45 protein-coding genes are annotated in these 48,176 nt (G+C 74.4%); 24 read left to right on the top strand and 21 right to left on the bottom strand.

Annotated features, from left to right (window positions below):
* Positions 1-216 precede the first annotated feature (216 nt).
* The 3 genes from QK440_RS26345 to QK440_RS26335 all read left to right on the top strand — a co-directional run bounded on the left by QK440_RS26345 (position 217) and on the right by QK440_RS26335 (position 3,482).
* Positions 217-642, top strand: a complete 426-nt coding sequence (locus QK440_RS26345; protein ID WP_282795700.1) for a GNAT family N-acetyltransferase — start codon at positions 217-219, stop codon at positions 640-642.
* Positions 643-885: 243 nt separating this feature from the next.
* On the top strand, positions 886-2,472 hold the full coding sequence (locus QK440_RS26340) for a hemolysin family protein (protein WP_282795699.1): 1,587 nt from the start codon (positions 886-888) through the stop codon (positions 2,470-2,472).
* Entirely contained in the window at positions 2,469-3,482 is a 1,014-nt protein-coding gene (locus QK440_RS26335; RefSeq protein WP_282795698.1) for a hemolysin family protein, read from the top strand. Before QK440_RS26340 ends, QK440_RS26335 begins: the two co-directional genes overlap by 4 nt.
* Before the next feature lie 64 nt (positions 3,483-3,546).
* Here QK440_RS26335 and QK440_RS41465 read toward each other — a convergent pair whose 3' ends face one another.
* Positions 3,547-4,854 (bottom strand): LysR substrate-binding domain-containing protein, encoded by a 1,308-nt coding sequence (locus tag QK440_RS41465; protein ID WP_349239320.1) that lies wholly within the window; start codon positions 4,852-4,854, stop codon positions 3,547-3,549.
* Between the two features lie 70 nt (positions 4,855-4,924).
* On the opposite strand from QK440_RS41465, the gene QK440_RS26320 reads away from it, so the two are divergent.
* The 4 genes from QK440_RS26320 to purB all read left to right on the top strand — a co-directional run bounded on the left by QK440_RS26320 (position 4,925) and on the right by purB (position 9,119).
* On the top strand, positions 4,925-5,584 hold the full coding sequence (locus QK440_RS26320; protein ID WP_282795697.1) for a maleylpyruvate isomerase family mycothiol-dependent enzyme: 660 nt from the start codon (positions 4,925-4,927) through the stop codon (positions 5,582-5,584).
* Between the two features lie 184 nt (positions 5,585-5,768).
* Entirely contained in the window at positions 5,769-6,614 is an 846-nt protein-coding gene (locus tag QK440_RS26315; protein ID WP_282795696.1) for an SGNH/GDSL hydrolase family protein, read from the top strand.
* A gap of 187 nt (positions 6,615-6,801) precedes the next feature.
* The gene (locus QK440_RS26310) at positions 6,802-7,572 is read left to right on the top strand and encodes an SDR family oxidoreductase (RefSeq protein WP_282795695.1); all 771 of its coding nucleotides are present in this window, start codon (positions 6,802-6,804) and stop codon (positions 7,570-7,572) included.
* A 104-nt stretch (positions 7,573-7,676) separates the two neighbouring features.
* Positions 7,677-9,119, top strand: coding sequence for an adenylosuccinate lyase (gene purB, locus QK440_RS26305; protein WP_282795694.1), 1,443 nt, complete (start codon positions 7,677-7,679; stop codon positions 9,117-9,119).
* A gap of 207 nt (positions 9,120-9,326) precedes the next feature.
* Here purB and QK440_RS26300 read toward each other — a convergent pair whose 3' ends face one another.
* Positions 9,327-9,911: a TetR/AcrR family transcriptional regulator gene (locus tag QK440_RS26300; protein ID WP_282795693.1), complete on the bottom strand. Its 585-nt coding sequence runs from the start codon at positions 9,909-9,911 to the stop codon at positions 9,327-9,329.
* A 100-nt stretch (positions 9,912-10,011) separates the two neighbouring features.
* Here QK440_RS26300 and QK440_RS26295 point away from each other — a divergent pair, with 100 nt between their 5' ends.
* Positions 10,012-10,398 (top strand): nuclear transport factor 2 family protein, encoded by a 387-nt coding sequence (locus QK440_RS26295; protein WP_282795692.1) that lies wholly within the window; start codon positions 10,012-10,014, stop codon positions 10,396-10,398.
* A 136-nt stretch (positions 10,399-10,534) separates the two neighbouring features.
* On the opposite strand, the gene QK440_RS26290 is transcribed toward QK440_RS26295, so the two are convergent.
* The gene (locus QK440_RS26290; protein ID WP_282795691.1) at positions 10,535-11,236 is read right to left on the bottom strand and encodes a DedA family protein; all 702 of its coding nucleotides are present in this window, start codon (positions 11,234-11,236) and stop codon (positions 10,535-10,537) included.
* A gap of 177 nt (positions 11,237-11,413) precedes the next feature.
* Here QK440_RS26290 and QK440_RS26285 point away from each other — a divergent pair, with 177 nt between their 5' ends.
* Complete coding sequence (locus QK440_RS26285; protein WP_282795690.1) at positions 11,414-12,556, top strand: histidine kinase; 1,143 nt, start codon at positions 11,414-11,416, stop codon at positions 12,554-12,556.
* A complete protein-coding gene (locus tag QK440_RS26280) occupies positions 12,556-13,191 on the top strand; it encodes a response regulator transcription factor (RefSeq protein WP_282795689.1) in 636 nt (211 codons plus the stop codon). Before QK440_RS26285 ends, QK440_RS26280 begins: the two co-directional genes overlap by 1 nt.
* A gap of 70 nt (positions 13,192-13,261) precedes the next feature.
* On the opposite strand, the gene lysA is transcribed toward QK440_RS26280, so the two are convergent.
* A complete protein-coding gene (gene lysA, locus QK440_RS26275) occupies positions 13,262-14,623 on the bottom strand; it encodes a diaminopimelate decarboxylase (protein ID WP_282795703.1) in 1,362 nt (453 codons plus the stop codon).
* Positions 14,624-14,673: 50 nt separating this feature from the next.
* Positions 14,674-15,129, bottom strand: coding sequence for an SAV_915 family protein (locus QK440_RS26270; protein WP_282795688.1), 456 nt, complete (start codon positions 15,127-15,129; stop codon positions 14,674-14,676).
* Between the two features lie 461 nt (positions 15,130-15,590).
* Between QK440_RS26270 and QK440_RS26265 the strand changes: the two genes are divergently transcribed.
* Positions 15,591-16,412: an endonuclease/exonuclease/phosphatase family protein gene (locus tag QK440_RS26265; protein WP_282795687.1), complete on the top strand. Its 822-nt coding sequence runs from the start codon at positions 15,591-15,593 to the stop codon at positions 16,410-16,412.
* Between the two features lie 275 nt (positions 16,413-16,687).
* Here the strand turns inward: QK440_RS26265 and QK440_RS26260 are convergent, their stop codons facing one another.
* The 4 genes from QK440_RS26260 to QK440_RS26245 all read right to left on the bottom strand — a co-directional run bounded on the left by QK440_RS26260 (position 16,688) and on the right by QK440_RS26245 (position 20,170).
* A complete protein-coding gene (locus tag QK440_RS26260; protein WP_282795686.1) occupies positions 16,688-17,371 on the bottom strand; it encodes a response regulator transcription factor in 684 nt (227 codons plus the stop codon).
* 220 nt (positions 17,372-17,591) lie between these two features.
* A complete protein-coding gene (locus QK440_RS26255; protein ID WP_282795685.1) occupies positions 17,592-17,987 on the bottom strand; it encodes a DUF2795 domain-containing protein in 396 nt (131 codons plus the stop codon).
* 298 nt (positions 17,988-18,285) lie between these two features.
* Positions 18,286-18,948 carry an endonuclease gene (locus QK440_RS26250; RefSeq protein WP_282795684.1) on the bottom strand — a complete coding sequence of 221 codons (663 nt, stop codon included), beginning with the start codon at positions 18,946-18,948 and terminating at the stop codon, positions 18,286-18,288.
* 91 nt (positions 18,949-19,039) lie between these two features.
* The gene (locus QK440_RS26245) at positions 19,040-20,170 is read right to left on the bottom strand and encodes an NAD-dependent epimerase/dehydratase family protein (RefSeq protein WP_282795683.1); all 1,131 of its coding nucleotides are present in this window, start codon (positions 20,168-20,170) and stop codon (positions 19,040-19,042) included.
* Between the two features lie 303 nt (positions 20,171-20,473).
* Here QK440_RS26245 and mutA point away from each other — a divergent pair, with 303 nt between their 5' ends.
* The 4 genes from mutA to QK440_RS26225 are packed head-to-tail and all read left to right on the top strand — an operon-like array spanning position 20,474 to position 26,774.
* Complete coding sequence (gene mutA / locus QK440_RS26240; protein ID WP_282795682.1) at positions 20,474-22,327, top strand: methylmalonyl-CoA mutase small subunit; 1,854 nt, start codon at positions 20,474-20,476, stop codon at positions 22,325-22,327.
* Positions 22,324-24,549, top strand: a complete 2,226-nt coding sequence (scpA, locus tag QK440_RS26235) for a methylmalonyl-CoA mutase (RefSeq protein WP_282795681.1) — start codon at positions 22,324-22,326, stop codon at positions 24,547-24,549. Before mutA ends, scpA begins: the two co-directional genes overlap by 4 nt.
* Positions 24,550-24,561: 12 nt before the next feature.
* Entirely contained in the window at positions 24,562-25,722 is a 1,161-nt protein-coding gene (meaB, locus tag QK440_RS26230) for a methylmalonyl Co-A mutase-associated GTPase MeaB (protein ID WP_282795680.1), read from the top strand.
* Positions 25,719-26,774: an enoyl-CoA hydratase/isomerase family protein gene (locus QK440_RS26225; protein WP_282795679.1), complete on the top strand. Its 1,056-nt coding sequence runs from the start codon at positions 25,719-25,721 to the stop codon at positions 26,772-26,774. The genes meaB and QK440_RS26225 overlap by 4 nt, the downstream gene beginning before the upstream one ends.
* Before the next feature lie 43 nt (positions 26,775-26,817).
* On the opposite strand, the gene QK440_RS26220 is transcribed toward QK440_RS26225, so the two are convergent.
* The 3 genes from QK440_RS26220 to QK440_RS26210 are packed head-to-tail and all read right to left on the bottom strand — an operon-like array spanning position 26,818 to position 29,110.
* On the bottom strand, positions 26,818-27,270 hold the full coding sequence (locus tag QK440_RS26220) for a hypothetical protein (protein ID WP_282795678.1): 453 nt from the start codon (positions 27,268-27,270) through the stop codon (positions 26,818-26,820).
* 59 nt (positions 27,271-27,329) lie between these two features.
* On the bottom strand, positions 27,330-28,067 hold the full coding sequence (locus QK440_RS26215) for an ABC transporter permease (protein WP_282795677.1): 738 nt from the start codon (positions 28,065-28,067) through the stop codon (positions 27,330-27,332).
* A 2-nt stretch (positions 28,068-28,069) separates the two neighbouring features.
* On the bottom strand, positions 28,070-29,110 hold the full coding sequence (locus QK440_RS26210) for an ATP-binding cassette domain-containing protein (RefSeq protein ID WP_282795676.1): 1,041 nt from the start codon (positions 29,108-29,110) through the stop codon (positions 28,070-28,072).
* A 108-nt stretch (positions 29,111-29,218) separates the two neighbouring features.
* Between QK440_RS26210 and QK440_RS26205 the strand changes: the two genes are divergently transcribed.
* The 3 genes from QK440_RS26205 (at position 29,219) to QK440_RS26195 (ending at position 32,446) form a co-directional block, all read left to right on the top strand.
* The gene (locus QK440_RS26205) at positions 29,219-30,475 is read left to right on the top strand and encodes a histidine kinase (protein ID WP_282795675.1); all 1,257 of its coding nucleotides are present in this window, start codon (positions 29,219-29,221) and stop codon (positions 30,473-30,475) included.
* Positions 30,476-30,528: 53 nt separating this feature from the next.
* Complete coding sequence (locus QK440_RS26200; protein WP_282795674.1) at positions 30,529-31,191, top strand: response regulator transcription factor; 663 nt, start codon at positions 30,529-30,531, stop codon at positions 31,189-31,191.
* Between the two features lie 97 nt (positions 31,192-31,288).
* Positions 31,289-32,446 (top strand): ROK family transcriptional regulator, encoded by a 1,158-nt coding sequence (locus tag QK440_RS26195; RefSeq protein ID WP_282795673.1) that lies wholly within the window; start codon positions 31,289-31,291, stop codon positions 32,444-32,446.
* A 280-nt stretch (positions 32,447-32,726) separates the two neighbouring features.
* Here the strand turns inward: QK440_RS26195 and QK440_RS26190 are convergent, their stop codons facing one another.
* Positions 32,727-33,488 carry a GntR family transcriptional regulator gene (locus QK440_RS26190; protein ID WP_282795702.1) on the bottom strand — a complete coding sequence of 254 codons (762 nt, stop codon included), beginning with the start codon at positions 33,486-33,488 and terminating at the stop codon, positions 32,727-32,729.
* A 289-nt stretch (positions 33,489-33,777) separates the two neighbouring features.
* Entirely contained in the window at positions 33,778-34,668 is an 891-nt protein-coding gene (locus QK440_RS26185; protein WP_282795672.1) for an RNA polymerase sigma-70 factor, read from the bottom strand.
* Between the two features lie 172 nt (positions 34,669-34,840).
* Here QK440_RS26185 and QK440_RS26180 point away from each other — a divergent pair, with 172 nt between their 5' ends.
* A complete protein-coding gene (locus QK440_RS26180; protein WP_282795671.1) occupies positions 34,841-35,761 on the top strand; it encodes an alpha/beta fold hydrolase in 921 nt (306 codons plus the stop codon).
* Here QK440_RS26180 and QK440_RS26175 read toward each other — a convergent pair.
* Positions 35,719-36,129 (bottom strand): VOC family protein, encoded by a 411-nt coding sequence (locus tag QK440_RS26175; protein ID WP_282795670.1) that lies wholly within the window; start codon positions 36,127-36,129, stop codon positions 35,719-35,721. The genes QK440_RS26180 and QK440_RS26175 overlap by 43 nt on opposite strands.
* 263 nt (positions 36,130-36,392) lie before the next feature.
* Here QK440_RS26175 and QK440_RS26170 point away from each other — a divergent pair, with 263 nt between their 5' ends.
* Together QK440_RS26170 and QK440_RS26165 are read left to right on the top strand one after the other, a co-directional pair.
* The gene (locus QK440_RS26170) at positions 36,393-37,973 is read left to right on the top strand and encodes an alkaline phosphatase D family protein (protein ID WP_282795669.1); all 1,581 of its coding nucleotides are present in this window, start codon (positions 36,393-36,395) and stop codon (positions 37,971-37,973) included.
* A 375-nt stretch (positions 37,974-38,348) separates the two neighbouring features.
* The gene (locus QK440_RS26165; protein ID WP_282795668.1) at positions 38,349-39,812 is read left to right on the top strand and encodes a GNAT family N-acetyltransferase; all 1,464 of its coding nucleotides are present in this window, start codon (positions 38,349-38,351) and stop codon (positions 39,810-39,812) included.
* 128 nt (positions 39,813-39,940) lie between these two features.
* Here the strand turns inward: QK440_RS26165 and QK440_RS26160 are convergent, their stop codons facing one another.
* Together QK440_RS26160 and QK440_RS26155 are read right to left on the bottom strand one after the other, a co-directional pair.
* On the bottom strand, positions 39,941-40,873 hold the full coding sequence (locus QK440_RS26160) for an NAD(P)-dependent oxidoreductase (RefSeq protein WP_282795701.1): 933 nt from the start codon (positions 40,871-40,873) through the stop codon (positions 39,941-39,943).
* Positions 40,874-40,955: 82 nt separating this feature from the next.
* The gene (locus tag QK440_RS26155; RefSeq protein ID WP_282795667.1) at positions 40,956-41,540 is read right to left on the bottom strand and encodes a TetR/AcrR family transcriptional regulator; all 585 of its coding nucleotides are present in this window, start codon (positions 41,538-41,540) and stop codon (positions 40,956-40,958) included.
* Positions 41,541-41,663: 123 nt separating this feature from the next.
* Between QK440_RS26155 and QK440_RS26150 the strand changes: the two genes are divergently transcribed.
* Positions 41,664-43,376, top strand: a complete 1,713-nt coding sequence (locus QK440_RS26150) for a DUF885 domain-containing protein (RefSeq protein WP_282795666.1) — start codon at positions 41,664-41,666, stop codon at positions 43,374-43,376.
* 31 nt (positions 43,377-43,407) lie between these two features.
* Here QK440_RS26150 and QK440_RS26145 read toward each other — a convergent pair whose 3' ends face one another.
* Positions 43,408-44,253 (bottom strand): SDR family oxidoreductase, encoded by an 846-nt coding sequence (locus tag QK440_RS26145; protein ID WP_282795665.1) that lies wholly within the window; start codon positions 44,251-44,253, stop codon positions 43,408-43,410.
* Positions 44,254-44,311: 58 nt separating this feature from the next.
* Entirely contained in the window at positions 44,312-44,851 is a 540-nt protein-coding gene (locus tag QK440_RS26140; RefSeq protein ID WP_282795664.1) for a rhodanese-like domain-containing protein, read from the bottom strand.
* Between the two features lie 94 nt (positions 44,852-44,945).
* Between QK440_RS26140 and QK440_RS26135 the strand changes: the two genes are divergently transcribed.
* Positions 44,946-45,392 (top strand): Lrp/AsnC family transcriptional regulator, encoded by a 447-nt coding sequence (locus tag QK440_RS26135; RefSeq protein ID WP_282795663.1) that lies wholly within the window; start codon positions 44,946-44,948, stop codon positions 45,390-45,392.
* A 79-nt stretch (positions 45,393-45,471) separates the two neighbouring features.
* Here QK440_RS26135 and QK440_RS26130 read toward each other — a convergent pair whose 3' ends face one another.
* Complete coding sequence (locus tag QK440_RS26130) at positions 45,472-46,431, bottom strand: Lrp/AsnC family transcriptional regulator (RefSeq protein ID WP_282795662.1); 960 nt, start codon at positions 46,429-46,431, stop codon at positions 45,472-45,474.
* A gap of 217 nt (positions 46,432-46,648) precedes the next feature.
* Between QK440_RS26130 and QK440_RS26125 the strand changes: the two genes are divergently transcribed.
* Positions 46,649-47,467: an inositol monophosphatase family protein gene (locus QK440_RS26125; RefSeq protein WP_282795661.1), complete on the top strand. Its 819-nt coding sequence runs from the start codon at positions 46,649-46,651 to the stop codon at positions 47,465-47,467.
* A 49-nt stretch (positions 47,468-47,516) separates the two neighbouring features.
* Here the strand turns inward: QK440_RS26125 and QK440_RS26120 are convergent.
* A partial coding sequence (locus tag QK440_RS26120) for an SbcC/MukB-like Walker B domain-containing protein (RefSeq protein ID WP_282795660.1) occupies positions 47,517-48,176 on the bottom strand: 660 nt, incomplete at its 5' end.

The following is a 48,176-nucleotide window of genomic DNA, read 5'->3' as shown; positions in this document are numbered from 1 at the left end:
CCCGGCCTGGCCCGGCCCCGCCGCGCCCCGCCGCGCCGCGCCCCGCCGCGCCCCGCCCCGCCGCGCCGGAGTGGCGTACCGCGTGCATACGCCGTGCGCGTACGGGTACCGGCGTGCGCATGAGGCGTTGGCGGCGGCGGGCGCGGGACGACGTGGCGCTGTCCGGATCCTGGAAATCCGGATGGCGGGGGGAGGCAGGGTGATGAGATGCGGGGCATGAACGAACCACGTATACGCCCCGCCTCGGCCGACGATCTGGACGCGGTGCTCGCCTTCTGGAAGGCGGCCGCGGAAGGCACCAGCATCAGCGACGACCGTACGGGGGTGGAGCGGCTCGTGGCGCGTGACCCCGAGGCGCTGCTGCTCGCCGAGTGCGACGGCGAACTCGTGGGCACGGTGATCGCGGGCTTCGACGGTTGGCGGTGCCATCTGTACCGGCTCGCCGTCCACCCGGACCGGCGGCGGCGCGGCATCGGCTCGGCGCTGCTCACCGCGGCGGAGGAGCGGTTCGCCGCGCTCGGCGGGCGCCGCGCCGACGCGATGGTGCTGGACCGCAACGAGCGGGCCCACCAGGCCTGGCGCGCCGCCGGGTACGGGCCCGAGCCGCAGTGGAGCCGCTGGGTGAAGCCCCTTCCCGACTAGGGGGTCCCGGCCAGGGAGCCGCAATGGCCCCGGCCCTGGCCTGGGCCGTGGCCGGGACCACGGCCTGGGCCATGGCCGCCACTGAACGTTACGCTCCGCTACCGCTTTGCCGACCCTTTAACATGAGAAGAACCTCTGTCACCCCCACGAAAGGTGTGAGCGTCCGCCCATGGGCGAGCCTCCCAGTACCCGACATCGCGCATTCACCACGCCCCTGACCGATCATGGGACGGAGGTGACCCGATGACCGAAGCGCTCCTTCTCCTGGTGGCGGTACTGCTGTCGCTCGCGTGCGGCCTCTTCGTCGCGGCGGAGTTCTCGCTCACGACCGTCGAGCGCAGCGAACTGGAGCGTGCGGTGGACCGCGGCGAGAGCGGCGCCGCGAGCGCGCTCAAGGCGGTCAAGAACCTCACGTTCCAGCTCTCCGGCGCCCAGCTCGGCATCACCGTGACCGGCCTGGTCGTCGGCATGCTGGCCAAACCGGCGATCGGCGACCTGATCGAGGGCCCGCTCGCCGCCGTCGGCGTTCCCGAGGGGGCCGCGTCGAGCGTCGCCCTCGTGCTCGGCACGGCGCTCTCCACCGTCTTCCTCATGGTCGTCGGCGAGCTGGTGCCCAAGAACTGGGCGATCTCCTCGCCGCTGCCCATCGCCAAGCGCGTCGCGACCTTCCAGCGGGTCTTCAGCGCCGCTTTCCGCCCCTTCATCACGCACCTGAACAACACCGCGAACCGCGCCGTACGCCGTATGGGCCTGGAGCCCGCCGAGGAGCTGGCCTCCGCGCGCGGCCCCAAGGAGCTCGCGGCCCTCGCCCGGCACTCCGCTAAGGAGGGCGCCCTGGAGGCCGAGGCCGCCGAGCGGTTCATGCGTACGCTGAACCTCGCCGACCTCACCGCCGAGAACGTGATGACGCCGCGCGTGCAGGTCATGGCCCTGGAGGCCCAGGCCACCTGCCAGGACGTCGCCAACGCGACCCGCGCGAGCGGTCTGTCCCGCTTCCCCGTCTACCAGGGGTCCCTCGACCGGGTCGTCGGCGTCGTCCACATCAAGGACGTCATCGCGCTGCCCGCCGAGCGCAGGCCCCGCGTACCCGTCAGCGAACTCATGCGCGAGCCGCTGCTCGTACCGGAGTCCCTGACCGTCGACCGGCTCCTCGACCGGCTCTCCGGCAAGCGCACCATGGCCGTCGTCATCGACGAGTACGGCGGCACGGCCGGGGTCGCGACGCTGGAGGACATCGTCGAGGAAGTCGTCGGCGAGGTGCACGACGAGCACGACCCGCACGAGACGCCCGACCTGGCCGCCGCCGGCACCGACGCCGACGGCCGGACGCTGTACTCGGCGGACGGCGCCGCCCGCACCGACGAGCTGGCCCGCGTGGGCCTGCGCGCGCCCGACGGCCCGTACGAGACGCTCGCCGGGCTCGTCGCGACGGAGCTCGGCCGCATCCCCGCCGTCGGCGACCGCGTCGAGGTCGGCGGCTGGCACCTGGAGGTCGTGGACGCCGGCGGCCGCCGCGCCGCGCGCGTGCTGATGCGCGCGCCGCTGTCGGAGAACGACGATGACGACGGGGGCGGGTACGGGGACGAGTACGGGGGCGGAGACCTGCACGGGTACAGGGACAGGAACGGGGACAGGGGCAGGGACGGGGACAGGGCCGAGGGGAACGCCGGGGCCGCACGGGACGACGGGCACTCCGCTGGGCACTCTGGGGGCTCCGGTAGCACTGGGCGCTCCGGTAACACTGGGCGCTTCGGGCGCTCGCGTAACACCCGGCACAGCGAGCGGGATCTGAAGGCCGGACAGGACGGAAAGGGGGCGGAGGGCCGATGACCGCCATCCAGCTACTGATCGGCCTGGCGACGCTCGTCGTCAACGCCTTCTTCGTGGGTGCCGAGTTCGCGCTCATCTCCGTGCGCCGCAGCCAGATCGAGCCGTACGCCGAGGAGGGCGACCGGCGCGCCAAGAGCGTGCTGTGGGGCCTGCAGCACGTCTCCGCGCTGATGGCGGCGGCGCAGCTCGGCATCACGCTGTGCACCCTGGTGCTCGGTGTCGTCGCCGAACCCGCGATCGCGCACCTCCTGGAGCCGCTGTTCGACGCGGTGGGCGTACCGCACGGACTGGTCCACCCCATCTCGTTCGTCATCGCGCTGGCCGTGGCCACGTATCTGCACATGCTGCTCGGCGAGATGATCCCGAAGAACGTCGCGCTCGCCGAGCCGGTGCGCAGCGCGCTGCTGCTCGGCCCGCCCCTGGTGACGCTGGCCCGCGCGGTGCGCCCGCTGGTCTTCACGATCAACGCGTTCGCCAACGGCATCCTGAAGCTGCTGCGCGTCGAGACGAAGGACGAGGTCGCGGCGACCTTCTCGGACGCCGAGCTGGCCCGCATGGTGCAGGACTCCAGCGAGGCGGGGCTCATCGACGACCGCGCGCAGGAACGGCTGCACGACGCCCTGGAGCTGGGCCGCCGCCCCGTGCGGGACGTGGTGCTGCCCCTGGAGCGGGTGGTGTACGCCCGCGTCGGCGTCACCCCCGAGCAGTTGGAACGCCTGTCAGCCGAGTCCGGCTTCTCGCGCTTCCCCGTCGTGGACGAGGGCCGGCGCATCGTCGGCTATCTGCACGTGAAGGACGCGCTGGAGGTGACGCCGCGCGACCTGCCGTTCCGGGTGGCGGACATGCGGCAGATCGCCCGGGTCCGCGAGACGACGCCGCTGGACGGCGTGCTCTCCGCCATGCGGAGCAGCCGTACGCACGTGGCGGCCGTCCTCGGCGCCGACGGCCGCCTGGCCGGGATGGTCACCATGGAGGACGTGCTGCGGGAGCTGTTCGGGCAACCGGTGTGAGGACGTGGGGACCGGCCCGGTGAGAGGGCCTGACCCCGGCGCCTGGAGCACGGCCGCGCTTCCGTCACGGGACGGAGGCGCGGCCGTCCCCGTTCGCGGGCCCGGTGGCGGGGCCGGGGTTCCGGACGGGTTCCGTGCCGCTGCCGTTCGCCAGGGCCGCGCGGAGGCGGGTCAGGAAGGCGCGCGCGGCCGGGGCCTCCGGGCCGTCCGCCCGGCGGGCCAAGGCGATCCGGCCGCGCGGGCACGGCTCGGCGAACGGCAGCGCCCGCAGGCCGAGCGCCTCGACCTCCGCCTCCGACGCGGGGAAGACCGCCACCCCCAGGCCCCGCGCGGCGAGCTCCGCGAGCACCTCGGGAGCGGCCGCCTCGAAGGCGACCCGCGGCGTGAAACCGGCCCGCGCGCAGGCCCGTTCCAACGTCGCCCGCAGACCGGTGCCGCGCGGCAGACTGATGAGGGGGCGCCCGGCGAGCGCCGCCAGGGGCAGCGGGCGGGGCACCGGGGACGGTGCGGTCGCCGCCGCGGGGGTCGTACCGGCCGTGTGGGCCGGGCCGCTTGTGGGCGCAGGGGTCGCATCGGTCGAGCGGGCCGGGCCGCCTGTGGCCGCAGGGGTCACATCGGTCGCGCGGGACGGGCCGCCTGTGGCCGCAGGGGTCGTACCGGCCGTGCCCGCCGAGGTGTCGCGGCGGCCTGTGGTCGTGCGGGTGCAGCTGCTCGCCGGGGGGCGGCCTTGGCCTTGGCCGTGCGCTTCAGGGCAGCCTTGGCCTTGGCCGTCCGCCGTCGGATCGGTTCCTCTTCCCGCCTCCGCGCGGCCCGTCCGCCCCTCCGCGTACGCGACCAGCGGGTCGTACGCGGCCACGACCGCCGCCAGCGGTGTGTCGAGGACGATCTCCCAGTCGATGCCCGGCGGCGGGTCCTCGGTCGTGGGCCCCAGCAGGGCGAGGTCGAGTTCACCGCCGCGCAAGGCGGCCAGCATGCGGTCCGAGGTGTCCTCGGTGAGGGCGACCTCCACGCCCGGGTGGTCGTCGTGGAAGTCGGCGAGCAGCGCCGCGACGCCGAACGCGCTCGTGGCGGCCCCCGAGACCACGCCGAGGGTCACGCGGCCCCGCAGCAGCCCGGTGAACTCGTCGGCGGTCTGCCGCATCCCCTCCACGGCGGCGAGCGCCGCGCGCGCGTAGGGCAGCACCGCCGCACCGGCCTCCGTCAGCGTCACCGTCCGGCCCGACCGGTCGAGGAGCCGCTGGCCCAGCTCCCGCTCCAACTGCCTCACCTGGGCACTCACCCCCGGCTGCGCCACGTGCAACCGGGCTGCGGCCCGGGTGAAATTGGCCTCCTCCACGACGGTCAGGAAGTACCGGAGCTGCCGAAGTTCCATAACGGAGGATGCTAGTCACGAGACGTACCAGCTCTTGGACTTATGGCTCCGCCCCGAGGATCTTGGACGCATGGGGAACACACGGAGCACAGGTCAGGCCACCGCTTCCGAGCAGCACATACGGGCCGCCATCGCCGCGGAGCGCCATGAGCTCGCCGACCTCCTCGACGGTCTGGCGCCCGAGCAGTGGGAGGCGCCGTCGCTCTGTGCGGGCTGGCGGGTGCGCGAGGTCGCGGCACACATGTCCCTCGGCTTCCGGTATCCGCTTCCCCGCGTCCTGTGGGAACTCCTCAAGGCGGGCGGCCGTCTGCACCGCATGACGGACCGGTGCGCCCGCGCCGACGCGGCGGCATACGGGACGACGGAGCTCGCGGGCTTCCTGCGCCAACACGCGCACCACCCGTGGACCCCGCCCGTCGGGGGCCTCGCCGGCGCGCTCGGCCACGACGTGGTGCACGGCCTGGACATCACGGTGGCGCTCGGCCTGGACCGGCGCGTGCCGCAGGACCGCGTACGGATCCTTCTCGACCACGTCACGGTCAAGAGCGCCAGATTCTTCGGCGCCGACCTCACCGGGGTACGGCTCTGCGCCGACGACCTGGACTGGTCCGGCGGCTCCGGCGCACCGCTGCACGGGGCCGGGCAGGATCTGCTGCTCGCCGCGTTCGGCCGCCGGGTACCGGCGGGCCGCCTGTCCGGGGAGCACAGCGGGCGCTTCATGAGTGGCTGAGGGGGGGTGGGGCCGGAGTGCCGGAGCGGTCTGCGGGTGGTGCTGCCCAGGGCGGTGGGGCCGGGTGTGCCGGGGCGAGGGGGCCGGGGCTCGGGACTGCTCTGGACAGGTACTGGCGGCTGCTCTGGACAGGTGCCGGCGGCCCGTTCGTCGGCGGGAGGGGCGCGTTACCATCGATGCCGCCATGGAGATCAATGCTAAGTACACGAGCCTCGTCGCGGTCGGCGACTCCTTCACCGAGGGCATGTCCGACCTGCTGCCGGACGGCAGCTACCGCGGCTGGGCGGACATCCTGGCCGAACGCCTCGCCGCCCGCACCCCCGGCTTCCGGTACGCCAACCTGGCCGTACGCGGCAAGCTCATCGGGCAGATCGTCGAGGAGCAGGTCGGGGTGGCCGCCGCGCTCGGCGCCGACGTGATCACCTTGGTGGGCGGCCTGAACGACACACTGCGACCGAAGTGCGACATGGGCCGCGTACGCGCCCTGCTCGAACAGGCCGTGGAGACCCTCGCCCCGTCCTGCAAGCAGCTCGTCCTGATGCGCAGCCCCGGCCGCCAGGGCCCGGTCCTGGAACGCTTCCGCCCGCGCATGGAGCAACTGTTCTCGTACGTGGACGATCTCGCGGACCGCCACGGCGCGGTCGTCGTCGACCTGTACGGGGCGGCGTCCCTCGGCGACCAGCGGCTCTGGGACGTGGACCGGCTGCACCTGACGGCAGAGGGGCACCGCAGGGTCGCCGAGGCGGTGTGGCAGACGCTCGGCCACGCCGCCGAGGAGGACTGGCGGACCCCGCTGCCCCCGGGCGCCCGGCCCGCCTGGGCATCGCGCCGCGTCGCCGATGTCCGCTTCGCCAGGCAGCACCTGGGCCCGTGGATCGGCCGCCGCCTCACCGGCCGCTCCTCCGGCGACGGCAGGACGGGCGCCCACGTGGACCCGGCCACGGGCCGCGCCTTCTGGGTCACGCCGACCGACCCCACGAAGCCCGGCCCGGTCCAGGACTGGCAGCGCGTGGAGCCGGACCCGGCCTGAGCCCCCGCCCGCCGACCGTTCCGTACGCCGGACAGCCGCGGGAAGGGGAAGGTCCTGCTGGAGTTCCTACCGGGAGATTGGCCGGGGGGGGAAGGGCCGCCGGAATAGCCGCGAAGAGAGGGCCGTTGGCGACAAGGCAGTAGTGATCAACTGATCCCGACGCCTCCCCCACGCCAAGGAACGCCCCATGACCACTCCACCTCCGGTTACTGGCCCCACCCCCTCCCCCGGATCGGCTGCGAACAACCTGCGTGACCGCACCGTCGTCCTGATCGGCGGCGCCTCCGGCATCGGGCTGCGCGTCGCCCACCAGGCAGTCGCGGCCGGGGCCCGGGTGGTCCTCGGCGGACGGTCCGCGGAACGTCTCGCCACGGCGGCCCGGGACCTGGGCGACGCGGCGACCTGGCGCACGGTGGACGTCACCGACCGCCCGTCCCTCGCCGCCTTCTTCGAGCCCCTGGAACGCGTCGACCACCTCCTCACCACAGCAGGCACCTACCAGGTCGGCCCCATGCTGGAACTGAGCGACGAAGACGCCGAAAGCCCCTTCGTGTCCAAGTTCTGGGGCCAGTACCACGCGGTACGGCTCGCCGCGCCCAAGCTCGCGGCCGACGGCTCCGTGGTCCTGATGTCCGGCGCCGCGGGCGCCCGCCCCCCGGGCCCCGCCCCGGCCTACGCCGCCTGCAACGCCGCCCTCGAAGGCCTCGGCCGGGGTCTCGCCGTCGAACTCGCCCCCGTCCGCGTCAACGTCGTCTCCCCCGGCACCGTCGACGGCAACCTCTGGCAGGGCCGCCCCGCCGAGGCCCGCGAGCAGGCCTTCGCCCAGTACCGCCGCGACACCCTCCTGCACCGCCTGGCCACCGAGGACGACATCGCCCACGCCGTCCTGTACCTCTTCGGCAACGGCTACACGACGGGCTCGACTCTGTATCCGGACGGCGGCTACACACTGCGGTAGCCGCTGCCTGGGGGTGGGGCCGGGTGGGGCCCCTCCCCCTCGTAGGTTCAGACGAACCCGGCCATGGCGCTGGCCTGCAGAAACCGCCAGTAGAATGGCCGACTGTGACTGCTGCGCCTGCCAAGCCCCGTATCCCGAACGTCCTCGCCGGGCGTTACGCCTCCACCGAGCTCGCCACGCTCTGGTCGCCCGAGCAGAAGGTCAAGCTGGAGCGCCGGCTCTGGCTCGCCGTGCTGCGGGCGCAGAAGGACCTCGGCATCGAGGTGCCGGACACGGCGCTCGCCGACTACGAGCGCGTCCTCGACCAGGTCGACCTCGCCTCCATCGCCGAGCGCGAGAAGGTCACGCGTCACGACGTGAAGGCCCGGATCGAGGAGTTCAACGCCCTCGCCGGTCACGAGCACGTCCACAAGGGCATGACCTCCCGCGACCTGACGGAGAACGTCGAGCAGCTCCAGATCCGGCTCTCCCTGGAGCTGGTGCGCGACCGCACCGTGGCGGTGCTCGCGCGGCTCGGCCGCCTCTCGGGTGAGTACGCGGAGCTGGTCATGGCGGGCCGCTCCCACAACGTCGCCGCGCAGGCGACCACCCTCGGCAAGCGCTTCGCCACCACCGCCGACGAGCTGCTCGTCGCCTACCGGCGCCTGGAGGACCTCCTCTCCCGCTATCCGCTGCGCGGCATCAAGGGCCCCGTCGGCACCGCGCAGGACATGCTCGACCTCCTCGGAGGCGACGCCGGCAAGCTCGCCGACCTCGAGCGCCGCATCGCCACGCACCTGGGCTTCGACCGCGCCTTCACCTCCGTCGGCCAGGTCTACCCGCGCTCTCTCGACTACGAGGTCGTCACCGCCCTCGTGCAGCTCGCCGCCGCGCCGTCGTCCCTGGCGAAGACGATCCGTCTGATGGCCGGGCACGAGCTGGTCACCGAGGGCTTCAAGCCCGGCCAGGTCGGGTCGTCCGCCATGCCGCACAAGATGAACACCCGGTCCTGCGAGCGCGTCAACGGCCTGACGGTCATCCTGCGCGGCTACGCCTCCATGACCGCCGAACTCGCGGGCGACCAGTGGAACGAGGGCGACGTGTCCTGCTCCGTCGTCCGCCGCGTGGCCCTGCCCGACGCCTTCTTCGCCTTGGACGGACTGCTCGAGACGTTCCTGACGGTGCTCGACGAGTTCGGCGCGTTCCCCGCCGTCGTCGCCCGTGAGCTGGACCGCTACCTGCCGTTCCTGGCGACCACCAAGGTGCTGATGGCGTCGGTGCGGGCGGGCGTGGGCCGTGAGGAGGCGCACGAGGCGATCAAGGAGAACGCCGTCGCCGCCGCCCTCGCGATGCGTGAGCAGGGAGTCGAACGGAACGAGCTGCTCGACAAGCTGGCCGCGGACTCCCGTATCCCGCTGGACCGGGGGCAGCTCGATGAGCTGATGGCCGACAAGCTGTCGTTCACCGGCGCCGCCGGCGACCAGGTCGCCGCGGTCGTCGCCCAGATCGAGGCAGTGCTCAAGGAGCGTCCCGAAGCCGCCGCGTACACGCCTGGAGCGATTCTCTGAGCTTCAGTTCCCCTCACCTCAGGCCGACTCGCTGACCCCCTCTTCGCGGTGTACTCCTGCGGATCCGCCGGACCAGGCAGAGGACAAGAGGCGAAACGGCAGCGTGCCACCCGGCTGCCCCGCAGGCGTTCCGCGACCTCTTCCTGCGGGGCCCGGGGCATGCGCGGCTCCGGGCGGGTTCCGCTGGAACGAGGAGCCGAGCGAAGGTCAAGACTCAAGCCGGGCCTCCCCGAGCAGTTCTGAGACAAGGCCGCGGACGTACGCCTCGTCCGTACCGGGAATCGAGAAGACCACCCGAAAGTAGAGCGGCGCCACGAGCCGGTCCAGGATCTGCTCCAGAGACGGGGGCGGCGGGGCCTCCCCGCGCTCCCGCGCCGCGTCGAGGGCGAGGCTGAAACGCGCACTGACCCTCCGCAGACACTCGCGCAGTCCCGCGTGCCGCTCGTCGATGTCGGGCGCGACCTCGGCGCGGAAGAACGCGATGCCGCCGGGCCGGGACAGTTCCTTCAGTGTCCAGGCCGCCTGGTTCTCCAGGTCGGTGCACAGATCACCGACGAGCGGGGGCGCGCCGTCATCACCGCGGTGCTCGGCGACGTCGGCCAGGAGCGCGGCGAGCGTGCCCCAGCGTCGGTAGAGGGTGCTGGAGTTGACCCCGGCTCGCTTGGCCACAGCGGGGAGGGTCACCTGGTCGGCGCCGCGCTCTGCCACCAGCGCGACCACGGCGCTGTGTACGGCGGCACGGACGCGGCTGCTACGGCCGCCGGGCCGCTTCGTCGATGCGTCAGCGTTCACCCCTCCACCTTAAAGCAAAGACTTGCGCCTTAACGGGCAGTGCGCCTACAGTCGCACTAAAGCGGAGATCACTGCTTTAGCGCTATCCGAAGGGAGCACCATGTCCACCAACGAAGCCGCCCTCGCCCTCGGTCGCACCTTCCACCAGGCCCTCGTCTCGGGCGACTGGGACGGTATCCGTGCCCTGTTGCACGACGACGCCACCTGGACCCTGCCGGGCGACAACACCATCTCCGGCACGGCGGACGGCGCCGACGCCGTGGTGGAGCGCGCTCGGCAGATAGCGTCGTACGGCCTCAACTTCGAGCTGCTGCACCTCCTGGTCAGCAGGGAGAACATGGCGCTCTCCCTGCACAACACGGCGCACCGGGAAGACGCCGTGCTGGACGAATACCTCGCCACGGTCTGCCGGCTCCGCGACGGCAAGATCGCGAGTATCGAGACCTATCTCTCCGACGTGCCCGGGATGAACGCCTTCTTCGTCTGACGGCCACCAGCTCAATTTCGGTCCTTCACGCCTGGTCCGGCGGAACCCGCGGCGCACCCCGCTTGGCCCGCACGGTCGTGGCGTTGGGCTCGCCCCAGGTGTCGGGCTTGGCAAACGTGGTGCGCGCCCGGCACCGTCAGGTCCGTGCCCGGTGTGTGCCGCGGCCTGCTGTGCGTATGCGTACTACGACGAAGACCAGGACGACGACGGCCACCACGATGAGCACGGCCTTGGAGTAGAGGCCGACCAGGTCCGTGACCTCGTGCCAGCGGCTGCCGAGGGCGTGGCCGACGAGCACGAACACGCCGTTCCAGATGAGGCTGCCCGCGGTGGTCAGGCCGAGGAAGACGGGGAGCGGCATGCGCTCGATGCCCGCCGGTATCGAGATCATACTGCGGAAGATGGGCACCATGCGGCCGAAGAACACGGCTTTGGTGCCGTGGCGGGTGAACCACGCCTCTGTCTTTTCTATGTCGGACGTCTTCACCAGGGGCAGCCGGGCGGCTATGGCGATGGTGCGGTCGCGGCCGAGGAGGGCCCCGATCGCGTAGAGCGCGAGGGCTCCCACGACGGAACCGGCCGTGGTCCACAGCAGGGCCGCGAGCAGGCTGAACTTGCCCTGGCTCGCGGCGAATCCGGCGAGCGGCAGGATCACTTCGCTGGGCAGGGGCGGGAAGAGGTTCTCCAGTGCCACGGCCGCGCCGGCGCCCGCCGCGCCGAGGGAGTCCATGAGGTCGGCGGCCCAGCCCGCGATACCGCCCGCGGGAGCTTCGGACGAGCTGGCGGCGCGGGTGGTGGTGAGGTGCGCGGCGAGTGCGCGCTCGGCAATGAGGATCATGCATACGACGGTACGAAGGTGCAGGCCACGGCGGTATGAGGGACGCCGCAGACTTCCCTGTGGGCGGCCACAGCGGGGCCCTGCGGGGCGCCGCAGCCGGCGCCTGCGGTGGCCCGCAGTGAGCTGTGCGGTTTTCCGCAGTCCGCCCGGACCGCCGCTCGGCTAGCGTGATCAAGCATGCGAAGCTTTCTCAGTCGCCGGCTGCGCGTCGCCGTGGGCGTGCTGCTCGGACTCCTCAGCGCCGTCGCCGAGTTGGTGCTCACTCTGGCGTCGGGCCTCTGGCTGCTCCTGACGCTCGGGCGGTCGGGAGCGGGGCGCGGCGAGCGAGGGCTGCTCGCCCGGGTCGCCCGTGCGTGGGCGGAGGCGCAGCGGCGCCGGATGGCCCGGTGGTACGGCGCGGAGATAGCCCCGCCGACGAAGGGCGCGCCCGCGCTCGCTTTCGTGGCCACGCGCTGGCCGGTGGGGTTGCTCGGCGGGATGGTCCTGTCCTGCGCCCTGGTCGGTGGTGCTTATGCCTCGTTGCTGCTGTGGGGCTGGCTCGTGATCGACCTGGACAGATGGGTGGTCGCCATGGCGCCTTCCGGTTTCGGCGGGCTGTTCCTGCTGTTCCTGTCCACGCAGGGCCTGCGGGCGGTGGCGTTGATGGACGAGCGGTTGGCGCGGCACTTCCTGGGTCCCAGCGTCCGCCAGCGGATGCAGCTCCGTATCGGGGAGCTGGCGGAGAGCCGGGCCGGGGTCGTGGAGGCCGTGCACGACGAGCGGCGTCGCATCGAGCGGGATCTGCACGACGGGGTGCAGCAGCGCCTGGTCGCCCTGGGCATGCTCCTCGGCCGGGCACGGCGGACGCCGGATCCGGAGAAGTCGGCGGCGCTGCTGAGACAGGCGCACGAGGAGAGTCAGCAGGCCCTGGTGGAGCTGCGGGAGGTGGCGTGGCGTGTGTATCCAGCGGCGCTGGACGAGGGTGGGCTCGCCGCCGCTCTGGAGACGGTCGCGGAGCGGGCCGCGATACCGGTGCGGCTGGACTGCGAACTGCGGGTCACGCCGCCGCAGGCCGCCCAGGCGGTCGCGTACTTCGTCGCCGCCGAGGCGGTGACGAACGCGGTGAAGCACTCGGGGGCGAGTCTGGTCACGGTGCGCGCGCAGGACGACGAGGGGGTGTTGCGGCTGCGGGTCGAGGACGACGGCCGGGGTGGTGCCGATCCGGGAGGTGGTGGCCTGCTGGGCCTGACGCGTCGTGTCGCCGCGTTGGACGGTAGGTTCAGTGTGGCCAGTCCGGCCGGAGGTCCCACTGTGATTACCGCGGAGTTGCCGTGCGTGTGATGCTCGCTGACGACTCGACGTTGCTGCGTGAGGGTTTGGCCCGGCTGCTCGCCGACGAGGGGCACGAGGTGACGGCGTCCGTGGGGGACGCGCGGGCGCTGCTCGACGCGATCGCGGCGGACCCGCCGGACGCGGCGGTGGTCGATGTCCGGATGCCGCCCACGCACACCGACGAGGGGCTGCGTGCGGCTCTGGAGATCCGCCGTTCGTGGCCGGGTACGGGGGTTCTGGTGCTGTCGCAGTACGTGGAGCGGCGGTATGCGACGGATCTGTTGACGACGGCCACCGAGGGGGTCGGCTACCTCCTGAAGGACCGGGTGGTGCAGGTCGACGAGTTCCTGGACGCGCTCGACCGGGTCGGGGCGGGCCGTACCGCTTTCGACCCGGAGGTGGTACGCCAGTTGCTGACGTTCAGCAGTCATGCCGATCCGCTGTCGCGGCTGACGGACCGGGAGCGTGAGGTGCTGGGCAAGATGGCGCAGGGGCATACGAACGCGGCGATCGCGGAGCAGTTGCACGTGTCGCAGAGTGCCGTGGAGAAGTATGTGAACGCGATCTTCGACAAGTTGGAGCTGACGGCTGCGACCGGGTACAGCCGTCGGGTCCTGGCGATCCTGCGGTTCCTCGGGTCGTGAGAGGGGGACGGAGGCCATGGGGAGGGGCCGTCCGGAGCCGGCGGGGCAGCGGCGGCCCGTCCCGTGGGCGTCAGAGCCCGACGTCCCGGCTGCGGAAGTCCTCCAGGGACTCGCGGCGCACCAGGAGCCGGGCGTGGCCGTTCTTGACAGCGATGACCGGTGGGCGGCCGACCAAGTTGTACCCGGAGGCCATCGACAGGTGGTAGGCGCCGGCCACGGGTACGGCCAAGAGGTCGCCGGGGCGGGTGTCGCCCGGCAGGTGGACGTCGGCGGCGAGTACGTCTCCGGCTTCGCAGTGCCGCCCGACGACGGTCATGGTGGCGGGGGCGGCCGTCGAGCGGCGTCCGATGAGGCGCGGCAGGTAGCGCACTCCGTAGAGGGCGGGGCGGGGGTTGTCGCTCATGCCGCCGTCGACGGCGACGAAGGTGCGGTCCCCGGTGCGTTTCACGGACAGGACGCGGTAGAGGGCGAGACCGGCGGGTCCGGCGATGGCGCGGCCGGGTTCGACGAGCAGGCGGGGCACGGGGAGGCCGGCGGCCGCGCAGCTCTCGGTCAGTTCGGCGCGGACCTTGCGGGCGAGGGTGGTGATGTCGAGGGCGTCCTCACCGGGGCGGTAGGCGATGCCGTGGCCGCCGCCGAGGTCCAGTTCGGGCAGGGTGACGCCGTGGTGGTCCTTGATGCGTGCCATGAGGCCGACCAGGCGCCGTACGGCGCACAGGTAAGGCTTCTCCGTGGTGATCTGGGAGCCGAGGTGGCAGTGGAGGCCGACGAGTTCGAGGCCGGGCTGGTCGAGGATGCGGGCGACGGCGTGCTGGGCGGAGCCGTCGGTGATGGACAGGCCGAACTTCTGGTCCTCGGTGCCGGTGCGGATCTTGCTGTGGCCGCCCGCGGCGATGCCCGGCACGACCCGTACGAGGACTTTCTGGCGGCTGCCGCGAGGCACGGCCGCGGCGAGGCGGGCGATTTCGGAGGCGCTGTCGATGACGATGCGGCCGACGCCGAGGCGCAGCGCCGTGTGCAGGTCCTGGGGGCTCTTGGCGTTGCCGTGCAGCAGGATGCGGTCGGCGGGGAAGCCGGTGGTGACGGCGAGTTCGAGTTCGCCGGCGGAGCACACGTCGAGGCCGAGGCCCTCCTCGGCGACCCAGTGGGCCATGGCGCGGCACAGGAACGCCTTGGCCGCGTACAGCACGTCGGTGTCCGGGAAGGCGTGGAGGTAGGTGCGGCAGCGGTCGCGTACGTCGTCCTCGTCGAGGAGGTAGGCCGGAGTGCCAAAGCGGTCGGCTATCTCGGTGAGGGCCACGCCGCCGACGGAGAGGTCGCCGTGGGGAAGGCGTGTGGTGGTGTGCGGCCAGACGGTCAGGTCGTCGGCGGCGTCCAGGGGCGCGTCGGCCGCGGTGTGGGTGGGGGCCGGGGGCAGATCGGCCAGGGGCATGGCGGGTTCCTCGTGGGGTCTCGTCGTCTTCATGTCGTCACCTCGCCGTTTCAGCCGAGCCAGGCGGTCGGCGCGCCGACCAGGGCGGTGGCCCCCGTGGTGCGCAGGGCAGCCACGGCCTCCGGGTCCCGTTCCCGCCAGGGTGTGGGGCGACGGGGTGCCACAGTGGGCACGGGGACGGGAGAGGTGGCAGGGGCCGAGGGCCGGGGGGCGGTCGGCGTGGCGTCGGTGAGTCGTGGGTCGACGGTGACGTGGGCGACGCCCAGGGGTTCGGTGAGGGCTCGCAGCGCGGGTTCGGAGAGACGGATCCAGGGCTGCCGGGAGCCGAGCGTGGCCGTCAGGCGCTGGGCCGAGGTGAAGGCGACGGCGGTACGACCGCCGAGGGGGGTGCGGAACAGGCGGGCGACGCAGCCCGCGGGTCCCGGCCGGACGGGGATGAACAGGGGTCCGGCCGGGCCGCGTTCGGCGGGCTCGGGGTCTTCGCCGGACACCAGTTGCCGGGTCATGGGGTTCCTCCTTGAGCGGCCTCGGCCGAGGCCGTCGTCGGTTGTGGGGCGCCACGGGCTCGGTGGTGGCGAGGGCGCCTGGGGCCCGGTGGCGGGCACCGGCCACATGGTGACGTTATGCCCGGCACGGCGTGCCAACCGACCGTCCATGACGTTCCGTTGACGGGGAACGGGCGCACGCTGACACTCTGCTGACGTTCCTGCCGGTCCACGGGCCCGGAACGAGTGAACGCACCGTGCGAGCGGTGCGCGCCAAGGGGCGCGCGAAGGGCCGCGTGCATGTGGTCGGTGTGGTCGGGGCCAGGGATGTCGGCGGGGTCGGTGGGGCCGGTGGCGGACAAGGAGACAAGCGGGCAAGGAGACAAGGGCACCAGGGAGCAAAGAGGCAAGGAGACAAAGGGACCAGGGACCAAGGGGGACCTGGGGGCAAGGGGGCCTGGGGGCAAGGGGGGAGGACGCGGGTGCGGGTACTCACGTGGAACGTGTGGTGGAGGTTCGGGCCGTGGGAGCGGCGGCGCGCGGCGTTGCTCACGGTGTTGCGGGAGCTGCGGCCCGACGTCGTCGGCCTCCAGGAGGTGTGGGAGCGGGACGGTGAAAACCTCGCGCGGTGGTTTGCGGAAGCACTGGGCCTGCACTGGACATGGGAGCCGTCGCGTGCGCCCGGGGAATGGCAGCGGCGGGCCGGTGAGCCGGGGACGGGCTTCGGCAACGCGGTGCTCAGCCGCTGGCCTGTCGTGGAGCGGGCGGTGGCGCAGTTGCCCGCGCCGGACGGGCCGGACGACGGGCGGGCGGTGCTGTTCACGCGGCTGGCCGCGCCGGGAGGGGACGTACCGTTCTTCACGACACATCTGACGTCGCCGCCGTACGCGTCGGCGGTGCGGTGCGCGCAGGTCGCGGCGCTCGTGGAGTTCGTCGCGAAGCGCGGCGGGGGCACACCGTTCCCGCCCGTGGTGACGGGTGACTTCAACGCCTTTCCGGATTCCGACGAGATACGGCTGCTCGGCGGGTACCGGACGGCGCCCGCCGTGCCCGGCCACGTCCTGATCGATGCCTGGGAGTATGCGGAGCCGGGTGCGCCGTCAGCGACCTGGGACATGGCGAACCCGTATGTGGCGGCATCCTTCGGGCCGAGTGTGCGGATCGACTACGTGCACGTGGGGCCGCCGGGTCCCGCCGGTGCGGGGCGCGTGCTCGCGGTGCGGCGTGCGGGGGACGGGCCGGTGGGCGGCGTGTGGCCGTCGGACCACGCGGCGGTGGTGGTCGACCTGGCGGACGGCTCCTGAGGCGGACCCGCCGCGCCCACAGCCCGCAGTCCGCCGTCGCGGCCGTAGTCGCGGTCATGGCCATGCCCTCCACCGCGCCCGCCCGCGCTGCCCGCACCCCCCGCCTCGCCCCAGTGCCTCGCCGCAGTGCCTCGCCAGGACCCGGCGGCCACGCCGCCCGCCCCAGTGCCTCGCCAGGACCCGGTGGCCACACCGCCCGCCGCGGTGCTTCCGCCAGGACCCGGGGGCGCGCGCCGCCACCGGCCCGCGCACGGCGCGCCCGCTCCCCCGGGCTCTCACTCCTCGAACCGGTACCCCATGCCGGGTGCGGTGATGAGGTGCCGTGGGTGGGACGGGTCGGGTTCGAGTTTGCGGCGGAGCTGGGCCATGTAGACGCGGAGGTAGTTGGTGCGGGTGCGGTGCGAGGGGCCCCATACCTCGCCGAGGAGTTGCTGCTGGGTGACCAGGCGGCCGCGGTGGCGGACGAGGACTTCCAGGAGGTGCCACTCGGTCGGTGTGAGGCGTACGGGACTTCCCGCGCGCTGCGCCTTCTTGGCCGGCAGGTCGAGGGTGAAGCCCGGCGTCTCGATGACGGCGGGTTGCTCCTCGCCGTCCGTGGGCCGGGTCCTGCGGGCCGCGGCGCGCAGCCGGGCGAGGAGTTCGTCCATGCTGAAGGGTTTCGGGATGTAGTCGTCGGCGCCCGCGTCGAGCGCGGCGACCTTCTCGTCGGAGGCCTGGCGGGCGGACACGACGAGGATCGGCGCGCGACTGAACCCGCGTAACCAGCCGATCAGGTCGAGACCGTCCATGTCGGGCAGCCCGAGATCGAGGAGCACCACGTCCGGGGGCCGTGCCGAGGCCAGACGCCGGGCCGTGGCCCCGTCGACCGCCGCGTCCACCGCGTACGTGCGTGCCTTGAGATTGATCTCCAGAGCCCGTACGAGCTGCGGGTCGTCCTCGACCACCAGCACCCGGGTCATCGCTGTGCCGCCTCCTGACAGTGCGGGCGGGCCAGGCCCACGGCCGACGTCGGCGGAGGCGGAACGGGCCCACGGATCCAGTGCGTTCCCGTGCAGCCAAGCGTCCGCCCGCCGCTCCGTCGGCGCTCTTGACAGCTCTCATACGGCGGTGCGCGGGGAGTTGACGCCACCCTTACGTGCCGGGGGCGGCAGGGGGCCGGGCCCGTGGTGCCGTGCGTCCTCACGCGGCGCCGAGCTCCTGGACGATCTCCTGGGCGTTGGCGTAGCGGCGGTCCGCGGGGAGCCGGGTCGCGAGGTCCACGAGCCGGTCCGGTGCGTGGTTGTCGCGGAGGCTGCGTACCAGCTCGTCGCGGTGGGCGGGGTAGACGCGGCGGTTCAGGTGGCGGGCGAGTTCGCCGCGGAGTTCCACTTCCCTGGGGGTCATGCCGGGCGGTGTCGAGCCCGGGCGGGGCGGTGCGGGCACCGGGTCGGCCACGGGCCGGTCCTCGCCGGACGGCTCCAGCTCGAGTTCCTCGAGAGTCCGTGTCTCGTGGCCGCTCAGGAGTTGGCCGCGCATCTCCTTCTTCAGCTCGTCGTCCCGCAGGGCTCCGGTCTTGTTCTGGCCCCGGTCGCTCATCCTCGCTCCTCGTCGGCTCTGCGGTGGTCGTTCCGGCGGTCGCGTATCCCGGCAGTTCCGGGCCAAACCACACGGGGCCGCATCGGTAGCTGTATCAGCTTGCGTCACGCGTTGGCCCTGGAACACCGCGCGCCCCACCCCTGAGCGCCCACCGCCACCTGCCACCCCGCCCTGCCGCCCGGTCCCGCCGCCGTGCCACCCCGGCGCCGTGCCGCCCCGGCGCCGCGCGTGCCACGTCCCACCGCCGTCCACCCCGTCCGCCCCGGCCGCCCCGGCCACCCCGCGTGCCACGTCCCCGTCAGGCGCTCGCCCGCTCCCGTACGCTCTCCGCCACCGCCTTGTCCAGGGCCGCGCGGACCAGCGCCGCCGCGAAGGCCGCGTACCGGTCGTCCGGGACCAGCCGTGCCAGCACCCGCGGGTCCTCGGGCAGGCCGAGCCGGTGTGCTCCGCGCAGGGCCTTGGTGTCGAAGTACGGGGCGATCCGCCAGGCGTCCTGGGCCTCGCGCAGGTAGATGTCGGCGCCGGTCGGGCCGATGCCGGGCACCTGCCGCAGCAGACGGCTCAGCTCGGTGGTGTCGTCCCCGGCGCGTTCGCGCAGCCGCCGCAGGTCGCCGCCGTACTCGCGCAGGACGAGCAGCGCGCCGTCGCCGAGCTGGGTGGACGTACGCTCGTCGTAGCGGCGGTAGCCGCCCCGGCCCAGGGCGTCCACGCGCTGCTGCCACGACGCCTCGGCCATGCGCCGCGCGTCGCGCATCCCGGCGGCGAAGAGCTCCTTGGCCGCCGCGACGGCCGTGGCGCCGCGGATGCGGGCGCTGAGCAGGTCGGCCAGGACGAGGAGCTGGTACAGCGGCTGGGGCGTGTCGCGCAGCCGGATCCCGGCCTCCTCGGCGTACGTGAGCCCGTGCGCGTCGAGCAGGGCACGCGCCACCTCCGCGGGCTCTGGGCTACGTCGCCCGGTCATGGTCGTCCTCCTCGGACGGGTCGCGGCCCACTGCGGCCGCGACGGATACGGGACGTCACCCCACTGTCCGACGTCACTCCCCTGGCCGACGTCACCCCACCGCGCGCCCGGTCAGCGGCGGTGTCGGCGCGCCGGCGCCGTGGCGCATGCCGTGCAGCAGTTCCTCCACCGCTTCGGTGGCGGTGTGTTCGGGGCGCCAGCCCAGTTCGGCGCGGGCCCGGGCGCAGTCCATCACGGGCAGTCGCAGGACCGCGTCGAAGAGCTGCGGGGACGCCGGGACGAGGCGCAGTCCCCAGGCCGCCGCGAGCGCGGAGCGGGCCGCGCGGCGCGGCACCCGTACGACGCGGGCGTGGAAGAGCTCGCCGAGGACCTGGGCGTCCAGCGGCGGGTCGGCGGCGAGGTTGAAGGCGCCGCGTGCGTCGCCGAGGGCGGCGAGCCGGTAGGCGCGGGCGGCGTCCTCGGTGTGCAGGGCCTGGATCCGCAGGCCGGGGATGTCCGGCAGGACGGGCAGCAGGTCGGGCCGGGCGAGCTGCCCGGGCTTGAAGCGGCCGGCGAAGAGCCTGCGCTGCTGGCTCGCCGACTCCTCCTTGAACAGGAAGGCGGGCCGCATGCGCACCACGCGGATCTGCGGGTGCTCGCGCTCGAAGGCGTCCAGCACGCGTTCCAGGTAGGCCTTCTCCCGGCAGTACGCCGCCTCGGGCCAGCCGTGCGTCGGCCAGGCCTCGGTGACGGCCCGGTCCTTGGGGCCGGGCGAGTAGGCGCCGACCGACGACGCGTACACGAGGGCGGGCACCCCCGCTGCGGCGACCGCGCGGAAGACGCGGACGCTGCCGAGGACGTTGGTCCGCCAGGTGGTGGCCGGGTCCCGGGCGGGCTGGAGCTGCCAGGCGAGGTGCACGACGGCGTCGGCGCCCGCGAAGTGCTCCGCGAGCTCCGCCACGGCGGCCCGCTCGGGGTCACCCTCGAAAGGTTCACCCTGACCGCCCGAGCCGCTCTGACCACCGGAGCCACCCGGACCGCCCGACGCCCCCAGATCCACCGACGCCCACTCGGCCCCGGCCGTCTTCTCGTCGGGCAGTCTGCGGGCCAGGCCCAGGACGGAGTTCACCGAGGGGTCCGCGGTGAGGGCGCGCACCACGCTCAGGCCCACGTTGCCGGTGGCGCCGGTGACCACGATCCGCTTGCCTGGGCCGGCGGGCCCGCTGCCACTGTCGGAGCTCATCGTCCGCTCCTTCCGGAAGAGTTCGGGTCGGTCGCACCCGAGTACCCCGCGCGGCGGAGGGAACGCCCTGGCGCAGTACCCCGCGCGGCGGAAGAGGGAACGCCTTCCGCGCACGCGCCCCCTTCCCACTATCCCCGCACCCCGCGGCGGCCACACCCCTGCGCAACCCCACGTCACCCCTGAGATCCGGTGCGTGACGACCGGCAATACCGGCCCGCCCGTCCGAGTTCAAGAGGATCCGAAGAGTGCAAGGTCACAGCGGTGCCCCGGCCTGAGGTAGGGATTCCGCCCTAGCATCGGACCATGACGGTCCTGCCTGACGACGGGCTTTCGCTGGCCGCCGATTTCCCTGATGCGACCCATGAGCAGTGGCAGCGCCTGGTGGAGGGCGTACTGCGCAAGTCGGGCAAGGACGTATCGGGGGCGGCGGCCGAGGAAGCGCTGTCCACCGCGCTCGAGGACGGGCTCACCACCCGGCCCCTGTACACCGCCCGTGACGCCGTGGCCGACGTCGGCCATCCGGGTTTCGCGCCGTTCGTCCGGGGCGGTTCCGCCGTCGGCGGGGCGGCGACCGGCTGGGACGTACGGCAGCGGCACGCGACGGGTGATCCCGCGCGGACGAACGAGTCCGTCCTCGCCGACCTGGAGAACGGGGTCACGTCGCTGTGGCTGGCGCTCGGCCCGGACGCGCTGCCCGTGTCCGGTCTGGAGCGGGCGCTCGACGGCGTGTACCTGGACCTGGCGCCGGTGGTGCTGGACGCCGGGGCGGAGTACGAGCCGGCGGCGCACGCGTTCCTCGGGTTCGTCGAGGCGGCGGGGGTCGCCAAGAGCGCGGTGCGCGGCAACCTGGGCGCCGACCCGCTGGGTCACGAGGCGCGTACGGGCGCGGAGTTGGGCGCGGACGCGGCCGTGGAGCTCGCGCGGCGCCTGGGGCGCGAGTACGGCGGGCTGCGGGCGCTGACCGTGGACGCGCTGCCGTACCACGAGGCGGGCGGTTCCGCCGCGCAGGAGCTGGGCGCGTCGCTCGCCACCGGTGTGGCGTATCTGCGGCTGCTCACGGATGCGGGGCTTCCGCTTCAAGAGGCCTGCGCGCAGCTCGAGTTCCGGTACGCGGCCACCGCCGACCAGTTCCTGACCATCGCCAAGTTGCGTGCGGCGCGGCGCCTGTGGGCCCGGGTGGCCGAGGCGAGCGGCGACGCGGGCGCGGGCGCGCAGCGGCAGCACGTGGTCACCTCGCCGGTGATGATGGCCCGCCGTGACCCGTGGGTGAACATGCTGCGGACGACGGTGGCGTGCCTGGCCGCCGGTGTGGGCGGCGCCGACGCGGTCACGGTGCTGCCGTTCGACCACGCGCTCGGCCTGCCGGACGCGTTCGCGCGCCGGATCGCCCGCAACACCTCGACGATCCTCCTGGAGGAGTCGCATCTGGCGCGGGTGGTCGACCCGGCGGGCGGCTCCTGGTACGTGGAGCGGCTGACCGCCGAACTGGCCGCTGCGGCCTGGGCGTTCTTCCAGGACATCGAGCGCGCGGGCGGCCAGGCGGCGGCGCTGCGCTCCGGGATGCTCGGCGAGCGGCTCGCGGCGACCTGGGCCGAGCGGAGCAAGAGGCTGGCGAAGCGCCGGGAGCCGGTCACGGGCGTGAGCGAGTTCCCGAACCTCGCGGAGAAGCCCGTCGAGCGCGAGCCCGCGCCCGCCGGGCCGACGGGCGGCCTGCCGCGGGTGCGCCGCGACGAGGCGTACGAGGCGCTGCGGGCCCGCTCGGACGCGCACCTGGCGGCGACCGGCGCCCGGCCGAAGGTGTTCCTGGCCGCGCTCGGCCCGGCCGCCGCGCACACGGCGCGGGTCTCGTTCGCGGCGAACCTGTTCCAGGCGGGTGGCGTCGAGCCCGTCCACGACCCGGTGTCGGTGACCGCCGGCACGGCCGCGGAGGCGTTCCGGGCCAGTGGCGCGACGATCGCGTGCCTGTGCTCCAGCGACGCGCTGTACGCGGAGGAGGCGGCCGGGGTGGCCGCCGCGCTGAGGGCGGCGGGCGCCGAGCGGGTGTTCCTCGCCGGGCGCCCCGGCGAGTACGACGGCGTGGACGCGTACGTCTTCGCGGGCTGTGACGCCGTCGCCGTCCTGTCCTCCACCCTCGACCTCATGGGAGTGGCGCCATGACGATCCCCGACTTCTCCGGCATCGGCCTGGAGGCGGACGCGCCGCCGCGGGGCTCCGCCGAGCAGTGGCGCGCCGCCGTCGAGGCGGTCACCGGCAAGGACGCGGACGACCTGCTCTGGGAGACCCCGGAGGGCATCGCGGTCAAGCCGCTGTACACCGGCGCGGACGTGGAGGGCCTGGACTTCCTGGGCACGTACCCGGGCATCGCGCCGTACCTGCGCGGCCCGTACCCGACGATGTACGTCAACCAGCCCTGGACGATCCGCCAGTACGCGGGGTTCTCCACAGCCGAGGAGTCGAACGCCTTCTACCGGCGCAACCTGGCCGCCGGGCAGAAGGGCCTGTCGGTCGCCTTCGACCTGCCCACGCACCGCGGCTACGACAGCGACCACCCGCGGGTGACCGGCGACGTCGGCATGGCGGGCGTGGCCATCGACTCGATCTACGACATGCGGCAGCTCTTCGACGGCATCCCACTGGACCGGATGACCGTGTCGATGACGATGAACGGCGCGGTGCTCCCGGTGCTCGCGCTGTACATCGTCGCCGCCGAGGAGCAGGGCGTGCCGCCGGAGAAGCTGGCGGGGACCATCCAGAACGACATCCTCAAGGAGTTCATGGTCCGCAACACCTATATCTATCCGCCCAAGCCGTCCATGCGGATCATCTCCGACATCTTCGCGTACACCTCGCAGAAGATGCCGCGCTACAACTCCATCTCGATCTCCGGCTACCACATCCAGGAGGCCGGGGCGACGGCCGACCTGGAGCTGGCGTACACCCTCGCGGACGGGGTGGAGTACCTGCGGGCCGGGCGGGAGGCGGGTCTGGACGTGGACGCGTTCGCGCCCCGGCTCTCGTTCTTCTGGGCGATCGGCATGAACTTCTTCATGGAGGTCGCCAAGCTGCGGGCGGCGCGGCTGCTGTGGGCGAAGCTGGTCAGGCAGTTCGACCCGCAGAACCCCAAGTCGCTGTCGCTGCGCACGCATTCGCAGACGTCGGGCTGGTCGCTGACGGCGCAGGACGTGTTCAACAACGTGACGCGTACGTGCGTGGAGGCCATGGCGGCCACGCAGGGCCACACGCAGTCGCTGCACACCAACGCCCTGGACGAGGCGCTGGCGCTGCCCACGGACTTCTCCGCGCGGATCGCGCGCAACACCCAGCTCCTCATCCAGCAGGAGTCCGGGACCTGCCGCGTCATCGACCCGTGGGGCGGCAGCGCGTACGTGGAGCGGCTCACCCACGACCTGGCGCGCCGGGCCTGGCAGCACATCCAGGAGGTGGAGGCCGCGGGCGGCATGGCGCAGGCCATCGACGCGGGCATCCCGAAGCTGCGCGTGGAGGAGGCGGCGGCCCGTACGCAGGCGCGGATCGACTCCGGGCGGCAGCCGGTCATCGGCGTGAACAAGTACCGGGTCGACAGCGACGAGCAGATCGAGGTCCTCAAGGTCGACAACTCCTCGGTGCGGACCCAGCAGATCGAGAAGCTGCGGCGGCTGCGCGCCGAGCGCGACGACGCGGCCTGCCAGGACGCGCTCGCCAGGCTGACGGCGGCGGCGGAGCGCGGCTCCGGCACGGGCCTTGAGGGGAACCTGCTGGCCCTCGCGGTGGACGCGGCCCGCGCGAAGGCGACGGTCGGCGAGATCTCGGACGCCCTGGAGAAGGCGTACGGGCGGCACGCGGGCCAGATCCGTACGATCTCGGGTGTGTACCGCACCGAAGCAGGCCCGTCGCCGTCCGTGTCGCGCACCCGCGCGCTGGTGGAGTCCTTCGAGGAGGCCGAGGGGCGCCGGCCGCGCATCCTGGTCGCCAAGATGGGCCAGGACGGCCACGACCGGGGCCAGAAAGTCATCGCGTCGGCCTTCGCCGACCTGGGGTTCGACGTCGACGTCGGCCCGCTGTTCCAGACGCCCGCGGAGGTGGCGCGGCAGGCCGTCGAGGCGGACGTGCACATCGTGGGCGTGTCCTCGCTGGCGGCCGGGCACCTGACGCTGGTGCCCGCGCTGCGGGAGGAGCTGGCCGCCGAGGGCCGCGAGGACATCATGATCGTCGTCGGCGGTGTGATCCCGCCGCAGGACGTGGACGCCCTGCACGAGGCGGGCGCGGCGGCGGTGTTCCCGCCGGGCACGGTCATCCCGGACGCGGCGTACGACCTGGTACGGCGGCTCGCCGGGAGCCTCGGCCACGAGCTGCCCGCCGAACCCGCGCCCGGGCAGTGAGCCGCTGACCCCATGGCACCGAGGATCGATCTCGACAGTTACGTGAAGGGCGTGCTCGACGGCAAGCGCGCGCACATCGCGCGCGCGATCACGCTCGTGGAGTCCACCAGGGCCGAACACCGGGTGCTCGCGCAGCAGTTGCTCACGCAGTTGCTGCCGCACGCGGGGCGGGCGCGGCGCGTGGGCATCAGCGGGGTGCCGGGTGTCGGCAAGTCGACGTTCATCGACGCGCTCGGCACGATGCTCACCGCGCTGGGGCACCGGGTCGCGGTGCTCGCCGTGGACCCGTCGTCGACGCGTACGGGCGGCTCCATCCTGGGCGACAAGACCCGGATGGAACGCCTCTCGGTGGACCCGATGGCGTTCGTGCGCCCCTCGCCCACGGCCGGGACGCTCGGCGGCGTCGCGAAGGCCACCCGCGAGTCCATGGTGGTGATGGAGGCGGCGGGCTACGACGTGGTGCTCGTGGAGACCGTCGGCGTCGGCCAGTCGGAGACGGCCGTCGCGAACATGGTCGACACGTTCCTGCTGCTGACGCTGGCGCGGACCGGGGACCAGCTCCAGGGCATCAAGAAGGGCGTCCTGGAGCTCGCGGACGTGATCGCGGTGAACAAGGCCGACGGCCCGCACGAGCGGGACGCGCGCTCCGCGGCCCGTGAACTGGCGGGCGCGCTGCGCCTGATGCACGGCAAGGACGCCGCGTGGACGCCGCCGGTGCTCAGTTGCAGCGCCCGCGAGGGCACGGGCCTGGACACGCTCTGGGACCGCCTGGAACAGCACCGCGCGCTGCTCGACACCACCGGGCGCCTCGCCGCCAAGCGCCGCGACCAGCAGGTCGACTGGACGTGGACGATGGTGCGCGAGGAGCTGCTCGGCCGGCTGCACGCCCACCCCGAGGTACGCCGGCTCGCGCCCGAGCTGGAACGGGGCGTGCGGGAGGGCACGGTGACGGCGACGACGGCGGCGGAGCGGATCCTCGCGGCGTTCCAGGACCCGGGGCGGCCGGGCCCGGCTTCGGCCCGGCCTCAGGCTCCGCCACCGGCTGAGGCCCCGCCACCGGCGCAGGCCCCGGCCGCTCCACCGGCTCAGGACGACGCACGCCCGGACGCGCGTCCGGACGTACCCCCGGACGAACCCCAGGGCGTACCTACGAAGGACGGAAGCACCCCGTGAGTCACGACGCACCACCGGTCCTGTCCCGCACCGAGGGCCGCGCGGGCCACCTCGTCCTGAACCGGCCCCGCGCCCTCAACGCCCTCGACCACACGATGGTCCGCCTCATCGACGACGCGCTCACCGCCTGGGAGCGGGACGAGACGGTCGCCACGGTCGTCGTGACCGGCGCCGGGGAGCGCGGCCTGTGCGCGGGCGGCGACATCCGGGCCGTACGGGACGACATCCTCGCGGGCGGCGGCGCGGCGTCGGCGGCCTTCTGGCACGACGAGTACCTCCTCGTCTCCCGCATCGCGCGCTACCGCAAGCCGTACGTCGCCGTCATGGACGGCTACGTCATGGGCGGCGGCGTGGGCGTCTCGGCCCACGGCGCCGTGCGGGTCGTCACGGAGCGCTCGCGGGTCGCGATGCCGGAGACCGTCATCGGCTTCGTCCCGGACGTCGGCGGGACGTACCTGCTGGCGCGGGCGCCCGGCGAGCTGGGCACGCACCTGGCCCTGACGGGCGCCTCCGCGGGGCCCGCGGACGCGCTGCTGTGCGGGCTCGCCGACCACTTCGTCCCGGCCGGGCGGCTCGGTGACTTCGTGGCGGCGCTCGCCCACCGGGAGGTGGACGAGGCGGTGGCCGCGTACGCCGAGGCGGCGCCCGGGGGCGAGCTGGCCGCGCACCGGGAGTGGATCGACTCCTGCTACGCCGCCGGGTCCGTGGAGGAGATCGTCGACCGACTGCTGGCCTGTGGCGAGCCCGCCGCGAAGGAGACCGCGGAGACGCTGCTCTCGCGCTCGCCGACGTCCCTGAAGGTGACGCTCGCCGCCGTGCGCCGGGCGCGCGCCCTCGGGTCCCTGGAGGACGTGCTGCGCCAGGAGTACCGCACGTCGTGCGCGTGCCTCACCGCGCCGGACTTCCCGGAGGGCGTCCGCGCGCAGGTCGTCGACAAGGACCGCGCGCCCCGGTGGTCGCCGGCGCGCCTCGCGGACGTGTCCGAGGCGGACGTCGCGCGCTTCTTCCTGCCGTCCCCCTACGGCCGGTTGGGGCTTCCGGCGGACGCCTGAGCCTTGGGCGGCAGCAGCGGCAGGGCGGGGGCGACGGGACGGGTTACGGCGGGTCGACCTCCGTCACCAGCGCGAGCAGCTGCAGCGCGCCCCGCTCCCCCCACCGGGCCACGCCGACGGCTATCCAGTGCCGTCCGGCCCGCCACAGGTGCACGTCGGGCACGGTCTCGCTGACGGACGCCCACGGCTCGGGCACGTCCCGCGCCCCGGCCACGTGACGGGCGAAGGCACCGGCCAGGCTGAACACCTGGGCGGGGCCCCAGCGCCCGGTCAGGAGCACCGCGAGCGCGTCCCGCTCGGCCTCGAACTGCTCCTCCGCGTCGGCGTACGCCGTGCCGTCGTCGTCCTCCCCCGGCTCGTACGTCCGTAACTCCGCGAGGTGGAACCCCGGTCCGGCGCGGCCGGCGCCCGACCTGCCGGGCGCCTCGGGGAACTCCCCGGCGCGCAGCAGGTCGATCGTCGCGAGGTCGTCCGCGCTGCTCATACCGTCGCTCATGCCGTCCAGTAAAGCGGGCACCACTGACAATCAGTCACCGCGGCCGTGGGGGCCGCGGGTCAGGCGTCCCTGCGCCGCAGCGCCCACCACCCGGCGAGCAGCGCCGCCGCGCTCCAGGCCGCGGTCACCGCGAGCCCCGACCAGGCGCCGAGCGTGCCGGCCGGGTCCTCGTGCAGGATCTGCTGGCCCGCGCGGTCGGGCAGGAACTGGGCGGCGCCGCCCGCGACGTCGCCGACCACGAAGGACACGATGAGCAGGAACGGGATGAGCAGGCTGAGCACGGCCGCCCCGCTGCGCAGCACGGTCGTCAGGCCGGCCGCGAGCAGTGCCATCAGCGCCAGGTAGATGCCGCCGCCGACGCAGGCCCGCAGCGCCCCGGGGTGGCCGAGCCCGATGGCGTACCCGCCGAGGAAGGCCTGGCCCGCGAGGAAGGCGGCGAAGCTGGTGGCGAGGCCCACGAGCAGGGCGGCCGCGCCGACCACGGCGGTCTTCGCGGCGTAGAACAGGCCCCTGCGGGGCACGGCGGCCAGCGAGATCCGCAGGGCCCCGGTCACGTACTCCGAGCTGACGGCCGTGGTGCCGAAGCTGAGGGCGGCGATCTGGCCGAAGTTGAGGGCGTAGAAGGCGTCGAAGACGGGTTCGGCGTCGGCGTTGTCGGCCTCCGCCCGGCCGACGGTGGCGAACGCCAGGACGGTGACGGCGAGGGTGGCACCGAACACGGCGAGGAGCGAGAGGAGCGTGCCCCGCAGCGTCTTGAGCTTGATCCACTCGGCGTGGAGGACGGCGGTGGTCGACATGGTCAGGCCTCCCGGCGGTGGGTCGGGGCGGTCGGCGGCGCGTCGGCCCGGCGGTCGGCCGGGGCGGTCGGGGCGGCCGGGGCGGTCTCGGTGCGGGCGGTGGGCTCAGCGGGTGCCTCGGGTACGGCGGACGCACCCGGGGCGGAGAACTCCGTGGCCTCGGCCGTCAGGGACAGGTACGCCTCCTCCAAGGAGGCCTCCTCGTCGGCGAGTTCCTGGAGCGGTACGCCCTCGCGCGCGGCGAGCGCGCCGATGTCCTCGGCCCTGGCGCCCTCGACGCTCCAGCGGCCGTCACCGGCGTCCTCCAGGGTGTGTCCGGCGCGGGCGAGGGCGGCGCGGAGCCGCGCCGGGTCGCTGGTGCGGGTGCGGACGCGCCGGGTGGAGTGGGCGGCGATGAACTCCCGCATCGGGGTGTCGGCCAGGAGCCGGCCCCGGCCGAGGACCACCAGGTGGTCGGCGAACGTCGCGGTCTCGTTCATCAGGTGGCTCGACACGAGCACGGTCCGGCCCTCGCGGGCGAGGCCGCGCATCAGTTCGCGGATCCAGATGATGCCTTCCGGGTCGAGGCCGTTGGACGGCTCGTCCAGGAGGACCACGGCCGGGTCGCCGAGCAGCGCGGCGGCGATGCCGAGGCGCTGGCGCATGCCCAGGGAGAACGTCTTGATCCGCTTGTGGCCGACGGCGGTGAGACCGGCCTCCTCCAGGACCTCGTCCACGCGCCCGGGGGCGATGCGGTTGCTGACGGCGAGGGCGCGCAGGTGGTCGCGGGCGGTGCGCGAGCCGTGGGCGGCCTGGGCGTCGAGCAGCGCGCCGACCTGGCGCAGCGGTTCGTCGTACGCGGCGTAGGGGCGGCCGCCGACGGTGGCGGTGCCGGAGGTGGGGCGGTCGAGGCCGAGCACGAGGCGCAACGTGGTGGACTTCCCGGCGCCGTTGGGGCCGAGGAACCCGGTGACCCGGCCGGGGGCGACGCCGAACGTCAGGTCGTCGACCGCGCGCCTGGTGCCGTACTCCTTGGTGAGGTGGTGGACGTCGATGCTGGTCATGGGGCAACTGTCGCGGCCGGGTGGGGTCTTGGTCCTCCCCCGTCGGTGGAGATCGTCTCCCCCGTGCGGGGGAGCCGTGACCCGCGCGCGGGCTGGCACGATGGCCGCATGTCCCGCTTCCCGCGCCTGTCGGCCCGCGTGGTCCGCGGCGTCCGCTTCCTGCGCCCGCTGACGCACGCGGTCACGTACACCCGGTGGCTGCACCTGCTGATCGCCGCGACGGTCGTCCTGGCGTCCGGGGCGATCTACGGCATCACGGACGCGACGGCCGCCGACTGGGCCCTGATCATGGTGCTGCCGGTGCCGTTGGTGGTGGCGGCCGCGATGGTGCCCGCGATGCGCAGGGCCGAGGGGCTCCAGGCGCGGCTGATGCTGTTCCCGGGGTCCCACGCGCGCGTGGACGCCGACGGGGCGGCCGACGACCCCGGTGTGTCCGTGGCGCCCTCGGCCTCGTGGCGGGACCGCGGCAGGACGGCCCTGTGGCTGGTGCTGCGGCTGGAGGCGGGCTGGCTGACGGGCGTCGCCACGACGCAGCTCATCGGGTACGCGCTCGCGCTGCTCGGGACGGCGTCGGAGCCCTCCGAGGACGACGGTCTGGTGCTGCCCCGGCCGGGGCTCGGCGCCTGGGACGCGGCGCTGGTGCCGCTGCCGCTGCTGGCGCTGCTCGCCCTGGTGGTCGCCTCCGGGGCCCTCATGGCGGCGGCGGCCCGCAACCTCCTCGGCCCCTCTCCCACCGAGCGGCTCGCCGCCCTGGAGGAGCGCACCGAGCAGCTCCTGGAGCGCAACCGCATCGCCCGTGAGCTGCACGACTCGATCGGGCACGCGCTGACCGTGGCGGTCGTGCAGGCGGGCGCCGCGCGCGCCGCGGCCGACCGGGAGTTCACCGACCGCGCCCTGGAGGCCATCGAGGAGACGGGCCGCGACGCCCTGGAGGACCTGGAGCGGGTGCTGCGCGTGCTGCGGGAGGACGGGCGGCCCGCGCGGCAGCGGCCCACCCTCGCCGACGCCGCCCGGCTCCTGGACTCCGCGCGGGCCTCGGGGGCGACGGTCGACGCGGAGGTGACGGGCGCGGTGGAGCGGCTGCCGGGGCCCGTGTCGCGGGAGGGCTACCGCATGCTCCAGGAGGCGCTGACGAACGTCCTGCGGCACGCGGGGCCGGTCCCGGTGCGGGTGCGGGTGGCCGCCCGGGACAGCCGCCTCGTCATCGACGTGCGCAACGCGCTGCCGCCGGCGTCGGAGGCCGCCGGGCGCGGCGGCAGCGGGCTGCGCGGCATCCGGGAGCGGGCCGTGCTCCTGGGCGGGCAGGCGCGCGTCGGGCCGTGCGACGGCGAGTGGCGGGTGCGCGCCGAACTGCCGTTGCGCTGATGCCCCGTCACCCGCCGTGCGGGCCCGCGTCCCGCGTGACCTAGGCTGGCCGGGTGTCCGTGACCGTCCTGCTCGTCGACGACGAGCCCCTCGTCCGCGCGGGGCTGCGCGCCGTCCTGGAGGCGCAGCCCGACATCGAGGTCGTCGGCGAGGCCGCCGACGGCGCCGCGGTGATCCCCCTGGCCCGCAGCCTGCGGCCCGACGTGATCGCCATGGACGTACGGATGCCGCTGCTCGACGGCATCGAAGCCACCCGCGCGGTGCTGCGCACGGTGCCGGACCCGCCGAAGATCCTGGTCGTCACGACCTTCGAGAACGACGAGTACGTGTACGAGGCGCTGCGCGCGGGCGCCGACGGCTTCCTGCTGAAGCGGGCCCGGCCCGCGGAGATCGTGCACGCCGTGCGCCTGGTGGCCGAGGGCGAGTCGCTGCTGTTCCCGGCGGCGGTACGGCGGCTGGCGGCCGACCACGGCCGCGAGCGGGGCGAGGACGGTGCCCGGGCGGCGTTCGCGCGGGCGGGGCTCACGGGGCGTGAGGAGGAGGTGCTGCGGCTGATGGCGCGCGGCCTGTCCAACGCGGAGATCGGCGAGCGGCTCGTCGTCGGTACGGAGACCGTCAAGTCGCATGTGAGCGCGGTGCTGGCGAAGCTCGGCGCCCGGGACCGGACGCAGGCGGTGATCGCCGCGTACGAGTCCGGTTTCGTGGCTCCGGGGTGAGCGGGGCCCGGCCGCGGCGGCGGGATCGGCACTCGCCCCGGTCGACGGCTTCCGAGTACGATCCGGCCATCATGCGCACGGGACGGAAGGACGGACGTTGGGGCGGCTGACCGGCGGAGATCCTTCTCTGCTACGGCGGATCAACTCCTCGGTGGTGCTGCACGCGCTGCGCGCCGCGGATGTCGCGACACTCACGGAGATCACCCGGGCGACGGGCCTGTCGCGGCCCACGGTCGAGGGCGTGGTCGAGGGGCTCATCGAGGCCGGTCTCGTGGTGGAGACGGACGTCGACGACGGGGCCGCGCGGCGTCAGGGACGCCCCGCGCGGAAGTTCCGCTTCCGGTCGGAGGCGGGCCATCTGCTGGGCCTGGAGATCGGCCCGCACCGGGTGGCCGCCGTCCTGTCGGACCTGCACGGCAAGGTCCTCGGCACGGCGGCGAAGGACGTCTCGGAGACGGCGGCGGCGGACGAGCGCCTGGAGCGGCTGCGGGGCGCCGTCGCGGACCTGCTGCGCCGGGCCGGGGTGGCCCGCGGTTCGCTGCGCGCGGTCGGCGTGGGCAGCCCGGGCATCGTGGAGGCGGACGGCTCGGTGCGGCTGAGCACGGCGCTGCCGGGCTGGACGGGCCTGCCGCTGGGTGAGCGGCTGCGCCGCTCCTTCAAGTGCCCGGTCCTGGTGGAGAACGACGCCAACGCGGCGGCGGTCGCCGAGCACTGGAAGGGCGCGGCGACGGAGTCGGACGACGTGGTGTTCGTGCTGGCCGGGCTGAGCCCCGGGGCCGGTTCGCTGATCGGGGGCCGGCTGCACCGCGGGTACGGCGGCGCGGCGGGCGAGATCGGCGCGCTGCACCTGCTGGGCCGGGAGGTGAAGCCGGAGACGCTCCTGTCGACCACGGACGAGCCGCTGCACCCGCTCGACGAGCAGGCGGTGGCGGAGGTCTTCGCGCACGCGCGGGAGGGCGACGAGCGCGCGCTGGCGGCGGTGGACCGCTTCATCCGGCGCCTGGTGCACGACGTGGCCGCGCTGGTCCTTGCGCTCGACCCGGAGCTGGTCGTGGTGGGCGGCTGGGCGGCGGGCCTGGACGGCGTCCTGGAGCCGCTGCGCCGCGAGCTGGCCCGCTACTGCCTGCGGCCGCCCCGGGTGGCGCTGTCCGTGCTGGGGGAGGCGGCTGTGGCGACCGGTGCGCTGCGGCTTGCCCTCGACCATGTCGAGGACGAGCTCTTCGCCGTGGAGGGCGCGGTGACCGCGGGGCGGTAGTGCGCGGGGCTCGGCCCCGCTGCCCCGGGGGGGGTGGGGTTCGCCCGGGGCTGCTGCCCTTGGGCCCCGCGGCCCTGCCGCCCGCGGCTCCGGGGCTTTTGTGCGTCCCTGGGTGCGTTTGGGGGCTTCGCCCCCTCCCCCCCCTGTCGCGCTCCGCGCTCGTCCTCAAACGCCGGACGGGCTGAGATGGTCGCCGTCGCGCGCTCCAGGACGGACTGATGCGGACGCGAGCGTCACGCACCACCGGCCCCGGACGCGGACGGGCCAGGGGCGAGGTGGCTCAGGAAGCGCGCTGTTGCGGACCGTGGTGGATTTCCACCGCGCCCTCGTCGCCGAAGGTGAGGCGGCAGGTGTCGGCGCGGTACGTGGCCACCGAGAGGGCCGCCGTGCGGCCGTCGGCGAGGAAGCGGGTGGTGACGACCAGGACGGGGGCGCCGGGCAGGCGGTCAAGGGCCCTGGCGTCGTCGGCGCGGGCCGAGCCGAGTTCGACGGCGCGGTCCTGGCCCTCCAGGTCGAGCCGGGCCAGCTCGCGCAGGACGGCACGCGCGCGTGCGGGTCCGGCGGGGGCGTCGATGGCGGTGAGGTCGGGCACCGAGGCCGCGGGCACGTACAGCAGCTCGGCGGCGACGGGCTGGCCGTGCGAGACGCGGGTGCGGCGCACCGTGTGCACCGGCTCGTCCGGGGCGGTCCCCAGGGTGCGGGCGACGTCGGCGGGCGGGACGGCGGGCTCGCTGTCCGCGGGCTGCCAGTCGTCGCCGGCCGCGCCGGGCCAGCTCCCCCGCTCGGTGGTGACGGCCACGCCCATGCGTGGCGGGGCGACGGTCGTGCCGACGCCGCGGCGGCGCTGCAGCCTGCCTTCCAGCTCGAGCTGCTCCAGGGCCTGGCGCAGGGTCGCGCGGGCGACGCCGAAGCGGGCCGCGAGGTCCCGTTCGTTCGGCAGGATCTCGCCGACGGCGAACTCGGAGTCGAGTGCTTCGCTGAGCACGGTCTTCAGGTGCCAGTACTTCGGCTCCGGCACCGATTCGAGCTGCGTGGTCCCCACCCTGTCCTCCGCAATCGCCGTGCGCAGGCGGCTTTTCAGCGCCTTGTTTATTAAAGGTTCCTGCACTATCTCAGCGACGATAGAGCCGCGCTCATCCTTGGTCAAGACCAATCCTCCTTCCGTTACGGACCGCACAGAAGTGGTGCCACAGAGCATTCATGCGGTGTTCGCGCGGGTGCGACACCCGACCCCCCGGGGTGACGGAATCCGATACGTCGCGTTCACGTGCGCACGACAGGAAGCCCCCGCCCGTGGCACGGGCGAGGGCTTCGTCGGGCGCGGCGGCGGCTCAGCGCGCGAGGCTCACGAGCTTGTCCGGATTCCGCACGATGAAGACGCGTTGGATACGACCGTCGACGGCCTCGACCTGGAAGACGGAGTCCACCTTGCCGTCCACCAGGACGACGACGGAGTCGGCGCCGTTGAGCTCCATGAACCGGAACTCGAAGCCCTCCACCTCCGCCGCGCTCTTGCGCGCGGCGCCGATGAGGAAGCGGCCCACCTTGTCGGCGGTCTCCAGGGTCCGCAGCGGCGCCCTGGCCTTGCCGCCGCTGTCGCCCACCAGGCGCACGTCCGGGGCGAGCAGCGACATCAGCCCCTCCAGGTCGCCGTCGGCGGCCGCGGCGAGGAACCGCTCGGTCAGGTCGCGCCGCTCGGCGGGGTCGACCTGGTAGCGCGGCCTGCCCTCCTCGACGTGCTTGCGGGCGCGCCCGGCGAGCTGGCGCACGGCGGCCTCGCCGCGGTCGAGCGTGACGGCGATCTCGGAGTACGGGAACCCGAAGGCCTCGCGGAGCACGAACACCGCGCGCTCCAGGGGCGAGAGGGACTCCAGGACGACGAGGACGGCGAGCGACACGGAGTCGGCGAGCATGGCGCGCTCGGCGGTGTCGGGGACGGTCGGCCCGAAGTCGGTCACGAAGGGCTCGGGCAGCCAGGGGCCCACGTAGGACTCGCGGCGGGACTGGGCCTGGCGCAGCCGGTCGATGGCCAGGCGGGTGGTGACGCGCACCAAGTAGGCGCGGGGTTCGCGCACTTGGTCGCGGTCGGCGGCCGACCAGCGCAGCCAGGCGTCCTGGACGACGTCCTCCGCGTCGGCCACCCGGCCGAGCATGCGGTAGGCGACACCCAGGAGGACGGGCCGGTGTTCTTCGAAGACGTCGGTCACGGTGTCGGTAGCCACGGTTCCATCCCAGCTCACGGGGGGTCCGGCTGTCCACCCGCGCGGGGCAGGGCGGACGAGGATCACAGTGGCCCGCCCCCGGGCCGCCGCACCCCGGGTGCGGCAGACCCCTTGAACTCGGCACTACCGAGCGGTAATTGTTGCTGACAAGGTGTCTAAGACAGGAGTCGTCATGACCGCAGAGGTGACAGGGGCGTCAGGGGTGGCAGAGGCGGCCGAGGTCTCCTTCGGCGTCGAGTCGCCCCGGGGGCCGCGCACGGTGACCGTCTCCTACCGGCGCACGGGCAGCGGCGCGCCCTTGCTGCTGCTGCACGGCATCGGGCACCACCGCCAGGCCTGGGACCCGGTCGTCGGCATCCTGGCGGCCCAGCACGACGTGATAGCGGTGGACCTGCCCGGCTTCGGCGCGTCACCGGCGCTGCCGGAGGGGCTCCCGTACGACCTGGCGACGGTGGTGCCCGTGCTCGGCTCGTTCTGCGAGGCGCTGGGCATAGGGCGGCCGCACGTGGCGGGCAACTCCCTCGGCGGCCTGCTCGCCCTGGAGCTCGGCCGCGTGCGGCTCGTGCGGTCCGTCACGGCGCTGTCGCCCGCCGGCTTCTGGACGCAGGCGGAGCGCCGGTACGCGTTCACGACGCTGCTCGCGATGCGCCGGATCGCCATGGCCATGCCGCTGCCGACGATCGAGCGCCTGTCGCGCTCCGCCGCGGGCCGTACGGCGCTGACGAGCACCATCTACGCCCGCCCGGCCCGCAGGGCGCCGGAGGCCGTCGTCGCCGAGACGCTCGCGCTGCGGCACGCGACGGGGTTCGAGCCGACCCTGTCCGCCGGGCGCCGGGTGGTGTTCCGCGACGACGTGCCGGGCCTGCCGGTGACCATAGCGTGGGGCACCCGCGACCGGCTGCTGCTGCGCCGCCAGGGCCTGCGCGCCAAGCGGGCCGTGCCGGACGCCCGGCTCGTACGGCTGCCCGGCTGCGGCCACGTGCCGATGAACGACGACCCCGCGCGCGTGGCCCGCGTCATACTCGACACCAGCCGCGCCGGGGCACCGGATCAGGAGTTGGACCACGCGCGCGTGCTGAGCACCAGCCGGTAGCCGTCCGGGTCCTCCACGGTGACGCCCCACTCGTTCCAGTACGGGTTGGGCGAGAGCACCCGCCTGCCGCCGTGCGCCTCCAGCCGGGCGACCAGGTCGTCCGGGACCTCGCCGTCGACGTAGACGACGAGCAGGTCCTCCTCGGTGGGCCGCGGCCGCACGGGGGCCGCCGCCTCGTGGACGAGCTCCAGGTGCCAGGAGGCGTCCGGCCAGCCGACCATGAGCAGGGCGTGCTCGCCAGGACCGCCGCCCTGCTCCTTGCGGAAGACGACGTCCAGGCCGAGCCCTCCCACCCAGAAGCGCTCCGCTGCGGCGAGGTCGCGTGACGGGCGGGCAATACGGATGTGGCTGCGGCCGTTGACGGGCACGGGGGCTCTCCTCAGGTACGGGTGGGCGTGCGGCGCGCCGCACGGGACGACTGTAGGAACCGGCCGGTCCCGCGGGCATCGGGCGCCGGTCCCGGTGCGCGGTACCCGCGGCGTACGACCACGGGACCAGGACCCGTGCGTGCCGCGTGACGCTTCCCCCAAGGCCATGGCCAGTTGTTCACTTGGGGTTCGTGCGCGGGCCGTGACGTGGCAGTAGACGTGGCACCGCACACCGACCGACCGCCGTTCCTGGAGGCGTCTTCATGTCACACCGTCCGCCGAGCCCGTCCCCGCGCCGCCGCAGCCTGCTGCGCGGCTCCCTCGCCGTGCCCGCGGCGCTCACCGTGCCCGCGCTCGGCGGCGGTGCCCCGGCCTTCGCCCGCTCGGGCCGGCCCCGCGCCCGGTGGGGCGTGCAGACGGGCGACGTGGGCGCGCACTCGGGTCTCGTGTGGGTGCGCTCCGACCGCCCCGCCCGCATGGTCGTGGAGACCTCCGCCACCGAGTCGTTCCGCAGACCCACGCGCTGGTACGGCCCCCTGCTCGGCCCGGGCACCGACTACACCGGCACGACGCGGCTGCGCGGTCTGCCCTCCGGCGAGCAGATCCACTACCGCGTGCTGCTGGCCGACCCGGACGACCCGCGGCGCGCCGGGGAGCCGGTCACCGGGACGTTCCGCACGGTCTCGCAGCGGCGCCGGGACGGCGTGCGCTTCCTGTGGTCCGGGGACATCGCGGGCCAGGGCTGGGGCATCAACCCCGACCTCGGCGGCTGGCGCGTGTACGAGGAGATGCGGAAGCGGAACCCCGACTTCTTCCTGTGCAGCGGCGACAACGTCTACGCCGACGGCCCCATCCAGGAGAGCGTGACGCTGCCCGACGGGCGGGTGTGGCGGAACATCACCACCGAGGAGAAGTCGAAGGTCGCCGAGACCCTCGCGGAGTTCCGCGGGAACTTCCGCTACAACCTGCTCGACGCCCACGTGCGCCGCTTCAACGCGCAGGTGCCGTCCGTCGTGCAGTGGGACGACCACGAGGTGCGCAACAACTGGTACCCGGGGCAGATCCTCGACGACCCGCGCTACACGGAGAAGAACGTCGACGTCCTCGCGGCCCGTTCGCTGCGGGCGTTCAGCGAGTACTACCCCCTCTCGACGCAGCGTCCCGGCGCCCGGGACGGGCGGGTGTACCGGGTGCTGCGGCACGGCCCGCTCCTGGACGTGTTCGTCCTGGACATGCGCACGTACCGCAACGCCAACTCGCCGAACCGGCAGCCGGACGACGCGACGGGCATCCTCGGCGCCGAGCAGCTCGCCTGGCTCAAGCGGGAGTTGTCGCGGTCGCGCGCGGTGTGGAAGGTGATCGCCTCCGACATGCCGCTCGGTCTGGTCGTCCCGGACGGGCGGACGGACTTCGAGGCCGTGGCACAGGGCGACCCGGGCGCGCCGCTCGGGCGTGAGCTGCAGATCGCTGAACTCCTGCGGCACATCAAGCACCGTCGCATCACGGGCACCGTCTGGCTGACCGCCGACGTGCACTACACCTCGGCGCAGCACTACGATCCCTCACGCGCCGCCTTCAAGGACTTCGCGCCCTTCTGGGAGTTCGTGTCCGGTCCGCTCGCGGCGGGGGGCTTCCCGGCGGTGAAACTCGACGGAACCTTCGGTCCGGACCAGACGTTCGTCAAAGCGCCGGACCGTGCCAACACGTCGCCGGCGGAGACACCGCCCTACTACGGGGAGGTGGACATCGACGGCGACAGCGGCGAGATGACGGTACGGCTGCGGCAGCAGGGGGGCGGCGTCCTGTTCACCAAGGTGCTGCGGCCGGGGCGCGTGGGTCAGTGAGCTTCCGGCGGACGCGCGTGACCGGCCGGTGACGGCCGGGCGCGGCCGCCGGTCGGACGCCGGCGGGGGCGTCCGCCGGGCAGGCACCGGCGGGGGCGTCCGCCGGACGCCAGGAGGACCGTGTCCGCCGGTGGCGCACCGGCGGGCGCACAGCCGGGCGCGGCCGGTGGCCGCGGCCGGCCGACGGGTCCGTACCGGCCGAGGGGCCGGTACGGCCGACGGGGGAGATCGATGGACATCCGAAGTGGACAGAAAAGCGACCGAAAGAGCCGCCAAAAGGGGGCCAAACCGGCAGAACCGCACTTAACTCATCGGTCACAGAGCGTTTGTGATCACGCAACACCCGTGGGCCAGAGTGGCCGTATGAGTGCTGACATGTCTGATGTGACACGCAGGAAACACGGCAGGCCGGTGCACCACTGGCGCCGGGACGTCATCGAGCTGGCCGCGCTGTTCACGGCGGTGGCGGTCGCGGACGCCGTGGCGAACCTCGTGGGACACGGCCCGGACGGGCCCGAGCTGCTGCTCGTCTCGGCGGTCGTGCTGGTCGCCACGGCCGGGTTCCACACCTGGTGGGCGCGGCGCCACACGCACGCGCCGCCCGGCCCGGGCGCGACCGATACCGGCCCCCGGCCCTCCGCCACGGAGGACCGGGGCACCCCCGCGCCGGCCGGTGCCACCGCCGCGGGCGACCGGACGGGGACCGCTCCCGTCCCGGCGGGGCCGCCGGAGGAGACGGCCCTGTGGCGCATGCGCACGACCGTGCGCGACGAGCCGGGCTCTCTCGCCGCGCTGTGCACGGCGCTCGCGCACGAGCGCGTCGACATCCTCAGCCTCCAGACGCACCCGCTGGGCGACGGCACGGTCGACGAGTTCCTGCTGCGGGCGCCCGCCGCGCTGCCCGCGGCGGACCTCACGCGCGCGGTCGCCCGGGCGGGCGGCTCCGGCACCTGGATCGAGCGGGCGGACACGCACGACCTGGTGGACGCGCCCACGCGCGTCCTCGGCCTCGCCACCCGCACCGCCCTGGACGCCGCCGAGCTGCCGCTCGCGCTGCGCCAGTTGCTCGGCCGGTGCACGATCCGCTCCCTGCCCGCCCGGCCCGCGCCCGGGGGGCACGGCTCCGCCGGAGGCGGCCCCGACGACATGGTGCCGGTCGAGGGCGCCTGGGAGGGCACCGTGCTGCGGCTGCGGGCCCCCGAGGGCGGGGTGATCACGATCGAGCGGCCCCACCTGCCCTTCACGCCGACGGAGTTCGCCCGCGCGCGGGCGCTGGTGGAGCTCGACACCCGGCTCGGCCCGCGCGTGCCGCGCGGCCGGGACGTCCTCACGCTCGCCGAGGGCAGCGACATCACGGTCAGCCGCGCCGACGGCGCCGACCTCGACGCCGCGAAGGCCATGCACGAGCGCTGCTCCCCGCACACCCTGAGCATGCGCTACCACGGCCCGGTGGGGGACGCCGACCGCTACCTCAACCACCTGCTGAGCCCGCGCTTCGGCCGTACGCTCGCGGCCCGCACCGCCTCCGGCCGGATCGTCGGCCTCGGCCATCTGCTGTGGGACGGCGACGAGACGGAGATCGCGCTGCTCGTCGAGGACGCGTGGCAGCGGCGCGGCATCGGCGGGGAGCTGCTCGCCCGCCTGGTGGCCATGGCGACCGAGGCGGGCTGCGACAGCGTCTACGCGGTGACGCAGTCCTCCAACACCGGCATGGTCGCGGCGATGCGCGGCCTCGCCCTGCCCCTCGACTTCCAGATCGAGGAGGGCACGCTGGTCATCACCGCCCGGCTGGACACCACCGCGGTGCGCTCCCCGCTGCCGTACGACCGCCGCCCGTAGCGCGGGAGGCGCCGTCGGAGCCGGAGCCCCGGCCCCGACGGCGCCCCGCCCGGGGCCTCGGACGCCGGGCGCAGGGGGCCTCCCGGCCGGAGTCCCGGGCGGGAGGCTCAGGCGGCCGGATGCGAGGCTCAGGCAGCCGCGTCCGGGGCCAGGCGGGAGGCGGCCATGTCCTTGTCGCCGTGGCCCGCGGCGGCCGCCCGCTCGAACCGCCGAAGGCCGGCCGCCGTCACGTCCACCGGGACACCGGCGGCCCCGGCGGCCTCCACGACCAGGCGGGCGTCCTTCGCCGCGTTGGCCACGGAGAAGCTGGGGTCGTACGCGCCCGCCAGCATGGCGGCCGCCTTGGCGCGGAAGAACGGGCTGTCCAGCGGGCCGCCCGCGACCACGTCCACGACCAGCGCGGGGTCGACGCCGAGCCCCTCGGCCAGGGCGAGGCTCTCGGCGGCGCCGTGGGTGAGGGCGAACACGTAGCTGTTCAGAGCGAGTTTGAGGCGGCTCGCGGCCCCGGGCTCCGGTGAGACCCACACCGTGCGGCTCCCGATCGCGTCGAACACGGGCCGCGCCCTCTCCCGCGCGGCCTCCGGCCCGGCCGCGAGGACGACGAGCTGCCCGTTCTCCGCGGGCTGCCTGGTGCCTTGCACGGGGGCGTCGTACAGCACGAGGCCGTGCCGCTCGGCGAAGTCCACGAGGCCGCCGACGGCGTCCGCCCCGACCGTGCTGAGCTGGATCCACACCGTGCCCGGCGCGAGGGCGGGCGCGGCGGCCTCCATCACCTCGCGCACCGCGGGCCCGTCCTTGAGCACGGTGACGACGACGTCGGCGCCCTCGACCGCCTCGGCCGGGGTGGCGTGCGCCACGACGCCGTCGAGCGTGGCCAGTTCCGCGGCCTTGGCGGGCGTGCGGTTCCACGCGCTCACGGCGAACTCCGCTCGCAGGTTGCGCGCCACCGGCGCGCCGATGATGCCGGTGCCGAGCACGGCGACCTTCTTCTGTGCCATGGGTTTCCTTAGAGGAGAAGCAGCCGGTCTCCGGCCGCCGTTCTTGACTGATCGTTCTGTTATGCGGGCGTGCGACGACCAGGACGAGGTACCGACGGAGCCCGAGGCGCTTCTGAGCCGCGCGGGACTTCGGACGTACGGCGCGTCAGCCGAGGAGGGCCAGCGCCTGCCGTGCCGCGTCCCGCACCCGGGCCTCGCCGCCGGAGACCTTGCCGACCACGCGGATGCCCTGGAGCAGCACGAGCAGCATGCGGGCCAGGGCGCGCGGGTCGCGGTCGCCGGCCAGCTCCCCCTGCGCCCGCGCCCGGGTGAGCGCGGAGCACAGCAGCGTCTCGAGCCGCTCCCAGTTCCGCTCCACCCTGCGGTCGGCGTCCGCGTCGTGCGGGGCCAGCTCCGCCGCGGTGTTGGTGACGAAGCAGCCGGTGCGCCGGGTGTCGCCCGTGACGGCCTCGTGCGCGAAGCGCTGTACGACGGCCCGTACCCCGGGCAGGGCGGGGCCGGGCCGGGAGAGCTCGTCGAGCAGCGGCGGCTCGCTGTGCTCCGTGTACCGGTCCAGGGCCTTCAGGTACAGCTCGCGCTTGTTCCCGAAGGTGGCGTAGATGCTGGCGCGGCCGATGCCCAGGTGCGCGACGAGGTCCGCCATGGACGTGGCCTCGTACCCGCGGCTCCAGAACAGTTCGAGTGCCGCCCCGAGCGCCGCGTCCGGGTCGAATTCCTTGGTCCTGGCCATGAGGCAGACGCTAGTCCGGACTGGAACGATCAGTCAAGAAAACGGGAGGTGGTACGGGTGCGGCCGGGCTCGGGCGGCGACGCGCCCGTGACGCGCGCCCCGGTCTCGTATCAGGATGTCCGCATGTCAGACACGAAGATCCCCAGCACCGTCGCGGGCTCCGGCCCGCTCCCCCGCGAGGTCGCCGACGCCTTCGTCGACGAGCTCGTGGCCCTCGATCCCGTCACCGGTACCTACCTCGGCGTCAAGGAGAGCCACAGCAAGCTGCCCGACCTCTCCCCGGCGGGCCACGCGGCGCGGGCCGACCTCCTGCGCGCCACCCTCGCGCGGCTCGACGAGGCCGAGGCGCGGCCCGGCGCGGACGCCCCGATCGAGCGCCGCTGCGGGCGGCTGCTGCGGGAGCGCCTGACGGCGGAGCTCGCCGTGCACGAGGCCGACGAGCACCTGCGGACCGTCGGCAACCTGGGGACGCCGCCGCACGAGGTGCGGGAGATCTTCACGGTGACGCCCGCCGACACCGAGGAGGACTGGGCGGCGATCGCCGAGCGGCTGCGCGCGGTCCCCGCCGCGTACGAGGGGTACCGCGCCTCGCTCGCGCTCGGCCTTGAGCGGGGCCTGCTGGGCGCGCCGCGGCCGACGGCGACGTTCGTCGGGCAGCTCACGGAGTGGGCGGGCCCCGCGGGCGGTCCCGGCTGGTTCGAGGAGTTCGCGGCGGAGGGGCCCGCGGCGCTCCGCGGCGACCTGGAGGCGGCGGCGAAGGCGGCGACCGGCGCGGTGGTGGCGCTGCGCGACTGGATGCGGGACGTGTACGCGCCGGCGGTGGCGGACGCGCCCGACACGGTGGGCCGTGAGCGCTACGCCGTCATGTCCCGCTACTTCAACGGCACGGACCTGGACCTGGACGAGGCGTACGCCTACGGCTGGGCGGAGTACCACCGGCTGCTGGGCGAGATGCGCGCCGAGGCGGAGAAGATCCTGCCGGGCGCGGCCACGCCGTGGGTGGCGCTGGCGCACCTCGACGAGCACGGCACGCACATCGACGGCGTGGACGAGGTCCGGCAGTGGCTCCAGGACCTGATGGACGAGGCCATCGGGGCGCTGGACGGCACGCACTTCGAGCTGGCCGAGCGGGTCCGCAGGGTGGAGTCCCGCATCGCCCCGCCCGGCGGCGCCGCGGCCCCGTACTACACGCCTCCGTCGGAGGACTTCTCCCGGCCCGGCCGGACGTGGCTGCCGACGATGGGCCAGACCCGCTTCCCCGTGTACGACCTGGTGTCGACCTGGTACCACGAGGGCGTTCCGGGCCACCATCTGCAGCTCGCGCAGTGGGCGCACGTCGCCGAGGACCTGTCGCGGTACCAGGCGACGGTCGGCATCGTCAGCGCCAACGCGGAGGGCTGGGCGCTGTACGCGGAGCGCCTCATGGACGAGCTGGGCTTCCTCACCGACCCGGAGCGGCGCCTCGGCTACCTGGACGCGCAGATGATGCGGGCCCTGCGCGTCATCGTCGACATCGGCATGCACCTGGAGCTGGAGATCCCGGCGGACTGCGACTTCCACCCGGGCGAGCGCTGGACGCCCGCTCTGGCGCAGGAGTTCTACGACGCGCACTGCAGCCGCCCCGCGGACTTCGTCGAGAGCGAGATGACGCGCTACCTGACGATCCCCGGCCAGGCCATCGGCTACAAGCTCGGCGAGCGCGCCTGGCTGCTCGGCCGGGAGAACGCGCGCCGCCGCCACGGCGACGCCTTCGACGCGAAGGCCTGGCACATGGCGGCGCTCTCGCAGGGCTCCCTCGGCCTGGACGACCTGGTGGACGAGCTGTCGGCCCTCTGAGCCACCGCCCGACGCGCGGCGGCTTCCGGGGTCAGCGCCGGAAGCCGCCCTCGGAGGCGATCACCTGCCCGGTGACCCAGCGCGCCTCGTCCGTGGCCAGCCACGCGAGGAGCCTGGCCGGGTCGTCCGGCATGCCCCAGCGTCCGGCGGGGAAGCGGGCGGCGACCTCCTCGTAGGCCTGACCGGTCAGGTAGTCCGTGTCCACGGGCCCGGGGTTGACGGTGTTCACCGTCACCGCGAGAGGGGCGAGCGTCGTCGCCAGCGAACGGGTCACGGACGCCAGCGCGCCCTTCTGGAGCGCGTACGCCAGCTCGTCCGGCATGCCGCCGGCGATGTCCTGGCCGGACGTCATCATCAGCACGCGCCCGCCGGGGGTCCGCGGTGGCAGAGCGGCACGCAGGCGCGCGTACGCCCGCACGAGCAGGATCACCGAGCGGGTGTCGACCGCCCAGTGCGCGTCGAGCATGTCCGCGTCGATCTCGTCGAGGGTGCCGTCGCGGCCGCTGCGGGCGTGGTTGGCGACGAGGACGTCCAGGCGTCCGCCGAGCGCCTCGGCCGCCGTGGCGACCAGGGCGGCGGGCGCGGCGGGGTCCGCCAGGTCCGCGGGGCCCTCGTGGACGCGCGCGCCGGGGTCGGCGAGCGCCGCGCGCACGGAGTCGGCGACCGCCTGCGGACTGTCGGCGCCCCAGGGCATCTCGGCGTCGTGCGGCACGTGGTGGTGCACATAGACGCTCGCGCCGTACGCGGCGAGGCGGCGGGCCACGGCGTGGCCGATGCCGCCCCGCCGGCTGGCGCCGGTCACCAGGGCGGTGCGGCCGCGCAGGGGGAGCGGGTCGCGGCGGAGTTCGTCTGCTGTGGGATGAGGCAGTCGCGGCATGAGTGCGCTCCTCCCCCGCGCCTCGCGGTCGCGAAACCTCGAGCGGCGGGGCGCCCGGTCAGCAGCCGCAGTCCGCCGCGTCGACCGGGGCCGTCAGGGGGTCGGCCGCGCGGCGTGCGGGGCCCTCCCAGGTCTCGTACGCGAAGCCCTCGCGGACCCAGTACTCGAAGCCGCCGAGCATCTCCTTGACCTGGAAGCCGCGTTCGGCGAGGGCGAGGGCGGCGCGGGTGGCGCCGTTGCAGCCGGGGCCCCAGCAGTAGGTGACGACGGGGACACCCTGGTCGAGGAGGGTCTCGGCCTGCTCGGGGATCAGCGCGGTGGGCAGGTGGACCGCGCCGGGGACGTGGCCCTGGTCCCAGGACGCGGTGGAGCGGGGGTCGAGGACGACGAAGCCGGGGTCCCCGCCTGCGGCGAGCGCGGCGGCGACGTCCGACACGTCGGCGTGGAAGGCGAGGCTCGCGGCGAAGTGGGCGGCGGCCGCGGCGGGGGGCGCCGGAGGCACGCGCAGAACCGGGTTGACGGGGGCCGCGGGGGCCGCCGGGGCCGGGGCGCCGGTGGTGGGGGTGGCGGGCGTCCGCTGGGCGGTGATCGTGTTCATGGCTGGAAATTTACGGCCGGGGAACGCGGCGCTGAACCCGCGATTCCCGGCGTACCTCTTGATCGGCCGGTGATTTCCCTGTTTCCTCTCGGACATGACCGGTTATTCCACGGACGCCACCGACTGGCGCATCCTCGACGTCCTCCAGCGCGACGGCCGGGCCAGCTACGCCGAACTGGCGCGCGCCGTCTCGATGTCCGCGAGCGCGGTCACCGAGCGCGTGCGCCGCCTGGAGGAGGCGGGCGTGATCCAGCGGTACGCGGCCGTGGTCGACCCGGAGCGGCTCGGCCTGCCGGTCCTCGCCTTCGTCCGGCTGCGGTACCCCAACGGCAACTACAAGCCCTTCCACGACCTGGTCGACGCGACGCCGGAGATCCTGGAGGCGCACCACGTCACCGGTGACGACTGCTTCGTCATCAAGGTCGCCGCGCGGTCGATGCGGCACCTGGAGGAGGTCTCCGGCAAGATCGGCGCGCTCGGGTCCGTCACGACGAGCATCGTCTACTCCTCCCCCCTGCCCGGGCGCCCGCTGGGCCGGTGAGCGCGGAGGGGCGCTGAGTTCTGCCCGTTAAGCGCGGAGGGCTCGCTGAGTTCTGCCCGGCCGCGCCCCGGGCGCGGCCTCACGCCCCGGGCCGCTTGACCGCCCGCCCCACGAGCAGCGTCTCCACCTCCGCGACGTCGAGCGCCCCGACCTCGCGGGTCAGGAAGGCGTACAGCGCGGGCAGGTCCGGCAGCCACACGGCGACGTGGAGGTTGGTGCGGCCGGTGGTGGCGAGCGCGCCGTGCACCGCGGGGTGCGCCGCCAGCGTCCGCCCCACGGCGTCGAGCCGGCCAGGCGCGACCCGCATCAGCAGGTTGGCGTCGACGGGCAGGCCGAGGCGGCGCGCGTCGACGTGGACGTGCGTCCGCAGCAGGCCGCGGGCGCGCAGCTCCGCCAGGCGGCGCCGCACGGTGGACTCCGGGTGGCCGGTGGCGCGTGCCACGGCGGCGGCCGGGGCGCGGCCGTCCTCGGCCAAAGCGGCGAGCAGGACCTGGTCGGTCTCGTCGACGCGGCCCGCCCGCTGCTCACCGGGGCCGGCGGAGTCGGGGGTGAGGGCGCCGCGTTCGGCGGCGGTCAGGACGTCGTGGCGCCAGTCCTCGGCGCCCTTGAAGACGTGCAGCACGGTCTGGGCGTCGACGGACGTCACCGCGTTCGTCGCCGGGAGCTGCCGGTGCAGGAGGCGGTGCGGGGCCGCGGTGTCGGCCAGGAGGATCGCGCTGATCTCGTCACCGCCCGCGGACAGGTCCACGAACGGTACGTCCTCGCGGTCGGCGAGCGCCTTGGCGATCACCTCGGTCCGGCCGCGCAGCACCTTGATCCGCAGGGTCGTCCCGGCGGGCGGGGCCGGCCGCGCGGGCAGGCCGACGACACGGACCGTCCCGTCGCCGAGGAGGGCCGCCCACCGGCGGTGCACCACGCGGGGGCTGTGCCCGAGGACCTCGGCGGCACGCTCGGCGGTCAGCCGCCCGTCGCACTGGAGGGCCGCGACCAGCCGCTGGTCACGCTCGTCGAGGACGTCTTCGCTCGTTTCTCCAGCCATGGGTGCAAGTTTCGCTCACGAGGGAGTGCTTGAGGGCCGTCGGCGGCCAGGGGCCGGTGATCGTGGACGTACGCCACAGCGGCACGCTCCCGACGGACGCGTCCCAGCGGACGCGCCCCAACGGACGCGCCCCAACGGACGCGCCGCAGCGGACGCGCTTGGACAGCCGCGCCCCGGCACGCACCCGCTCCGACACACACGCACTCAGGAGGCCCTCATGTCCCCGACGCTCACCGACGTCCCACCGGTCGCGCCGCTCCCGCGGCTTCTCACCGCCATGGCCGCCGCCGCACAGGAGGCCGGTGCGCTGGTCGCCGCGCTGCCGCGCTCCGGAACCGGCCGGACCACGGACGACCTGCGGGCCGCGTTCGACGCGGTCGACGGCCCGGCCACCGCTGTCCTGCAGGACCGGCTGGCCGCGCTCGTGCCGGACGCCGTCTGGGCCGACGAACTGGAGACCGAGGTCCCGGCCACCGGCCGGGCCTGGGTGGCGGACGCCGTCGACGGCGCCGTGCAGTACCTGCTCGGCCTGCCGCACTGGTGCGTGAGCATCGCCCTGGTCGAGGACGGGGAGCCGGTGGCGGCGGTCCTGCACTCCGCGGTGCTCGGCGAGACCTACACGGCGGCGCGCGGCCTGGGCGCCCGGCGCGACGGCGTCCCGCTCGCGCCCCCGGCCGGGGCGGAGTTGAGCGCCGCCGTGGTGGCGACGAGCCAGCCGCCGTTCGCCGCCGCGCAGCCGGACGCGGTGGCGCGGGCGGGGCGCGCGCTCAGCGCAGTGGTGCCGGCGGTGGCCGCCGTGCGGAACCTCGGACCGGTGTCGTGGCAGGTCGCGGACGTCGCGGCGGGCCGGCTGCACGCGTTCTGGCTGTGCGGGCGCGACGACGCGAACCTGCTGGCGGGGGCGCTCGTGGCCCGCGAGGCGGGGGCGCGCGTCACCGACCTGGACGGCCGGGAGTGGCGCGCGGGCGCGGACGGCTTCCTCGTGGCGGAGGGCGCGTTGCACGCGGGGCTGCGGGGGCTGCTGGCCGTGGGGTAGGCGGGGCGCGGCGGCGGAGGTGCCCCTGGCACGGAGCCCCGTACGGAGGTCAGACCCCGCCCCGCTGCCGCACCACCGAGCCCTCCCGGCCCTTCACGACCTCCAGTTGCGCGTGCACCCGGCGGCGCAGGTCGGGGACGTGGCTGACGATGCCCACGCTGCGATCCCGCTCGCGCAGGGCGTCGAGGACGTCGAGGACCTCGTCGAGGGTCTGGTCGTCCAGGGTGCCGAAGCCCTCGTCGATGAAGAGCGTGTCGAGGCGGACGCCGCCCGCCTCGTCCGTGACGACGTCGGCGAGGCCTAGGGCGAGCGCGAGGGACGCGAAGAACGTCTCGCCGCCGGACAGCGTCGCGGTGTCGCGCTCGCGGCCGGTCCAGGCGTCCACGACGTGCAGGCCGAGGCCCGAACGGCCGCGCCCGGTGCGGTCGTCGGAGTGGACGAGGGTGTAGCGCCCGGAGGACATGCGGCGCAGCCGGGCGGTGGCCGCCGCCGCGACCTGTTCGAGCCGGGCGGCCAGGACGTACGACTCCAGGCGCATCCTGCGCTCGTTGTCGGCGGCCGTGCCCGCGGCGAGCGCGGCGAGGCGGGCCACGCGGTCGTGCTCCTCGCGCAGCGGCGCGAGCCTGCGGGCCGCCGCGGCGGAGCGGGCGGAGAGCCGGTCGAGGTCGGCGCAGCGCCGCGCGGCGGCGTCGCAGGCGGAGGCCGCGGC

It is taken from the genome of Streptomyces sp. CC224B (assembly GCF_030010595.1).
GTDB lineage: Bacteria > Actinomycetota > Actinomycetes > Streptomycetales > Streptomycetaceae > Streptomyces > Streptomyces longispororuber.
The sequence above is the reverse complement of the archived record's forward strand: the minus strand, read 5'-3'. Positions and strand labels throughout refer to the sequence as shown.

Bases quoted from the DNA above. Each gene is read 5' to 3' on its own strand.
- QK440_RS26125 (WP_282795661.1), top strand. From the start codon at position 46,649: ATGTCCCCGACGCTCACCGACGTCCCACCGGTCGCGCCGCTCCCGCGG.
- QK440_RS26140 (WP_282795664.1), bottom strand. From the start codon at position 44,851: ATGAACACGATCACCGCCCAGCGGACGCCCGCCACCCCCACCACCGGC.
- QK440_RS26345 (WP_282795700.1), top strand. From the start codon at position 217: ATGAACGAACCACGTATACGCCCCGCCTCGGCCGACGATCTGGACGCG.
- QK440_RS26210 (WP_282795676.1), bottom strand. From the start codon at position 29,110: ATGACCAGCATCGACGTCCACCACCTCACCAAGGAGTACGGCACCAGG.
- QK440_RS26270 (WP_282795688.1), bottom strand. From the start codon at position 15,129: ATGACCCGGCAACTGGTGTCCGGCGAAGACCCCGAGCCCGCCGAACGC.
- lysA (WP_282795703.1), bottom strand. From the start codon at position 14,623: ATGCCCCTGGCCGATCTGCCCCCGGCCCCCACCCACACCGCGGCCGAC.
- QK440_RS26130 (WP_282795662.1), bottom strand. From the start codon at position 46,431: ATGGCTGGAGAAACGAGCGAAGACGTCCTCGACGAGCGTGACCAGCGG.
- QK440_RS26295 (WP_282795692.1), top strand. From the start codon at position 10,012: ATGTCCACCAACGAAGCCGCCCTCGCCCTCGGTCGCACCTTCCACCAG.
- QK440_RS26135 (WP_282795663.1), top strand. From the start codon at position 44,946: ATGACCGGTTATTCCACGGACGCCACCGACTGGCGCATCCTCGACGTC.
- QK440_RS26170 (WP_282795669.1), top strand. From the start codon at position 36,393: ATGTCACACCGTCCGCCGAGCCCGTCCCCGCGCCGCCGCAGCCTGCTG.
- QK440_RS26150 (WP_282795666.1), top strand. From the start codon at position 41,664: ATGTCAGACACGAAGATCCCCAGCACCGTCGCGGGCTCCGGCCCGCTC.
- QK440_RS26315 (WP_282795696.1), top strand. From the start codon at position 5,769: ATGGAGATCAATGCTAAGTACACGAGCCTCGTCGCGGTCGGCGACTCC.
- QK440_RS26290 (WP_282795691.1), bottom strand. From the start codon at position 11,236: ATGATCCTCATTGCCGAGCGCGCACTCGCCGCGCACCTCACCACCACC.
- QK440_RS26260 (WP_282795686.1), bottom strand. From the start codon at position 17,371: ATGACCCGGGTGCTGGTGGTCGAGGACGACCCGCAGCTCGTACGGGCT.
- QK440_RS26220 (WP_282795678.1), bottom strand. From the start codon at position 27,270: ATGAGCGACGGTATGAGCAGCGCGGACGACCTCGCGACGATCGACCTG.
- mutA (WP_282795682.1), top strand. From the start codon at position 20,474: ATGACGGTCCTGCCTGACGACGGGCTTTCGCTGGCCGCCGATTTCCCT.
- QK440_RS26255 (WP_282795685.1), bottom strand. From the start codon at position 17,987: ATGAGCGACCGGGGCCAGAACAAGACCGGAGCCCTGCGGGACGACGAG.
- QK440_RS26245 (WP_282795683.1), bottom strand. From the start codon at position 20,170: ATGAGCTCCGACAGTGGCAGCGGGCCCGCCGGCCCAGGCAAGCGGATC.
- QK440_RS26320 (WP_282795697.1), top strand. From the start codon at position 4,925: ATGGGGAACACACGGAGCACAGGTCAGGCCACCGCTTCCGAGCAGCAC.
- QK440_RS26215 (WP_282795677.1), bottom strand. From the start codon at position 28,067: ATGTCGACCACCGCCGTCCTCCACGCCGAGTGGATCAAGCTCAAGACG.
- QK440_RS26165 (WP_282795668.1), top strand. From the start codon at position 38,349: ATGTCTGATGTGACACGCAGGAAACACGGCAGGCCGGTGCACCACTGG.
- QK440_RS26250 (WP_282795684.1), bottom strand. From the start codon at position 18,948: ATGACCGGGCGACGTAGCCCAGAGCCCGCGGAGGTGGCGCGTGCCCTG.
- QK440_RS26180 (WP_282795671.1), top strand. From the start codon at position 34,841: ATGACCGCAGAGGTGACAGGGGCGTCAGGGGTGGCAGAGGCGGCCGAG.
- QK440_RS26285 (WP_282795690.1), top strand. From the start codon at position 11,414: ATGCGAAGCTTTCTCAGTCGCCGGCTGCGCGTCGCCGTGGGCGTGCTG.
- scpA (WP_282795681.1), top strand. From the start codon at position 22,324: ATGACGATCCCCGACTTCTCCGGCATCGGCCTGGAGGCGGACGCGCCG.
- QK440_RS26205 (WP_282795675.1), top strand. From the start codon at position 29,219: ATGTCCCGCTTCCCGCGCCTGTCGGCCCGCGTGGTCCGCGGCGTCCGC.
- QK440_RS26340 (WP_282795699.1), top strand. From the start codon at position 886: ATGACCGAAGCGCTCCTTCTCCTGGTGGCGGTACTGCTGTCGCTCGCG.
- QK440_RS26280 (WP_282795689.1), top strand. From the start codon at position 12,556: ATGCTCGCTGACGACTCGACGTTGCTGCGTGAGGGTTTGGCCCGGCTG.
- QK440_RS26310 (WP_282795695.1), top strand. From the start codon at position 6,802: ATGACCACTCCACCTCCGGTTACTGGCCCCACCCCCTCCCCCGGATCG.
- meaB (WP_282795680.1), top strand. From the start codon at position 24,562: ATGGCACCGAGGATCGATCTCGACAGTTACGTGAAGGGCGTGCTCGAC.
- QK440_RS26155 (WP_282795667.1), bottom strand. From the start codon at position 41,540: ATGGCCAGGACCAAGGAATTCGACCCGGACGCGGCGCTCGGGGCGGCA.
- QK440_RS26335 (WP_282795698.1), top strand. From the start codon at position 2,469: ATGACCGCCATCCAGCTACTGATCGGCCTGGCGACGCTCGTCGTCAAC.
- QK440_RS41465 (WP_349239320.1), bottom strand. From the start codon at position 4,854: ATGGAACTTCGGCAGCTCCGGTACTTCCTGACCGTCGTGGAGGAGGCC.
- QK440_RS26145 (WP_282795665.1), bottom strand. From the start codon at position 44,253: ATGCCGCGACTGCCTCATCCCACAGCAGACGAACTCCGCCGCGACCCG.